This window comes from Haladaptatus sp. AB643 (genome assembly GCF_024136975.1).
In the GTDB taxonomy this organism is placed as follows: Archaea; Halobacteriota; Halobacteria; order Halobacteriales; family Haladaptataceae; genus Haladaptatus.
On the sequence record NZ_JAMYJW010000001.1, the window covers coordinates 840,397 to 894,676 of the forward strand.

A 54,280-nucleotide genomic window follows, 5' to 3' on the forward strand; every position below is an offset into this window, starting at 1 on the left:
GGTGCCGTCGTCACTCCGGGAACGTTCACCGAGGACGCGGAGAAAATCGGCTCGCAGGCGGGCATCCAGTTGGTCGATGGCGAGAAACTACGGACCATCGTCGAAGCGCGCGAACTCCACGACCTCGTCGAGCAGTTCGCCGACGGCGACGCGACTGGGGCGGACGAATCGGGTGACACGGATGGAATCGGCCCACTCCCGATTTCGCTTCCCGACTCCCTCCCGATTCCGGACGCGTTTTCTCGAAAGATGGTCGCTGGCGTCGTCGTCGCGGTCCTCGCTATCGCGCTCGCCGCCGTCGTCGCCCCGACGATTCTCGGTACTGGCGGTCACGTCGCGACCGACGACGGGTGGAACGTCTCCGCGGACTCGACGGCGACCCCGAACGCGGCGAACCCGCTCGAAGTCCGCTGGAACGCGAAACGCGTCCCGAAGGTGAACCCGAAGACAGGGGACGACGGCGTGTACAAAGCGAGGGACGGGAAACGGTTCCTTCTCGTTTCGATGAACGTCACGAACGACGGCGACGATACCGTCGGCCTGCAATCGCAGAATTTCGCCGTTCGCTCGAACGGGTCGCTGCTGGGCGCACAGACGCTCACGAACACGACCGGCCACTCCGGCGTACTCGAATCGGGTGACTCCACGACCGTGTGGTACGTCTTTTCCATCGACGAGGACGTGCCAAGCGCGACGATCGTCACGAGCGGTCGGATGCGTCGCAGTAACGTCCCCGTCCGGTTCGTGCGCGACAAATCCGTCGAAGCGAACGTCTAAATACAACTCCCGAGCCGTCCGTACCGATTCGGTGTAAACCGACCCCTAACGCGGGCAACCCTTTTGACCTATCATCCCTAATTCGCCTCCATGAGCGCCGACCGCGCCGCCTTACAGCGCGCTCTCGACCGGGGAGAGCAGGAAGGTGGCAGCGTGGAGTTCAAGGAACGACTCACGAGGGAGATCCACCTCGCCCACGGGCGAATGGAAAGTCTCGCTGCACAACTACGCCACCGTGTCCTCTCCGGGGACGGCGAAGCGACGTACGTCGTCGGCGTCACCGACGACGGCGGGCTAGCGGGCATCAAACCGGACGTGTTCTCCGAAACGATGGACGTGCTCTCCTTGCTCGCCGAGGAAGCGGGGGCACACATCGAGGACGTCCAGACGTGGGGTATCGACGCCGACGAGACCAGCATCCGCGCTTCGACGCGAAACGGGAGCGGCGGACTGGTCGGCGTCGCCACCATCCGCGAAGGTGCCGTCCTCGACATCGACAGCGAACACATCGTCGTTGGCACGGCGGGCCACGTGGACCACGGGAAGAGCACGCTCGTCGGGAGTCTCGTCACCGGTCAAGCCGACGACGGCGAGGGCGAGACGCGCGGTTACCTCGACGTCCAACCGCACGAGGTACAGCGCGGCCTCAGTGCGGACCTCTCCTATGCAGTGTACGGCTTCGACGATGACGACGGGCCGGTTCGCATGGACAATCCGCATCGGAAAACCGACCGCGCTCGCGTGGTCGAGGAGAGCGACCGTCTCGTCTCCTTCGTGGACACCGTCGGCCACGAACCGTGGCTTCGGACCACGATTCGCGGCCTCGTCGGCCAGAAACTCGACTACGGCCTGTTGACCGTCGCGGCCGACGACGGCCCGACGAAGACGACACGCGAGCACCTCGGTATCCTGCTGGCGACCGAACTTCCGACCATCGTCGCCATCACGAAGATCGACGCCGTGAGCGAGGAGCGAGCGACGGAGGTCGAGGCCGAAGTCGAACAACTCCTCCGCGAAGTGGGGAAGGTACCGCTCCGCGTCGAACGCCACGGCATCGACGTCGCCATCGAGGAGGTAAACGAGAACGTCGTCCCGATCCTGATGACCAGCGCGGTCACGATGGAAGGACTCGACGCGCTCGATACGATGTTCGAGCGACTGCCGAAGACGACGGCCGACAGCGGCGAGTTCAAGATGTACATCGACCGCAGTTACAGCGTGACCGGCGTCGGTGCGGTCGCCAGCGGTACCATCAACTCCGGATCGGTCGAGGCGGGTGACGAACTCCTCCTCGGTCCCATGGCCGACGGGAACTTCCGAACCGTCGAAGTCCGCTCCATCGAGATGCACTATCACCGCGTGGACGAGGCCAAGGCGGGCCGGATCGTCGGTATCGCACTGAAAGGGGTCAGAGAGCCCGAAATCGAACGCGGAATGGTGTTGCTCCCGGCGAACGCCGACCTGAAACCCGTCCGGGAGTTCGAGGCCGAGGTGATGGTGCTCAACCACCCCACCCGCATCGGCACCGGATACGAACCCGTCGTCCATCTCGAAACCATCAGCGAAACCGCCGTCTTCGAACCTGAGGGTGGCCATCTCCTCCCGGGCGATAAAGGGATAACGACGGTTCGATTCAAGTTCCGTCCGTACCTCGTGGAGGAAGGCCAGCGCTTCGTCTTCCGCGAGGGGCAGAGCAAGGGCGTCGGGACCGTGACCGACGTGCATCCGGTCGAATAGCGGTACTTCGTTTTGCTACGGTTCCAGCCACGGTCGTTCTTTGAGCGGATGCAGCGTCTCGAACGCGAAGTCCGGGGTCGGGTCGGGCGTCTCGTCCGGGTCGGCCGGAACCCACACCGCGCCGAGTCCCGCGGCTTTCGCGCCGGGAACGTCGGTGTCGAGCGAGTTACCGACGTGCAGGGCGCGTTCGGGCGTGGCATCGAGTTCGGAGAGCGCACGTTCGAACGGTTCGGGGTTCGGTTTCGCCGGTGCGTCGTGGCCCGCGAACACGACGGTGTCCACGTACCGTTCGACGCCGAGCGCGGCCATCTTCGCCCGTTGCATCTCCGGCGCGCCGTTCGTGACGATTCCCAGCGCGTGCTCTCCTGAAAGCGCTTCGAGCGTTTCGGACGCGCCGGGGAGAAATCGGACTCGGGAGTGGTCTCGAATCTCGGCGAACGCGGCCGCAACCGCACGTCCGGTATCCTCGTCGTAGCCGTTCTCCCGTGCAATCGCCGCGAAGCAGTTCTCTCGTTGGTCGTCCACGCTTACCCCCGATTCGAGGAACTCGTCGTAACGGGCGTGATACGCCGGAATGTCGAAAAACGAATCGACACCGACGCGGTCGAACGACGCCGCGAGGACGTCCCACGAGCGCTGTTCGTACTCCAGCAGGGTGTCGTCCAAGTCGAAGAGGAGGGTATCGATCGTCATTCCCGATACGTACGCGACGAGTGAATAAAAGCGACCATGTCGGGCCGCTCGTGAATCCGCGTGAACGGGGCTACGAAACCCGTCTTTCCGCTCGTTGTGGGTGTGAGAGGGCCATCGACACCTGCTCGCCGCTCACCACTTCGGGGATGATGACCTCGTCCGCTCCGGCCTGCCGGGCGAGCGATTCGTACGTCGCATCACCCGCGCGGACGATGAGTTTCGCTCCCGGTGCGAGTTGGGTGGTGGCGATGATGATCTGGATGTTGACGTTCGAGTCGTCTATCGCGCCGATGACCGTCTCCGCCCGCGACACACCGGCGTCGGCCAGAACCTGCTCGTGCCGTGCATCGCCTTCGACGGCGAGAAAGCCGTCGTCTATCGCTTTCCGATGCCCCGTCTCCTTCGTCTCGATGACGACCACATCGCGTCCCGACTCGTCGAGTTGGGCCGCGATGGTCTTTCCGAACGTTCCGTAGCCACAGATGACGACGTGGTTTTCGAGGTTTTCGATTTCGTGCTGAATTTGCATGTGTCGTAGTTCTTCGTGTATTTGTCCGCCGAACGCCGCCGAAACGAACGTTTCACCGATCCAGAGTCCGACGACGACCAGACCGGTGAATATCACGATGGCGTACGCCTTGACCAGCGTCGCGGGGCCCTCGTGCGTTTGGAAGTGGAGTTCGATGCTCGTCGGGTCGATGAGCCAGAACAACGCGTCCACGACCCCGACGCCGTGAACCGTGCTGAACCCGACGACCCCCGCCACGACGAGGAACACGAACGCCGCGACCGGCCGTAACAGTCGGCGGACGAGGGTCCTCCGAATGAACGCACCGAGGGGGAGGGGGACTGAAGTCATCGGACTCGTCGGTTGTGAATTTCCTCATGGTCGAGTTCTCCTCGCAATTTGTGCTTGATTGATTCATTAGTCACAGATTGTTTGGCCACTTGGAAACCTATAACGCTGTTTATACCCGGAATTGTATTTTATAACGGCAATTAAACTGTATAATGACGCGACTACGCTCGAACGTAGCCGCCGTTCGTTCGCTCCGCGAGTCCCAACAGCACCGCCCAATCGAGCACGTTGCCGACGCGCTCTCGCGCCACCGCTTCGACTCTCGAATCCCCATCCCGTCCCCGCGATGGAACCGTCTCGCTGAACGCCTCGAAAACGGCGTCCGCTTCGAGCGGATCTTCGTCGAACAGGATACCCAGCACGGTCGAAGCGCCGTAGACGCGGGCTTGGAACGATTCGGCCAGTTCGTTCCGTTCCGGTTCGCGGCGACGACGAACGAACGTCCCATCTTCGGTCTCCTCGGCCAGTTCCAGCGCCCGCAGGAACGTGAGCCACGTTCCTGCGGCGTCCCGGTTTTCGACCCCTACCCGTCGCATCACTCGCGCACAGCAGTCGTCCGTCACGTCGGGCACCAGCGGGAGGGCACGCTGGACGTCCCGAACGAAGTCGAGGTTCTCGGGCGCTTCGGGGACGGGCTTGAACTTCACAGGTCGAAGCTACGTTTCAGGAGGTCCTCGTTCGTCTCCCCGAGGACGTGCGTCGGCCCGTCCACGACGTTCACCGTCACCTGCGACGGGGCGAAGACGCTCTCCGGAATCTCCTCGAAGTCCCAGTCGGCGTCATCGAAGAACGTCTCGAACGGCGTGCCGTACTCGTCGCTCGCGGTCGACGGCAGTTCGTCGAACCGGTCGAACTCCTCCTCCACGGTGAGGTGGACTTTCCCGCCGTAGGCCAGCGCGTCGTTCGTGCGCCCGATGGCCGTCGCCTCGTCGTGGCTGATCGGCGCAACCGGGGCGGAGCCCATCGCGGAGCGAATCGCAAGCGGATCGTAGCCGAGTTCCGTCAGGCGGAAGACGGCGAGTTCGGCGGCCCGCGACGCCACCGAGACGCTTCCAACCATGCTCCCGGTTGCGAACGTCGGGAGGTAGACGGAGTTGGCGTCCACCTCGGCGAGGTCGGCGACGTGTTCCGCGACTTCCTCGGTCGGCGGCGTGTCGGATTCGACGGCGAGGACGGCGAAGTCGAACGCGTCCGTGTAGCCGACGCGGCGGTACTCGTCCTCCTCCGCGACCAGCGCGCGTGCGGGGCCGCTCCCGAGTCCTTCGAACCCGTCCACGGCGAGTTCCCACCCGGCCTTCTGCGAGCAGAGTAGGGCGATTGCGGGATGGTCCGTCGAGAGTTCGACGGTTGGTATCGGCACGCCCGCCACGTCGCCCATCCGGCTCTGTATCGTCGCCAATCCGGCCGTCTGGAGTTCGGCGAGCAGAAGCCCGGCCTCCATTCCACCGGCGGTTTCGACCCCGAAATCGAGCACGGTGGCCTCGTTGTCCAGTTCGTACGCGGCGACGTTCAACTCGTCCGCGAAGTCGATGGCCTCGTCCACGAGTTCGAGCGCCATCCGATTGAGACTCTCCATACCTCCGGGTTGGTGGTCATCCGGTAAACAATTCCGGATTCGGACGTTGCGGAGACGTGTTGGCATGATGAGTTCGACCGTTCGACCATTCCAACGACTCATGCGTGTCGCTAGCGTACATCACTCACATGTCCGAAACAGGCATCGACGAGACGTTCGCGGAGGAGATCGCAGTGACCTGTCGGACGGGGATCGGGGACACGCTGCGGAGCGTGATCCACTTCACGCCGAGCTCGTCCGAACTGCTGTATCTTCGGAGCGACCTGTACGGCGGGGACCGTGAGATGGCCATGGAACGTACATCCGTTTTGGTGGCGAACGAACGGCTTGGATTCAGCACACACGAGACGTACCAGCGGCTCGAAGAGGAGGGATCCGCACCGGATATCGGCGAGTACGAGCTAACGATCCGCGCGTTCTCGGACGGATTCGTCAGTCGCGTCATCGTGGGCGACCACGGCATCCTGCTGACGAGCGACAACCTCCCAATTGCGGATTTCGAGGACGTGGCGGTGTCGCTCCGCACGGAACTGACTGAGCGCGTCGAGGAGAGTGATTGAAACGGCTGAAATGACCACAAATTTGCATACTTCCGTGGTTGCCAACGGCAACCTTTACACCGCTGTGCCCACATCGTGGCGGTATGAGTGACACCGTACTGCTGGTGGGTGGTGGCGGCCGAGAACACGCGATCGCCCGATCGCTGGCCGAGAGCGACGCAAGCCTCTACGCCTGTGCAGGCAACCGGAATCCGGGAATCGCCCGGTTGGCCGACGGTTTCGAGACGCTGGACACGACGAACACGACGGCTGTCGTCTCCTACGCGGAGGAAGTCGACGCGACGCTCGCCGTGGTCGGACCCGAGGGACCGCTGGCCGCAGGGGTTTCGGACGCGCTGGACGACGCCGGAATCTACGCCTTCGGTCCGCACGCCGACGAGGCACGAATCGAGACGGACAAGGCGTTCCAGCGGCGGTTCATGGAGGAGCGCGATATTCCGGGCTGTCCGGACTTCGAGACCTTCGACGACATGGAGGCGGCCTGCGAGTTCATCGACGAGTACGACGGCGACCTCGCGGTGAAACCCGCCGGACTGACGGGCGGCAAGGGTGTGAAAGTCATCGGCGACCAAGTGACCGAGGAGGAAGCGAAGGAGTATCTGCGGGACAGCGACTACGAGCGCGTGGTGCTCGAAGAGCGACTCGTCGGCGAGGAGTTCACGGTGCAGGCGCTCGTGGCGAACGGCCAACTGCGCGTGACGCCCGCGATTCAGGACCACAAGCGCGCCTACGAGGGTGACGAAGGGCCGAACACGGGCGGCATGGGCAGTTACAGCGATGCCGGTCTCGAACTCCCGTTCATGTCCGAGGAGGACTACCACGAGGCCGTCGACGTGCTGAAGGAAACCGTCGCGGCCTTGGACGACTACCGCGGCGTGCTCTACGGTCAGTTCATGCTCACTGCCGACGGCGTGAAGGTCATCGAGTTCAACGCCCGGTTCGGCGACCCCGAGGCGATGAACACCCTGCCCGTCCTCGCGACGGACTTCCTCGACGTGCTCGTCGCCGCACGCGACGACGAGGATCTGCCCACACTCACCTTCGAGTCGAAGGCGACCGTCTGCAAGTATGCGGTTCCTGACGGCTATCCGACCGACCCTGAAGCCGGTGCGAAAGTCAAGATCAGCGAGGAGAACGCGGGCGACGCCATCCTCTTCTACGCCAGCGTGGACGAACGCGACGACGGGATTTACACCACGACGTCCCGCTCGTTCGCCGTCGTCGGTCTCGGAGAGTCCATCGAAGAAGCCGAGGAAATCGCCGAGGAGGCGCTTTCCGTCGCTGGCGAAGAGGGTCTCCACATGCGACACGACATCGGGACGGCCGACCTCGTCCAGCGCCGGATCGACCACGTACAGGAACTCCGTAACTGAACGGTACGCACCGGCTACCGGTTCGTCAGTCGGCCTATAATCAAGTCCGTTCATCCTGATGAAAACGGTATGGAACGGCAACTCACGTGTGACGAGATCTTTGATGTCCTCGGAAATAGCCAGCGCCGACACGTCCTCTCCGCGCTGTTGGAGTACGACGAGGCGACGACCGTCTCGGAACTCGCAGAGATGGCGGGGTCGGAAAACGGCGGCAATCCCGAACGGATCGAAATCGGCTTGGTCCACTCCCATCTCCCGCGTCTCGAAGGGATGGGTATCGTGGAGTACAACCCCGAAACCGGCATGGTCGAACCGACCACCGCCGTCACCGACCTCGAACCGTTTTTCGAACTGGTCGAGAGTTGGTAGCGCGCGAAACGAGAGACCAGCGGAGAGGTAGGTTCAAGCTATTTCGGACGAAAGCGGCGGGCGTGAGCGACGATACGACCCGGCGCCACGAGCGAATCACGCGCCACGAAACCCCCGGTGGCCTGAACTCCTTGCAGTACTGGGCGGACGCCCGGAGTCCACTTCGGGTTGCGATACAGTACATCGTCATCTGGCTCGTGCGTGTCAACCCGAGCCTACGACTGAAAAACTGGCTCCTACGCGGAATCGGCGTCACGATCGGCCGTGGCGTGTCGTGGGGGTTGGAATCGACGCCCGACGTGTTCTGGCCGGACCTCATCACCGTCGAGGACCACGCCATCATCGGCTACGACGCGACCATCCTCTGTCACGAGTTTTTGCAGGACGAGTATCGAACCGGCGAAGTCGTCATCGGCGAGCGCGCCATGATCGGCGCGAACGCGACCATCCTCCCCGGCGTCGAAATAGGCGACAACGCACGGGTCGCCGCCAACTCGCTCGTGACGCGGGACGTCCCCCCGGGAGCCACCGTCGCTGGCGTCCCCGCGACCGAGATGTCGAGCGACGACTCCGACTGACGCGGTACTTACAACTCGACGATTTCGACGTTCTCCGCCGCTTCCTTCGCCAGTTCGTACAACCCGTCAGGCTCCGCGTTGTCCACGATTTCGTGGGTCGCGTTGGTCTCGGGGTAATCGGGCGCGAGACGGTTACAGCCCGCCGGAATCGTGGATTCGGTGAAGGTGTCGATGCGGCGGGCGCGGGCGACGATGTCGCTCTTGTCCATCGTCAGGAGCGGACGGTGGACGGGCATGCTGGTCGAGGTGCTCACGACGCCCAGGTTTCGGGCCGTCTGGCTGGACTTCTGCCCGATGGCTTCGCCGGTGACGATGCCGTGGGCGGACTCCTCGTTGGCGATGTGCTCGGCCACGCGGTACATGAACCGCCGGAAGACGAGCATGCGGGCGGGACCGACCTCCTCGCCGAGGAGGTTCATGGCTTCGCCTGCGGGAACCTTCCGGACGCGCATGTCCTGGTTGGGGGCGTATCTGGCGAGCTTTCGGACGGTTTCGATGGCCCGGGCTTGGTGGTCGATGCCGCCGTAGTCCCCCAAATCGAGGTAGATGGGGACGATGGGACTGCCGCGCTTCATCACTTCCCACGTCGCCACGGGGGAATCGATGCCGCCGCTGACGAGCGAGACGAGTTTCGTCTGGGTGCCGAGCGGGAGGCCGCCGGGGCCGTCGCGCTTTTCCAGGAAGACGAAGGCGTCCGAGTCGCGCACTTCGACGAAGAACGTGATGTCGGGATCATCCAGATCGACTTCCGGGTCCTCCACGGCGTTCCAGACCGCCGTACCGCCCTCTCGTTCGAGTTCCGTGCTGGTGAACGGGTGGTCCTTGGTGGCCCGTCGGGCGCGGACAGCGAAGGTGCCGCCGTCGTACTGCTCGCGTGCCGCGTTGGCCAGCGTCTCCTCGATGACCTCCTGTTCCGGCGAGACGACCACGGCGGGGCTGGCGGACTGTACACCAAAGGTGTCCGCTGCGGCGGTCGTCGCCTCCTCGACGTTAGCTTCGGTCGTGTGGACCAGTAGGCGCGACCAGCGTCGCTCGACTTCGGCGTCGATATCCCTCGTTTCGAGTATCGCGGCGATGTTGTCCCGAAGCCGCTTTTCCATCTCGGTCTGCACTTTCCCACTCTTCACGCCCACGTCACCGTGCCGGACGAGGACGGTGTCGGCTCCCGACGGATGCATAGCCGGGCATAACAGTGGGCCGGATAAACGACTGTCGAAGGCGTATGGGGCGTCGATGTCGCCGGACACGGCCGCTGTTCCCCTTTTCACACACGTTCGCTGGCGTCGAGATACGAATCGAGTAACGCTGGGAAGTCCCTGCCACGAAGGTATCGCAGGCCGAAATCCTCGGCCCAATTGACGATGCCCGTGTCCTCGGTGACGACGCCCGCATCGAGTTCTCGGGCGAGGATGAGCAGGTCGAAATCCTCGCGGGAGTCCAGGACGCCACGACGGAGGGTCGAGCGGTACTGGCTACGCAGGTCGGAGATGACGGACCCGACGTTGGTGTGACCGTCCTCGGACGCCTCGCGGACGGCGTTTTCGGAGACGCGTAGCCCTTTGTCCACGCGCCCGCTCATCTCGTCGATGAACCGGTAGACGAGTTCGGCGGGGATCATCACCTCGAAGCGGGCGGGATTCTTCTTGATGACCCACGTTTCGAGCTTCGAGACGGTCGTTTCGGACACGTCGCGCTCTTCGAGGATGCTGGTGAGTTCGTCGTGGACGGACGGCGGCATGTAACAGGAGATGTTGAGCACGAGTTTCGCGGTGGCGATGGAGTCGAGGAGACGGTCGAGTCCGTCTTCCAACCCCTCGTCTTCGTCGCGGATTTCCTCCGAGAGGAAGAGTGACGTATCGAGGACGAACCGCTGTTTCAGCGGATGTTCCGGCATGAATGGCGATACGCGTGAGAGGGCAAAAACACTTCCATGTTATTTGTTCACGTATATCATGGCAGAACTTCTGAACAAGGTTCATAACGATAGATGACCAAGGTACAAATGTCGCTGGGACCACGGGAACACACCGGATGGCCCACGTCGATAAGACGTAGACGCGGAGCAAACACCAAGTCGTCGGTCAAACGACAACGAGGTCAACGCTCCGACGGAAAACCGAAGCGATGCAAAAATCGTCCGGAAGGACGGTCGTGAAGACCAAGTAACGGACGGCGTGAAAACGGCGTTCGTGAAACTGACGAGAGTCAGCCACGGTCGTATGCGTCGTGGAAAACGTTTCCCATCCGGGTTCTAATCGTGGTTCCTGCGCGTTTCTCGTACTTATAACCTCCCGAGCCAGCGCGCCATTTCCAAACGGTTTATACCGGAGGGAGCGCAATTCCGCGATATGGCGAAAGAGCAAAAGGAAGTCCGCGAACTCAAGGAAGGCAACTACCTGATGATGGACGATGCGGCGTGTGTTATCAAGTCCTACAGCACCGCAAAACCCGGTAAACACGGAAGCGCGAAGGCCCGTATCGAGGGCAAAGGCGTCTTCGACGACAAGAAACGAAGCATGAGCCAGCCAGTCGACGCGAAGATCTGGGTCCCGATCATCAACCGCAAACAGGGACAGGTCGTCAACGTCGAGAGCGAAACCGTCGCACAGGTCATGGACCTCGACACCTACGAGACCATCACCATCAAGACGCCCGAGGGAATGGGACTGTCGCCCGACGACACCATCGAATACCTCGAGATGGACGAACAACGCAAGATCGAACGCTAAATGTTTCCCGGCGCGTCTACTGACCGCGGACGAGCGGACTTCGTGGTGGTGGGTGCGCCGCTCGACGTATCCACCTCATTTCAGCCCGGTACACGGTTCGGTCCCGACGAAATCCGAAAGTACGCCCGAACCTTCGACGATTACGACCATCGAACCGGGCAGTTCTTTTCCGAACTCAACGTTCACGACCACGGCGACGTGTACGCGTGGGACGATGCAGAGGAGTATCTGGAGTACCTCGAAGGCGTCGTCACCGACGTCGTCTGGGACGACGCGTGCCCGTTGCTTCTCGGTGGCGAACACACCATCACGGGGGCGGGTGTCAGCGCCACCGAGCCAAACGTGTTCGTCTGCCTCGACGCCCACCTCGACTTGCGTGAGGAGTACGACGGCAATCCCCTCAGTCACGCGACCGTCACTCGCCGCGTCCTCGACACCGTCGACGAGGCCGTGATCATCGGCGCTCGAACCGGTAGCGAGGACGAATGGGAGCGCGCTACGAAATCGGACGTGACCGTCGTCCCGCCCGAGGAGGCGGCCGACTGGAAACCGGATTTCGACGAGGACGATAGCACGTACCTCAGCGTGGACATCGACGGTGCCGACCCCGCGTTCGCACCCGGCACCGGTACGATGGAACCGTTCGGTCTGTCCTCACGGGAGATGCGCGACGTCGTCCGCGCCGTCGCGGAAACGACGGACGTCGTCGGTTTCGACGTCGTCGAGGTCAACGACCGGGACGACGGCCAGGCCGCGACGCTCGGCGGAAAATTATTGCGGGAGTTCGTGTTTTCGGCGGCGAAGTGCGGCAACTAACGGACCTTTCTTTTCCCAAAAAGCGAGACTGAGGCGCAGTTAGAGCGCTCGCCGTACTTTGCGCATGATACGTCGTCGGAATCGTCGTGGGATTCGTCGCCACGTAGCCATGACCTTCCGGAACTTGCTCATATTCGTTCACCTCGGTATCGCTTCCCCCGATATAGGGGAAATGAACATCGCTCCCCCGCTGGCTTAACCGTGATGGCAGGTGAAACGGAAGGTCCGGACGACGAAACGAAACTGGAATCGGGACGTGCAAGCCGGGGCTTACAAACCGACGCCGACACGATACCCGTGCATGAACCTCGCCGAACTCACCGAACGGTACGACGACCGACTCCGAACCGATGACTTCGCCGACATCGACGCCAGCGCGAACGGGTTGCAAGTCGGGCCGAACGACCCCGAAGAAGTAGACGTCGAACGCGTCGCGTTCGCCGTCGATGCCGCCGAGCAGACCATCGAGGAAGCGGTGGAGCGGGACGCCGACGCGCTGGTCGTCCACCACGGACTCTCGTGGGGCGGCATCGAGCGCGTGACCGACCGCGACTACCGACGAATCGCGCCGCTCATCGAGAACGACGTGGCGCTGTACGTCTCCCATCTGCCGCTCGATTCGCATCCCGAACTCGGCAACGCGGCAGGGGTTGCGGATCTGTTGGGACTCGAATCGCGCGAACCCTTCGGACGAACGGGACCGGAGCACATCGGCCAGCAGGGACACGGCGACCTCACGCGGGCGGAAATCGGCGACGTCCTCTCGTCCGAACTCGACACGGGCGGGCGGGACGTCCAGCAGTTCGACTTCGGCCCCGAGGAGATCGACCACGTCGCCATCGTCACCGGAAGCGGCGTGGACTGGTTGGACGAGGCCGTCGAGGTCGGCGCGGACGCGCTCATTACCGGGGAGGGGAAGCAAAAGGTCTACCACGAAGCGCGTGAAGCGGGGCTGAACGTCTTCCTCGCGGGACACTACGCGACGGAAACGTTCGGCGTGAAGTCGCTCGAATCGCTCGCCGAGGAATGGGGGCTGACGACGACCTTCATCGATGCGCCGACCGGTCTGTGAGGACTATCCTTCGACTCGGTACTCGTCGACCGCCGCTCTGATTTCCTCCGCCTTCACTCGACCGTGGGCGAGGAACGGGGCGATCACCGAAATTTGGTATCGTAGCTTCGTGTTCGCCCCCGTCACTTCGTCCGTCTCCGACAGGATGGCGAGGAGCATCCCGCTCGCGTTTCGGTACTCTATCGAGTCGTCGACCGTCTTCGAGCGAAGACCCTCTACGGACTTCATGATGTGCTCGTGTGCGTCCTCCTTCTCTATTTCGAGGTAGGCCGTCGCGAAGGTCATCTCCGAGCTAGTGGGTTAGGTACCGATGGATATAGTTCGGCCGGGCGACGCGGCAACCTCGTCTCCAATGGTCGTCCGGTGTCGTTCGACGGCACTTCGAGGTAAAACCGAGGTTTATCTGCCTTCGCGGGATACCCACATCGTATGACGGTCTACGAAACCGACGTTCCCGGCGTCGGGAAGAAGTACGAGGTGGACACCGCCGATGGAACTCGGCTGGTAATCCTCCTGCACCACGACGGGAGACGTGAGATATATCTTCGCCCCGACGACGACGCGGACAGCGAACGGCTGTTTTCGCTCACCGGGAAACAGGCCCGTCAGGTCGGATCGATCCTCGAAGGGGCCTACTTCCAACCCGTCGAATTGGAGGACGTAACCGTACCGCTCGGTGACGCAATCATCGAATGGGTCGACGTGCCAGCGGATTCCGACGTGGTCGGGAAAACGCTTCAGTCGCTGGGATTGCGTAATCGAACCGGCGTCTCCATTATCGCGATTCAACGGGGGAAAGAGACGGTCCCGAACCCCGGTCCGGAGGAGACGATTCGATCGGACGACATCCTGGTTACGATCGGAACGCGGGAGGAACAGGCCTCCCTCGCTGGCCTCGTCGCTGCCGATCAGCCGATGGAACCCGACGACAACACGGGGTACTGATGGCCGATGTACTGCTCGTCGAAGTGGGTATCGCGCTGACGGCGATTGCCGTCGCGGGCGCAGTAGCCAATCGGATCAGTCTCTCCGTGATTCCGGCGTACATCGTCGTCGGCATCCTCATCGGACCACACGAACCGACCTCTATCGGGGGAATCTCCCTCCAACTCGTCCAGAATCGGGAAGTCATCGACCTGCTCTCGGAACTCGGTATCGTCTTCCTCCTGTTTTTCCTGGGATTGGAGTTCAGCATCGACCAGTTGCTCGGTGCACGAACTGAAATCGGGAAGATCGGTCTCGTGGATTTCGCCGTCAACTTCGGTCTCGGACTGGCGCTCGGCGTCCTGTTCGGTTGGTCGCCCCTCGAAACGCTGTTCCTCGCGGGTATCATCTACATCTCGTCGAGCGCCGTCATCACGAAATCGTTGCTCGAAAACGGCTGGATCGCGAACCCGGAAAGCGGTCCAATTTTGGGGACTCTCGTCTTCGAGGACATCCTGATCGCGATCTATCTCGCGGTTCTGTCCGCAGTCGCCTTCGGCGGCGGGAGTATCACGAGCGCCATCGTTTCCATCGGAACTGCGTTCGGTTTTCTCGCCGTACTGACGGCCGTCGCGTGGTATGGGACGGGGGTCGTCGAACGACTATTCTCGACCGAGTCGGACGAACAGTTCCTCTTGCGGATACTCGGGGTGACGGTGCTCATCGCGGGCTTCGCCCTCGTGAGCGGCGTCAGCGAAGCCGTCGCCGCGTTCTTCGTCGGAACGGCGTTCAGCCAGACGGGACACGTGGAACGAATCGAGCGAGTCGTCTCTCCCGCACGCGACCTCTTCGCCGCGGTGTTCTTCCTGTCCATCGGGTTGACGACGGACGTCACGCTCCTCCGGGATGTCCTCGGACTGTTGCTGGCCGCCATCGCACTTTCAGTCCTCGGCAAGATTCTCAGCGGTGTGGTTTCGGGGCGAACCTACGGACTCTCGCCGACGCGTTCGCTTCGAGTTGGCTTGGGGATGGTTCCGAGAGGGGAGTTTTCTCTGATTATCGCAACGCTCGCGGGCGGTGTCGGCGGTGTCGCGTTCCAGTCCGTGCTTCCCGCGTTCACCGTCGGCTACGTGCTGTTCATGAGCATCATCGGAACCGTGCTGATTCAGCATGCGGACCGGGTCACCGGGGCACTGGTTCCGCTCGTCGCCCGTCTCTCGAAAGGTGCCGATACGTGAGACGGCCGTTCGCTGCTTGCGGTCAGGCGGCCCGTTTTGCCGTGAGCGCCGCGAGCACGCTACCCCCGATGAGGGTCGGAACCCAGTAGATCAGTCCGCGGAAGATGACGACCGCCGCGACGACGATCGCCGACTCGACGCTCGTCGCCGAGGCGAGGAGCGCGACGAGAACCGTTTCGATTCCCCCTGCACCACCGGGGAGCGGAGTCACGCCAGCGATGGCGCTAATGGGAATCGCGAACAGCACGACGGAGAAGGAGATGCTGGTACCGATCGCGTAAAACGCCAGCCACAACGCACCCGCCTGAAACAGCCACCCGGCACCGGAAAACCCGAGCGCGATGGCGAGTCGTGTCGGACTCGCGGCGACCTGTTCGATAGTGCCGACGAAGTGTGCGATTCGGCTCCGAATCGACTCCTGACTGGGTGCCGAAAAGCGGGGGATGTAACCCGCGACGCGGTCGAGGAGGCCAGCAGTCCAGGCCGACACGCGTCGTTCAGCGGTTGCCCGGGAAGTCCACAGATAGTACCCCCCGCCGACGAGAACGACTCCGATCCCGCCGAGGAGGACGGCCGCGAACTTCAGACGCGACGAGAGCGTCAGTACGATGGCGTAGTAGCTGATCCCGACCGTTGCGAACACGAACGAGGGGACGAAGTTGAGGGTATCGACGCTGGCGATCGCCGCCAACCCGGTTTCGTATCTGGTCCCGGACGTCCGTGAGATGAGGTAGGCCGTGATCGGCTCACCGCCCGCTTGGCCGAACGGCGTCACGTTGTTCGAGAACGTCGCGCCCGAGAACAGGAAGAACGACCACGGGACGGACACCGAAACGTCCAACGTTCGGAGCACGGTTCGGAGCGATTGACTCCACGCGAACAACCAGCCAATCGTCGTCAACAACACCAGTCCGAGAACCGTTCGCCGTGCCTGTTCGAGCGCCGCGAGAACGGGGTCGATGTCGACGAACCAGAACAAGAGCGCGAAGACAGGAACGGTCAGAAGAAATCCGAAGAGGATTCTCCGCACGAGTGAACGATCCATACCTGCTGGGATGCAGGGGTCCAATATGACCCTTGTGGCATCCGATTGTCGATGACGGCGACGACCCCGAGGCGGGGTGCCCGAATCACTCGCCGGACATTGGTGGTTGGTAACACCCTTCATTGACGCGGCGACTTATCTGTAACTACACATTCGGTCACCTACAACTACGTCCCGTGTCGTCTGCAACTACTGTCTCATTCGCCTACAACTACCTCGGTGATGCTACTGATTTTTCGAGATGTATCGTACGATTTCGTCCAAAGAGGAGGTATTAAAAGGGGGGAGTGCGAGGAAACGGACGTGTCCTGCGGGTTTCAACGGCCCATGAGGACCGCCGGAACTATCGAGGTCACGTTCCGGTCTCGCCGGACACGGGCCGTCGCCGACCGGCCCCGATAGCCGAACTTCGGTTACGGCTAATCGAAGCGCCGCTGGTGCCCGACCTCGCACCACGCGCGCCCTCGTGGCAGTCGGCAACACCGTTTCTAACCGGCAAATCGAATCGCCTGTAGCCGCCAGAGCGGCGTATGAGCGACGACCACGACAGCGACGACCACGACAGCGACGACGGAGAGGGTGAAACCTCCGGAGCGATGGTCGCCGCCGCACGGAAACGGATCGAGTAGTGCAATCGAAAATCAGTAGCGGGTGAACGTCCCGGACCCGACTTCGATCCTCACGAGCGTGTTCTCCGGGTAAGCGTCCGTATCGGCACCGTACCGCGGGTTGATCCGTTCGGCGGCTTTCATCACTTCCTCCTCGTCCTCGACAACGGTGGCCGTCCCCTGCATCGTGACCTTCCACTCGGCATCCCCGGCGGTGTCCTTCTGAATCGAGAGTGCGACGCGCGGGTTTCTTCGGATGTTCGCTAGCTTGCGCCCGCTCGTGAGGATCGAAACGATCCCGTCCTCGTAGTGGTACCAGACGGGTGCGACGTGCGGTCGGTCGTCCGAACACGTCGCGAGGTGGGCCATCACGGACACCTCCGAGAGGAGCGTCTCGGCTTCGTCGGGGAGTACGTCTGCCATGGTTGAAAGGGAGGACGGGAGAAGAAAATAACTTCCTGCCGAACTGCTCCGGACGATTTCGCACCGCAATCCCCGATCACAGTGGCTCATCGGCTCAGTAGCTCATCGGCTACACGATGTCGTCCTACACGGGGTCGTCCGGGTCGTGGCGCGCTCGCATGCGCTCCGCCTCGTTCGCGTACCGATCACGTGTTTCAGCGTCGGTGACGGGCGTCAGCCGCTCCGATTCGACCGTGATGGCAGCCGTCACCTCCGGCCCCGGTCCTGACCTGAAGCGGTTGAACGCCCACTCCTTCTGCAGGTATCGAGACTCGTCCGGCGTCGCGTAGACGGTCACCAAGATGTGCGGCGAGTCCGCCGAGAACGTCCGTTCGACCATCCAGACCTGCTCGGCCCGCTGTTCCGACTCGGCGTGTTCCGATCCGGATTCGTCTGCGTGCATGGTCGAAGGTTCGTCTCCCGCGGTCTTGTACACCGATCGTAGTTCCCGTCGCCTGAGAACAGATCGTTCGACGGAAACGCTCTTTTCCCCGGTGTCCCTATCGGCGGATGGCCGATGACGAGAACGGCGTTCCGAACCGGCGTGGCGGCCGGTGATGACGAACCCTATGAGTGCCGAGGCCGAACGAGTATCGACCGTTCATTTCTCTCGTTCCTCACGCGTTTTACCCTCTGGTGATTCGGGATGGTCCGCTCCATTTTCGTCCCCCGGTATCTGCCGTGGCAGGAACGTCGATGCGACGAGTAGGAGTAACACGAACAGGACGAGGAGGAGCAGCGCCGCCCGTTGAGCGTCGAACATCGCGGCCTCGAAAATGCCGCGGAGTAATCGTCGTTGCGGAGGGGTGAGTTGACTCAGGACGTGTTGCTGTGTGGCTTTGGTCGCCGTCTCCGCCGCATCTTCGAGCGCGATCACCAATTCGTACCGCTGCTTCATCGAGAGCGTCACGTCGCGTGCTCGCAGGACGCCGTCGACGACGCTGCCGTAGAACCGTCCGAGAAGAAACGAGCCGACAACTGCCGTCCCCAGCGAAAATCCTATCGAACTGCTCACGTTCAGGACTCCGGACGCCTCGGCGGAGTCCGCGTCGGGGACGGCCGACATCGTCATGTTGGTGATCTGTGCCAGTATGAGTCCGACTCCCGCTCCATACAGCGCCACCGGAATAACCATCCTGCCGATCGTCTGACCGGGACCCGTCTGCTCGTACAACAGCACCAGTCCGAGGCCCATGGACACGATGCCGACCTGGATGAGCGTCTTCGGCGAGACGAACTTACGCCACCCGGGCGTAACCGTCGCGAAGAGGATCGACGCGAGGGAATACGGTAGCAATGCTATCCCGGTCTCGAAGGCGGTGTATCCGAGTACTGCCTGGAGATAGACCGGGAAGATGAACATGAAGCCAGCCGAGATTATCGACCGGATATTGTACGTGACGACTCCGGACAAAAAGGAACGGTTCGTCAGCACGTGCAGCGGAACGAGCGGGGATTTCCCGGCACGTTCCATTCGGCGTTCGTACTGAACGAACGCGGCGAACGAGAGAAATCCGACCCCGAGAAACCAAATCGTCGGTGACGTGCCGAACGGGTTGAATTGCACGTCGCCGACGAAAAACGGTCGCCTCACGAGTAACCACCCGTACTTCCCGCTGAGGAGGAATCCGGTGACGAGCGTCGTCGCACCGACGATGGACAGCGCTGTCCCGCCTTTATCGAGCGAACTGGGCGTTTCCGACAGTGGATTCGAACTCACGTACCGGACGAAGAAGAGAATAACCCCCATTCCGATGAGTTGGAGGGTAAACCCCCACCGCCAACTCGCGTACGTAGTCAGGGCACCACCGATGATCGGTCCAAGGGTCGATGCAACGCCGTTCACGCCAGCCAACAACCCGAACGCCTTCGCCCGGTCATCGTCTTCGTAACTAACGGTCAAGACGGTGAACGTCAGTGGAAGTAACACCGCGGCCGCGGCCCCCTCGATGAGCGACCAACCGATATAGAGGACCGTAGTATTCCAGCTAATCGCCGCCACCAGCGTCCCACCGGTATAGACGATCAGTGCGACTGCCATTACACGCCTGCTACTGTGCCGAGACGGCAGCGTTCCGGCCGGGAGAATCAGCGCAGCGATCACCAGCGAATAGAGTGAAACCGCCCCTTGAATCGCGGTGACCGAGGTATCGAACTCGTTCACCATCGTCGGAATCGCCACGTTCATCAGGGATGCATTGATGACCACGATGAACGTCGTCAGACTCACGGCGATCGCTGGCCCCCAGTATCGTACGACCGTTTTTACCTTCGTAGAGCGATGAGAACTCCCGCTGGAAGTGGACTCATCCGCGACCATACAACGGCCTACCACTTTGAGCTTGAAATAGCATGGACCCGGTGAGTCGTCGAGAGTCAAAGAGTGCCGAGGCCGCCGCTCCACTTCGAGAGCTGTGTGTGGTACCGTTTAACACTCTGGGGGCTGTACGGTGAGCGATGCGAACCATCGCGGTCGAAGAGCACTTCGTCGCAAGCGGTTTCGCCGAGAAGGGGGCGGGCAGCGACCCCGGAGAGGGGGACACATCGGAGACGTCGCTGACGAGCCGACTCGGGAATCTCGGCGAGGAGCGCTTGACGGCGATGGACGACGGGGGTATCGACGTGCAAGTCATCTCGGAAACGCAGTTGCACGGCGTGGAGTTGACGACCGAGGAGTGGACCACGCTCGCCGAGGCGGCCAACGACGAACTCGCCGACGCGGTTGCCGCCCATCCCGACCGATTCGCCGGGTTCGCCACGTTGCCGATGGCAACTCCCGAGAAAGCGGCCGACGAACTCGAACGGACCGTCGCGGAGCACGGGTTCGTCGGCGCGATGATCAACGGGACGACCGATGGCCAGTTCCTCGACCATTCGAGGTACATGCCGGTGCTCGAACGGGCCGCGGAACTCGACGTGCCGCTCTACATCCATCCCGGATTTCCTCCGGATGCGGTCGAAGAGGCGTACTACGAGGGGTTCGGATCGGAAATCGACTTCTCACTCGCCACCACGAGTTGGGGGTGGCACGCCGAGGCGGGACTCCACGCGTTGCGGTTGATCGCGTCGGGCGTGTTCGACCGCCTGCCCGACTTGAAAATCGTCCTCGGCCACATGGGCGAGATGATTCCGTTCATGCTCGACCGCATCGACGAGTGGCTCAGCCCGCTGACCACCGAACTGGAACACGACGTCCCGCACTACTTCCGCGAACACTTCTGGCTCACCACGAGCGGGATGTTCAGCCGAATACCGTTCAGGGCGGCGCTTGCGGCCGTCGGTGCCGACAACGTCATGTTCGCCGTGGACTACCCGTACAGCTCCAACGAGCAGGGTTGCCGGTTCATCGAGAACGTGGACGTTCCACGCTCGGACCTCGAAAAGATCACACACCGCAACGCGGAACGGCTTTTCGGGCTGTCAGAGGACTGAGACGCGACCGATTTTCGTGGTCATCCGACCGCAAACCCGTATTCGTCCGTCAGTAGACCGGGCCGACTATCCGTTCGTGGTCGTCTCGTTCGCCACCGTCCCGTTCGGGGCCGCAGAGCCGTTGGGTGGAGTCGACCCGTTGGGCGGGGCCGACCCGTTCGGTGGAGCGGAACCGTTGGGTGCAGTGCGCCCTCCCTGCGAACCGGACGCCGAGTCGTCCTCGTTCACTTCCTCGTCCTTGTACAGCGCGACGTTGAGCGTTCCGGAGTATCCCGAATCGGTCTTTGTGACGTCGAGCAGGAGTTGTGAAGCGCTTCCCTGCTGGAAGATGTTGTCGTCGGCGTTGCGCGTGTCGCGCTCGTCGCGTTCCGAGTACGGCTCTTTCGTGTACACCGTGTCGGTGAGGTCGTCGTCGAAGAACAACTGCGACGTGAACTCGTAGGCGTCGGTCGCGTCCTCCGACGAACGAATCTTGAAGTGGATGTGAACCGCCCGACCCGGATACCAACCGGGGTAGATGGTCGTGAACGATGCTCCGCCGTTCTCGTCCGTGCTCTGAATCCCGCGAAGGAAGTCCTTGCCCACGGTTCCCTGCGCTTGGACGTCGGAGTACACTCCGTCGACGTTTGCGTGCCAGACGTCGACGATGGCGTTCTCGAGCGGTTCACAGGTGTCGTCCGACAGGTCGTGCACCGTGAAGTCGAGGTCGAGGCGGATTCCCTCCTGCTGGTTGCCAGTCCCGGTGTCCGACCGGATGTCGGAGCGACGGAGGTTCTCGTCGACGTAGTACGGTCCCTCGGTGAGTTCCGTCATGGCGACGCACGCTGTCGTTCCGTCGCCCGTCGTGACGGTGGTGCTCGTCATGGTACCCGTCGCCGGGTAGTCCGAATCCGTCGTCGACATCGGGGTAGCGGTCACCGTCCCGGACGAACTGTTCGTTTCTGTACTCCCACTCGAATCGCTCGACGTCGAACAGCCAGCGAGAAACGCCAGCGCGGGGGCACCGCCGAGTGCGATGGCCTGTCTACGAGTGAGTAACCGACCGACCGGTTCATCGTCGTTGTCCATATTTCGACGTTGTCGGATTCGTATAAGGGAATTTGCCGAAATCACGCGAAAACGACCCGGAAGTCAGGCACAAATTCGTCCCATAACGGGGACGCCATGGGATGGAACGGCGTCCGCGACCTGCTAGTCGATTCGTCCTGTCAATCCGCAACGAATCATCCCTCCCTGCTACGAGACATCACAACCGGTACACACGACGTACTCCACTTGCCTCCAGAAACCGAGATAGCCGGTGCTATTCTTTTACCATCGGGTCTTTATTGCATCGTATGGGCAGTCGCGAATCGCCACGAGCACCATCCGATTTTCGTGATCGGGTGCAGTTTTATCTCGTCGATCACCGAACGCCGCTCGGGAAGGCGATCGACGTCTGGTTACTGGTATTGAACCTGCTGTTCGTCGGCGTCTTCGTCGCACAAACCTACTCCCTTTCGGCGATGGCGGAGGCGTGGCTGTGGCGACTGGAGGTCGGCATCGCGTTCGTGTTCGTGGTCGAATACGTGCTCAGGCTGTACGGCGCTCGGAACCGCCTCGCGGAGTTCACGAACCCGTACACGATGGTCGATCTGCTGTCGGTGCTCCCGACGCTGGCAGTGTTGTTCCTGCCCGCCTCGGTCGTCATCGTCAACATCGGGTTCCTCCGGGCCATTCGCGTCGTCCGGGTGCTTCGGTTCTACCGATTTACGGAGGACGACGAGTTCTTCTTCGGCACCGTGTCGGTCGGCACCCTTCGAACCATGAAACTCCTGTTGACGGTGCTGGTCATCTTCTTCGTCTCCGCGGGCCTGTTCTTCAGCGTCGAGTACCGGACGAACCCCGCCGTGAACAACTTCGGTGACGCGTTCTACTATACGGTCGTAACCCTCACAACCGTCGGGTTCGGCGACATCATTCCGACCACCTGGATGGGCCGATGGGTGACGGTAGCCGGGGTGCTCACTGCTATCATCCTCGTCCCGTGGCAGGCGGGAAAGATCGTTCGGGAATGGACACACAGGGGAAAAGTCAACGTCACGTGCCCCCAGTGCGGTCTCTCCTACCACGACCGGGACGCGTCTCACTGTAAAGCGTGCGGTCACGTCATCTATCAGAAGTACGATTCGCGGCAGTAGTGGGACCGAGAAACCGCATCCGGTACCGATCATCCGACCACCGCTCTCCGCCGACCCTTCCCCCTCGACCCATTCCGACGATTCACCAACCAATCCGACCAATCCAACCAACTCAATCAATCCGACCAACCCTTAACCTCCCACCACGAGACGGGGTACCCAATGCCCAACGCAACCGTCTGTTTGTGCTTCGACTTCGACGCAGTTTCGGGATGGATTCACGGCCATGGTGCGACCAATAGCCCGGTGAAACTCTCGCGTGGGCGCTACGGCGCTGCGGTCGCCGCGCCGCGTATCCTCGACCTGCTGGACCGACTGGACGTGCCCGCGACGTGGTTCACGCCGGGGCACACCATCGAGAGCTTTCCCGAAATCTGCGGCGAGGTACACGACCGCGGCCACGACATCCAGCATCACGGCTGGCATCACACGCCGCCCGCGAAGTTCGCGGACAGGGAGGGCGAGCGCGCCGACTTCGAGCGCAGCATCGAAACGATTCGGGACCTGACGGGCGAGAAACCGACCGGATATCGATCACCGTCGTGGGACTTCTCGGCGCACACGCTCGATATCCTGCAGGAGTTGGATTTCGAGTGGGACTCCAGCCTGATGGGTCACGACTTCGAACCGTATCGGGTGCGCGAACTGCCGATTGCCGACCCCGAAGAACCGTATGTGGCGGGTGAGGAGACGGACTTGCTGGAGTTCCCGGTGTCGTGGCACCGGGACGACTGGCCCTCGTTGCAGTTCACGCCCGGACGAAGCGGCAGGCCGCGGGCCGACGAGGAAGCCGTTTTCGACGGCTGGTACGAGCAGTTCGATTGGATGTACGAGAACGTCGAGGACGGCGTGTTCACGCTGACGATGCATCCGCAGGTGACGGGTCAACCACCCCGACTCCGCTATCTGGAGGCGTTCGTGGAGTCCGTGCGCGCGAAGCAGGACGTGGAGTTTGCGCTGCTGAACGATGTGGCTCGTAGAATCTTATAAGGAGAATGACTATTCTATGTTAATATCTTATTTTCTATATCTACTTCGGATATTCGGATGAGAAAGCATCCAAAGAGATTTGTATCGGTACTGACTCTAGCGCACGAATGAATCGATAATATCGATTTTAATAACTGTAGACAACCGTCTCCCCATCCAATAACTATGTCACGAAATCACGGCCGTATTCGTGCGGCCCTTCTGGTAGTAATCGCGCTGATGGTCGTCGTCAGAATCACGCCACCATCGGTGAGCGGTGCAAACAATATCGGCATCGGCATCAATGGGGAGGACGAGACGATGATTGCGCCGGGGGATTCGTACGTCCTGCGAGCCGACTCCCCGGGTTTGTCCACGTACGCCGTCGGTCTTCGAAACGAGGACCTCCTCTCCGTCTCGGGCGCGAGTCTGTCGGGTCCGTCCGGAACCGTCGGGGATTCCGTCACGGTCTCCGCAACCATCACGAACCGAGGTAACTGGATGGCGGACGAGACTGTCGCGGTGACGGCCAACGGGACGAACGTCGCGACTCGAACGATCACCGTCCCCGTCGGGGAAACGAAGACGATATCGTTCGGTATCACGCTCGATCACCCCGGGACCTACGACGTCGCGGTCGATGGAACGTCGGCCGGAACCCTCGTCCTCTCGGGCGCTACCGAAACGACGGAAACGAGTGGGGACGTCACCACGACCGAGTCATCGACCGCTTCGACTTCGTCTCGGACGACGGAGACGGTCGGGACGACCCACACGACGACGCTCCGCGACTCGTCGAAAACGAACCGGGACCGTCGTCCCAAAAGCTGGTCGTTCGTCGCTGTTGGTGCTCTCGTCCTCGCCGCACTCCTCGTGATCCGCCGACGGTGATCACGGGGCGGCGATTTCGTGAAACGACTGAATATGGTAACTGAGGATATTACGGAAGTCCCCGCTCATTGTGTTGAATCGGAATCAATGGCCTGAATAATCTCCTGCCTGTGGCCAGATGGCCACAATAGAGTTCCTAAAACGAATATGTATCTAAAAAACACTCGTTTTAGAGAACGAATGCAGAACCCTTAACCGTGTACCCCAATTGTGTATAGTTGTAATGGCAAACGGTAAAGTTGATTTCTTCAACGACACAGGCGGCTACGGTTTCATAGAGACGGACGACGCGGACGAGGACGTTTTCTTCCACATGGAAGACGTTGGCGGCGAGGACCTTACGGAAGGTACCGAGATCGAGTTCGACATCGAACAGGCCCCCAAGGGCCCGCGAGCGAAGAACGTCGTTCGCCAGTAAATAACGATTTTACACTGTCGCCACGTGGCGACAAGGTATACATCGATTTTTTTAGCGCAGTAGTATCCGAGAGCGACAGTTAGAACAGTCGCCAAAGTACCGACCGAAGCCGGTAGCCGAGCGACCCAGCTTGATAGCCGCGCCAACCGCTCATTCCCCCTGCGAGCGTACTGACTTCGTATCCCTCCTCGTCGAGAATACCGGTTGCCCGTTTTGCGACTACGCCCATCTTGCAGACCGTGACGATGGGGCTGTCTTGTGGAATCTTATCAAGACGGCTGCGGAGTGCGTCCTCGTCTCCCCCGCGTAAATCGTCGTACACTGGGATGTTACGACTTCCGTCGATATGATCCGACTGAAACGCTTTTCTCGGTCGAATATCGAGAACGTACGGCGCGTCATCGGCGTCGAGTCTGTCGTCCAGTTCGTCGGGTCTAATCTTGCTCATTATCCCCACAAATGTACCGAAGCGTTAAAGCCGTGACGTCATCGGGCGACGGTAGCGACTGTCGAACGTGTCGGTCGGTCACGTTTCAAATCGCACCGCTCGGTGCGAGCGGAGACCGCTGGAAAAATCTACACGTACTCGGAATCGGCGATTAGAAGTCCGTTTCAGTTCACCGAAGGGATCACTGGATGTGGCCTTCGCGGCGGAGTTGGTCCGCGTCCTGGCTGGTGTATCGCCATTCGATGTTGGCCTTCTCGTCCTGCCAGTCCCACGGTTCGATGAGGACGACGTCGCCCTCTTCGATCCAGGTTCGGTATTTCATTCGACCGGGAATCCGGCCCATTCGCTCTTTTCCGTCGTTACATCGGAGCTGTACGTGGTTGCCACCGTTGTGTTGGGTGACGACCGCGAACATCTCGTCCTCGTTTGGCATTCGGAGGTTCCGACGCCCACTTTCTTCACTCACAGGTGGAATAAGTAGCGGACACGGTTAAGTGGTAGGTGTCTTTCGATACCGTTTGACATGCAAACTGGATACTGAATCGGGGTGACCCCTCACCAAAAAGAGGATTATTTACTCGCATCCGAAAACACAATTCCGCCGAAATCGGCGTTATGAGGCCACTAAGGCGGCCGTACACCATACATAATTATACGTTCGTAGGTGGGCCGTACAACCACGATGTCAGACACTGGGCAGTCAGTCCAATCCCTGAAGTCGAAACTCCCGAATCCAATAACGGCGGACAACGTTCGCTACAACCCGTCGTTTTCGGAACTTCGTGAGTTTTCGCGGGAGTTGGAGACGACGGCCGAATTCGGTTCCGCGTCGTACGTCAGCCGCGAGCGATCGCGCAACTCGGACAAGACGAGAAATGCCGTTGACGAAGGATTCGACGCGGACGACTACGCACACATCGAGGACGCGGTCGAGTTCGCCAGAGAACACGAGATGCTCTGCGTGGACCGCTTGATGGGCCGCCACACTGACCACACCTACCGGTGCAGACTCTACGTTCCGAAGAAGTACGGCCGTATCGCCCTCGCGTGGGCGAACCTCTTCGAACCGGTCGAGGGGGAGGGTGAACCGGATTTCGTCACGATACAGGTTCCCGACTGGGACGAAATCGCCATTCGAGTCCTTCCCGAGGAGGGAATGACCGTCGCTCTCGGAAGTGACTACACCGGCGAGGCGAAGAAGTCCTTCCTCCGATTGTTCATGTTCCACGCAAAACGGAAGGGTGGCCTCGGACTGCACGCCGGAAGCAAGCGAGTGACGCTTCGAGACGAAACCGGCGACCTGCGCGATGTGGGGCAGGTGTTTCTCGGTCTCTCCGCGACCGGCAAGTCCACGCTGACCGCCCACGGTCTCTGGCTCGACGACCCCGAATCGGCGACGATGCTCCAGGACGACGTCTGTGCGTTGCTTCCCGACGGAAGCGTCGCGGGCAGCGAAGGTAACGGTCTGTACGTCAAGACCATCGGCTTGGACGCCGACGAACAACCCGCGATGTACGACGCCGTCACGCACGAATCCGCGGTCCTCGAAAACGTGGACGTGGACGACGACGGAACCGTCGATTTCGACAGCGACTACCACACCTCGAACGGTCGAGCCATCATCCGCCGCGACCAACTCTCGTCGTCGAGCGAGGACATCGACCTGGAGCGGGTCGACCAACTGTTCTTCATCACCCGCAACCCGACGATGCCGCCGGTCGCGAAACTGTCGCCGGAGGAGGCGGCGGTGGCGTTCATGCTCGGCGAGTCCATCGAGACCAGCGCGGGCGACCCATCGAAAGCCGGTGAGTCCATCCGCGTCGTGGGCACCAACCCGTTCATCATCGGATCGAGGGGCGAGGAGGGCAACCGGTTCCGCTCGCTCATCGATGACCTCGGCGTCGAAACCTACATCCTCAACACCGGACACCTCGGCGGCAAGGACATCGGCGTCACGGAGTCTGTGACGTTGCTCCGCGAGATTGCACGTGGGACGGTCGAGTGGACGGACGACGACGCGAGCGGACTCACCGTGCCGAGTTCGGTCCCCGGTATCGACATCGACGAGTTTTCGGTCGCCGACAACGTCGACGACCACGATTCGGAGTTGTCACGGCTCCGTACCGAGCGACAGGTCCACCTCGACACGTTCGAGGATCTGGATGAGGACATCAGGGACGCGGTTTACTGAGCCGAAAGCGACTGGAACCGATCCCGGTCGGTCGTCGCTTCGTGCGTGATTTCAGTTCAGCGTCTCGACTTCCTTCGTCAGGTCAGTCGGTTCGTCCACCGGTCCGTTGACGAACAGACCGTGACCGATGATGGCGACCGCGACGAGCGCCGCACCGATGACCGCCGCCGTCAACGAAACCGAAGTGAGGTAGCCGACACCCACACCGAGGAACATGCTGACGGCTATTCCGCCCAGTACGAGGTCGTAGTACTGCCACGTGTAGGCCATACGACGGATTTCTATCCGTAGACCCGAATAGCTAGGGGCCGAAATTCGTCGGTCGGGGACGAGCCGTCATCGTCCGCATCGTCCGATTATCTCGAAAACAGAAGGAAAGAATGGCTTCGAATCGACCGTTGCCACCGTTCGCCGCGTCGATCACGCGCTGCTGTTCGGTTTGCCGTCGTCCGGAGTTCCACCCAAAACCACGTCCTGCTCGGCGAGCGTCGGGAACGCACCCGATGCGTACTCGTCCGCCCACGGGTTCTCCGGATACTTGTCGTCGGGAGTGTCGTTGGGGTCGCGGAAGCGTTCTTCGGGGTTGTGCCGGGACTGTTCGGCGTAGAAATCGAAGTTGACCCGGATGCTGTCGCCCTGTATCTCGTTGCCGACGTCCTCGGGGAGCTCCCACCGAACCGTGACGTACTGGCACGTGCCGTTCTGGAACGGATCGATCGGCTCGCCGTCGGGATACGCACCGCCGACCACGTCGGGGGAGTCGCCGTCACGGACGCCGTCGAGCAGCACGGGGACGGACCCGTACTGCGGCGTCGTCGTTTGTGTCCCCTTGAGGTCGAGTGGCTTCTGGATATATCGGTCGTTCCAGAGGTTGCCCGACTCCGGACCGTCGCCTACCGTCGCGTTCTTGTTCTGGTCGTAGAACGTACGGAACTCCAGGTTTTCGTCCATCTCGCCGTAGCCGTTGGTATCCGCCCCTTCGGCTTCTTTTTCGGGGTCGTTTTGTCCGTTTTCTTGGGAGTGGCTGAGCCGACCGCGGAACCACACCCACGCCGGGTTGTCCACGTTCTCGATCGTGAACCGAATCCATCCCTGATCGCCGGGCTTGATGTCCTTGAACTCGATGCCGAGCTCCGTGTTGTCGGTATCCTGTGCCGGAACGACTTTGGGATCGACGTCGTTCCCGTAGTGATCGACTTCCCAGCCAATCTTCAAGTCGAGGTCGCCAGCAGTGAACGTCGCGTTGGTTCCTTCCTTGTCGTTCAGGAACGCCATCGTGCCTGCGCCGCCGAGCGCTGCCGCGACACCCATGCCGCCGATACCGAGAAGTACGTTACGCCGATTGAGGGAGAGTTTTTTATCTGACATTAGTTGTCTCCGTTCTTCGACACCCATCGTCGGTAGCTTCCGACGGTTTCGAGTCGAAGACGCAACCGACCCGATGACCTATCACCGTGTATATATATACTCGATAGTGGATTCATAGAGAACGTATATCCATCCCATAAACGGTCTCTAGCGGGTTTGCAAGCTATTCGAGGCGGTTGGAGTGGCACCCATAGAGACCGTATAGTGGGTCACAAGGGTCTGTTGACGCTCATATTCGTTCGCGGTAACGTCGGAAGACAGCGTCTCGGAGCCATTGGTTATGACAAATAAACAACTAATTTATTATGGAAATATATCTATCAAGTTCATAAATATAACACTACAGTTCCAGCTATCTACCCGGACAAAACGATGATAACGACGAGGCGGGGGGCAGTGATGAAAGATAACGGCAGGGTCGACGTATGAGCACGACGACCCCCGTCCCGACTCAACCCGAACAGGCAACACAACAAAATCGAGAACCCAAGACACTCACACAGGAGACCGCGTTCAAGATTCTCAGCTGTCAGCGGCGACGGAACGTGGTCCACTATCTCCTCCAGCAGGGCGAATCCGTCTCGCTCCACGAACTCTCGAAGCAACTCGCGGCGTGGGAAAACGAGATCGTGCCCGAGGAGGTCACGTACGAACAGCGAATGCGCGTCTACACGGCGCTTCGACAGGCACATTTGCCGAAAATGGACGACGCCCACGTCGTCCATTTCGACGCGAACGGTGGGACGATACGGCTCACCGACGATGCGACGAAATTGGAGGTCTATTTGGACATCGTCCCCCACGACGGAATCCCGTGGAGCGGTTACTATCTCGGACTCGGCGGCGTCTCGGTAGGACTGATCACGCTCGCGTGGATCGGATTCTTCCCGTTCGACCGACTACCGGGCCTCGCGTGGGGATTCGTGATTTCGCTCCTGTTCCTCGCGTCCGCCGTGGCGCACAAGCGACACGACGAACGGCACCGCCTCGGTAAGGAGGGCCGCCCACCGCTATGATGGCCGTCGCCGCCGCTCGAAAGCCACGGCGAATCGCACGCCTCGGCGGGGTGGTGCTCCTCGTCGCTGGCATCCTTCTGCTGGCGGTCGTCGTGTTTCCGCAACTCGTCGGCGCGAGCGGGAGCTACGTCGTGCTCTCGGGAAGCATGCACCCGACGATACACGCCGGGGACGTCGTCGTCTCGAAGCACGTCGAACCGAGTGCGATCGAGGAAGGCGACATCCTCGTCTTCCATCGCGAGTCGGCTTCGAATTCCGACCGCACGACACACCGCGTCGTCGACGTCGTCCACCGCGACGACGGACTGTACTTTAGAACGAAGGGAGACGCGAACGAGAATCCGGACGTCGGACTCGTCTCGGCCGACGACGTGATCGGCCGCGTCTGGTTCCACATCCCGTACATCGGGCATCTCCTGCTGTTCGCACGGACGCGCGCAGGGTTGCTCTCGTTGGTCGTCCTCCCCTGTCTGCTGATCGTGATCTCGGAAGCGTACTCGCTCGTCGGTGCGACGCGGGCCAAAAGCGAAGACGAGGATGAAACGGACGGTGACAAGGATGAAACGGACGGTGACGATGCAAGATGATACACGGACCCAATCCCAAAGCGACCGTGCTCGTAATCGCGGCGCTCTGCCTGCTAAGCACGACCAATACCCAAGTCACACACAGCCTGTACGCTGATTCCGAGGTGATGAGTTCGAACTTCGTCGGCGGAAACGTCACGACTACCGCCGTCGAGAACGCGACGAATCACACCACGACGAACGCGAACGGAACGGCCGTCGAACCGACGACCGTTTCCCCCACTACCACCGGGACGACAGGGACGACGCCACCACCGAGTACCGCGACGACAACCTCGTCGGCGGGGACAACGACCTCCTCGTTGGCAGGGACGACGACGAACGAAACGACGGAGACCGATCCGATCACGACACGAAAAGCGGGGACCGAAAACGGTGGCTAACCGGGATAGCGTCACCGTGATCGGCGGCAGGCCGAGCTAGTATCGTTTTAGGGTTCGGCGGTACGTATCCGAACCGATGGACGACCTCGTTGCTCGGATCACCGCCGTTACCGACGAACCGCCGACGGAGCTTCGCGAACTCGACGGGGGCGAAATCGGCGCGGTATACCGCGCCGATTTCGCTTCCGGTGCGCCGCTCGTCGCCAAGACGAGCGACGCGTCGCTGACGGTCGAAGCGACCATGCTTCATCACCTCGCTGACCACGGCCTCCCCGTCCCCGACGTGTATCACGTCGAGGACGACCTGCTGTTGCTCGAATTCATCGACGGCGACTCGACCATCATGCCCGACGTGGAGCGGGAGATGGCCGACCACCTCGCCGCCCTGCACGACACCGCCGCGCCCGTCTACGGGTTCGACTGCGACACGCTCACGGGGTCGCTCTCACAGCCGAATCCGTGGACGGAATCGTGGGTCGAATTCTACGGCGAACACCGTCTCAGGCACGCGGCGGAAGTCGCGCGGGAAACCGGTGAACTGCCGGAGTCGATGGTCGAACGGGTCGATGAACTGATCGCTGACCTCGATTCGCTCATCGTCGAACCCGATGCGCCGTCGCTGATCCACGGCGACGTGTGGACGACGAACGTGCTCGAATCGGACGGCGAGTTGCGTGCGTTCCTCGATCCGGCGGCCTACTACGCCCACTCGGAGATCGAACTCGCGTACATGGACTGGACGAACTCCGTCGGACCTGCATTCTTCGAGCGCTACGACGAACGTCGCGGAATCGACGCGGGATTCGAGTCGCGCCGGGACGTGTACGTCGTCTATCCACTCCTCTCGCACGTCTTTCACTTCGGGGAGCGGTATCTGTCGAAACTCGACCGGACGCTGTCGCGGGTGGGCTACTGAAGCTAGTCCAAAATCTCGAAAATCTCGGGCAAGCCCTCGATTTCGTACGTCGGTTCGACGGAGAGTTCGTACTCCGTCCTGTGCGGGCGGCGGATGAACGCCGAATCCAGTCCGGCGTTGTCGGCGGCGACGACATCGCTCTCGCTGTCGCCGACGAAGAGGGCGGTTTCGGCTCCGATGTCGGCCAGCGCGCGGTCGAGGAAGTGCGGGTTCGGCTTCTTCCGGCGGATTCCCTCGACAGTCGGCGGCCTGCCGTAGTAGGTCTCGAAGTGGCGTTCGAGTTCGAAGTAATCGAGCATGAACTCGACGGTAGCCTGCTGGTTCGAACTGACGAGGCCGAGCGGTCGCTCGAACGAGGAGAGGGCGTCGATGTCGTTGTAGGTCGTCGTCCGTCCGGCCTCGATTTCGCGCAGTTGAATCTCCGAGGCGGCGCTGTCGCGCGTCTCCCAGAACGAATTCGGATCGAAACCGTACGCCTCACACACCTCCCGAAAGCCGTCGGGGGTGGCGCTGTGCGTTACAGCGGCAAGGTGGTCCTCCGCCGGGTCTACGTCGAACTCCTCGAAGGCCGAGCGCGCCGCTTCCTGGAGCAACTCGCGTTTCGGCGGTTTCACGAGGACGCCGTCGTTGTCGAACAACACCGCATCGTACATGATTCGGTCTCGTGAGCGGAGGGGGGTAGGCGTTCCCATTTCCGACGGCCAAAGCCGGTTTGCACGTCGATACCGAAGTAGGTTCGATGGACCCGAATTCGGACTTTTCGGACGAACAGGCGGGAAAACGCGTCGTCGCGGACGACGGCACCGAAGTCGGCGTCGTGAAGGAGGTTCGTGACGGGACGCTGTACGTCGAAGTCGGGGGCAACCCGAACCCGGACACGATCGACGAACTCGGCTGGGGCGGGGTCGTCAACCAGTCGGTGCACGAACTCAAGCGGCAGTTCATCGGGACGATCACCGACGAGACGGTTCGCCTGTCCGTGTGAATACGCGGCCGCGATGGCAAAGGTCGCCGCTTTCTGCGACGGTCGTTCGAGCTCCATTTCGACCAGTTCGGCGCTTTCGGCGCTCATACGGCGTGATTCACCGAAACACCACGTCATCGCTCTCGGTGACCGTTTCCCGATTTCTCCCACCTAACTACGTGGAGTGACAAAGGGGGGTAATGAATACGGATTCGAGACCCTCGGAGGCTACTCGCTGATGTCCGGGGAATCGACGGTTCACCCCGGAGAGTTCGTTCGAAACCTGCGTCAGTTCCGTTATCGGGAACTGATGATGGCGGTCGCAACCGTCGCCGTCATCGTCGGCGCAATCGGTCTCTTTCCCGGGACGGCGAACGTCACGCAAGGGTTGAAGACGAACGCGACGACGACTGACCTCGTCCTGTTCGTCGCGCTCATCATACTGGCGGCGATGCTGAAGGGTATGGTCGGGTTCGGCTTCGCGCTCATCGCCACGCCGCTCGCGGCGTCGGTCATGAACGTCGATATCGCCGTCATTGTCCTCGCCGTCCCGCCGTGGATGATCAACGTCTTTCAGGTGGGCGAGACGAACACCGGCCTCGGCTACGTCCGCCGTGAGTGGTCGCTCATCGCCCTCGCGTTGGTCGGTACCGTGGCTGGCGTGTTCTTCTTCTCGGCGTTCAAGACCAGCGCGGTGGTGGTGTTCCTCATCGGCCTCGTCCTGTTCGGGTACGTCCTCTTCCAACTCGGGAAGGGGTTCGTCTCCATCGAAGGGACGCACAATCCCGTCGCACTCGGCGTCGTCGGCCTGCTGGAGGGCTTTCTCCTCGGCGCGGCCAACCTCGGTCCGCTGCTCCCGACGTACCTCCACACGTTCGAGCGGGACAAGGAGCGGTACGTCGGCGGCCTCTCGATGGTGCTCGGTCTGGTGTTCACGGTGAAAATCCTCCAGATGCTGGTGACGGGCGTGATGACGACGTACTACCTCTGGTTGGGTTCGACCTTCGCAGTCGTCACCCTCGTCGGCCTGTTCGCCGGGACATATCTCCGACGCGTCGAAATCGACGAGCGGAAGTTCAACTGGTTGGTCGTCGCCATCCTGCTGGTCATCTCGTTGAAAATCTTCTCGAAGACGGTTCCGGCGCTGTTCTTCTGAGAATTACTGTACCGTGGCGACGTTCCATCCGTCGTCCGTTATTCGCTCTTCGGCGACCGTTTCGCCGTCGCCCAGGACGCGGAACAGGAATCCTTCGCCGTTCCGCTCCGTCGCGAGTCGAATCGTCGCCACGTCGGCGTCGAATTCAGTTTGCCGCTCGTCTGGGACCCAATCGTCACGGATGGCTGTCACGCCGAAATCGCCGTACGAAACCGTGGTCGATTCCTCGATGATTCCGTCGGCGCGGACCTCTGCGACGATTCCTTCGTTGCTCTCGTTCTCCCGAATCACGAGCGTGTACGTCGTGAGTGACATGGGGGAGCGTTTGCCACCGCCGACCATTCGCGGCGTGGTTGCAAATGCTGGCCTTTTTACTCGACCCGTTCGAGAACGACTCCATCCGTGAACCCGCCCCGGTCGTCGGCTTTTTCGGCTCGAATCCGTTCCAACTCGTCACGCGTGAGTCCGTCGGAGTCCGCCAGCGCATAGACGACTTCGAGCACGTCGGCCAGTTCCGCCGGTTCGCCGGATTCCTGGAACTCCGTTACCTCCTCGTCCAACTTCTCCGCGAGTCGTCGCTCATACTCGCCTTCATCCGCAATGTGTGTTACCGGGCGTTCGTCGTTTTCCTCGATGATCTCGGGGATCCGGTCGCGTACCAGTTTGTCGTACGTTTGGGTCATGGGAATGAAAGGGAAACTGATGGTAAAAGAACACCGGCGGGACTGCCCCTGTCGTGTGATGGATCGTGAGACATGCTGGTAACTGCTCCGAGTTTCGACCTCACCGGACCTTATTATCGGGTGACAAAATCGCTCATTCGAGCGTTAAGCGTCCTCGTCCGTCGGCGAAACGATGCGAAACTGAAGCGAGAAGGTCGCGCCGTCGTCGTTTTCGGCCCAGACATCCCCTCCGTACTTCTCCATCAGACGGTCCACGAAAAAGAGGTCCAACCCCTGTCCGTGGTGGAGCGGGCTGACCTCCTCTCGCCCGAAGATGAGGTCGTGTTCGTCGTCGGCGATTCCGGGCCCGTTGTCCTCGACCTCCACCGTGAGCGTCGATTCGCCGCGGTGAAACCGAACGAAGACTCGCGGAACACGGGAGTCGTTGTGTTCGACCGCGTTCGAGAGGATGGCCTCAAGCGCGATTCCGATGGCATCGTCGGCCGCGACGAAGGTCGGTTCGTCTCCGAGGTCGCTCGTGAACTCCGCACCGGGATAGGCATTCCGAGCGGCCCTGAGTTCGTTACGAATCACCTCGTCGATGCGGATGGGAGAAAGTGTCGGGTCGGTCCGCTCCGAGAGCAGTTCGTCCAGATCGCGAGCGGTCTCGGCGTATTTGATGATGGAGTGCATCCGGCGGTGTGCGGTCGAAAGTGACTGCTGTAACTCCTCGTCGTCCACGATTTCCGCGACGATTTCGATGTGACCGAGGACGACGTTCGCGTCGTTTCGAAGGTTGTGACGGAGGACGCGGTTCAGGATTCGAAGGCTCCGTTCGTACTGCCGCCGTTCGGTCAGGTCGGAGAAGAACCCGGCATACCCGTGTAGCTCGCCATCGACGTGGATGGGGGTACACGACCCTTGTCCGTAAATCAGCCGACCGTCCTTCGTCGTGGTTTCGAATCCACCTACCCACGAATCGTCGTTCGAAAGCGACGCCGTCATCTCCTCGTACACGGATCGTTGGCCGAACAGAATCTCCGGTTTTTCACCGACGAGTTCGACCCTGTCGTAGCCGGTAAAATCGACACACGCTTCGTTCACGTCCCGGATGACGAAACTCGAATCGGTAATGATGGCGGGGTTTTTCGTCTCCCGAAACGCCTTTTTGTAAATACTCGGGTCGGTGCCGTTCATGTCTCCATCCACAATCCTTATCCAGAGAATATATCGTTATCGAGACCAAAAGATCGTTCCTCACAATCGATAGAAAATGTGGCAAAAGGGTTTTTATTATCGATCAGTGATGATATAGTACTAGATGCCCCGTCAACGGCTCGTAGATAAACTGTCAAATCCTCCAGATCACGTGACACAGATAGTGGAAGCGACGCTTCCCGATTCGGTCGCCGAACTGGCGAATTCGTACGACGTGACGGTCGGTAACCGTGACAGATTTCTGTGGCAATGGATCTATACTCTTTTTCCTTCGTTTACGCTCTCCTGTGTTCCAGACGAGCATGCGGAAACGGCTCGGACACAGAAGACGATTCTGACGATGTTCGTCACCCTGTTGGACGACCTCGCCGAAATGGGTCACGACCGGGAAACGTTCGAAGAGGCGTGTCAAATCCCGTATCGCCGTGAATCCGTGAACCCCGACCGAGACGGGGTAGATTCGGAGCAACTTCGGTTCATCCAACAGGTGTGGGACGCTTTCGAGGACGGTATCACGGCGGCCCCCATGCACGACGAGCACCGGGACATATTCGACTGTGACCTTCGGCAGACGCTCACCGCCATCGACTACTCGCGCGTCCTCAACGACAACGTCGAACTCGCCAACATGGAGGGAATCGAGCATTATGACCCACACAACATGCTCATGTTTCCGTACGCGAACGTGGACCTGATGTACTCGCCGTCGTTCGATACAGCCGACCTCGGGTCGCTCAGGTCGGTCATCTGGAACCTCCAACGGATGGCACGAATCGGCAACTGGACAACGACGTGGGAGCGGGAACTCCGCGAAGGGGACTACACGGCAGGGCCGATCGTGTACGCCCTGCAAGAGAAAATCATCTCGCCGTCGGACTTGGACCCGGCCGACGAGGACGCCATCGAATGGGTGACGAAACGGATCGAGGAAAACGACGTCGAGGACCGGTTTCTCACCGATTGGGACGAACGATACGCGGAAGTCACGGAACGAGACGAACAGGCCGATAGCGTCGATTTGGGGTCGTTCGCGGAGGGGATGAAGACGGTGCTGAGCTATCAAATCGCCGCACGCGGTCGGAAGTGAGCTACGTTTTGCGCCCCGTCACCGATTCGATTCGCAGTTCGTACAGTTCGGGTTCCACGTCACTGAGCGATTCGTCGAACACCCGGAGAGGGACGAATCGCTCGTTTATCTCGGCCTCGCTGAGCGTGTCGGACGCGGGAGCGAGACTGCCTTGCACGAGGATGCTCCACGACTCCTCACCCGTCTTTTCGTACACGACGAAACTGGCAGTATCGGTGGATTCCACGAACGACACCTTCTCGCTCCCCTCCTCGACGCCGAAGCGAAGCAGGATTTTCTCACCATCGTAGTGGAACGAGACCGGGAGCGAGTAGGCATCACCATCGCGAGCGAGCGACAGGACGCCGGTGTCCGTCGATTTCAATTTCCGTTCGAGTTCCGTTTCGTCCATGCCGAACGTGTAGACGTACTCCAAATGTTCCATACCGGCACTACGGAGGCCATCGGCATAACTCGGCCGACTGAACCGTGTGGATTCGAGTGGCTTTTCCCGCATCGCACCGGAGTCGAAAGCATGGAGGAAGACCGGTCCTTTCGCGTGCTCGCCACCCGCTCGGACGGAAGCCTGCGGTTGCTCGACCGGGAGACGTACGAACCGGTCGTCACCGCCCCCGACGGCCACGGAGGGACCGTAGACGGCGTTCACCCCGGCTACCGTATCGAAGCCGACCTCGACTGGTCGAGCGCCGAACCGACGGTTCGGTCGCTCTCGGTACGCCGGAAGACGCTGTACTCCTTCGCCGACGGTATCGACCCCGTTTTCGAGGTCGCACAGCAAGCGTGGACGGAGGCCCGGATGGGGGGCGAGTCGATGAACAGCACCGTGACGCGAAACACCGACAACGAGGTCAACGGCGTGCTCTACGTGTTCGCCGAGGACGACGGGGGACGCGTCTTCGAGTCGTTCCGCGACGGCACCCGCCCGCTGGAACCGTTGATAGACCGGGTGAACGAGGGGGAGGGCGACGACCCGCGGGACGTGTTCGTGCTCCGTCCCGCCGAGGGAGCCTACGTCATCGTCACCATCGCGCTCCGGAAGGGCGGTCAGTTCGCGGAAACGCTTCGGGAGACGTACGACTGTCCGGCACCGTCCGGAGAGTAGGTTTCGAACTCACTGGACCGTCGCTCCTCTTTACACCCCCTATAGCGTTCTATCGAGATAGTCGACGACGATACTGTAGGCGTGAATTTTCTGGTCAGTGTCCGTCGAACCGTGCCCTTGTTCGCCCAGTTCCTCGTACTCGAACTCCTCGCCGTCCGCCCACCCACGCGCTACGAGAGCATCACGATACAGTCGCGCCTGCGAGACGGGACACCGCGGGTCGTTGACGCCGTGAATCATGAGAATGGGGGATTCCGCCGATTCGACGTGGGTCAGCGGCGAGCGCTCGCGGTACAGTTCCTCGTTCTCGTCCGGTGTCCCGAGTTGCTGTTCCAGGATGTGCTGGTAGTGCGGCATGGAGTCCTCGTACAACCTTCGAAGGTCGGTCATGCCGACGTTCGCCATCGCAGCGGCCCAGAGGTCGGGGTACCCTACGTGCTGGCTGTAGGCGCTGTAGCCACCGTAGGAGCCGCCGAACACCGCGACGCGGTCCTCGTCTATCCAGTCCCGTTCCATCAGCCAGCGGCCGCCGTTGGCGATGTCCTCCTGTTCGCCGCCGCCCCAATCGCCGCGGATGGCGTACTTGAACGCCCGACCTCTCCCCGTCGAACCGCGATAGTTCGGCTGGAAGACGGAGTACCCCCGCGCGACCAGAAACTGGGTGAGTTCGTTGAACGACCGAGTGTACTGTGCGTGCGGCCCGCCGTGTACCAACACGACCGCCGGTTGCCCGGTCGCCCCGGGATCAGCGCCGGGCCGTTGTCGGGCGTCGTACAGCAGTCCGCCGATGGTCCAGCCACCGGACTCGTAGGTGACGTACTCCGCATCGACGAACGCCGACGGGTCGATGTCCCCGTATTCGGCGTCGAGGACGACCTCGTGCTCGTCGGTTCCGAGGTCGTAGGCGAGGAGTCGCTGTCGTTCGTTCGGTGTCATTTGTGTGAGGACGACGCGGCCGTCCCCGAGGAACGGCCGGTCGGCTCCTTGGACGACGGTCGTGTTGCCTTCGGGGAGATTCAGCTCCCGCCCGGTTCCGGTTTCCAGGTCGTAGACGACCGGAACCGTTGCCGCCCTGCGAGTTCGAAGGACGAGCGCTCGGCGACCGTCCGGAGTGAACGTTGCGGGGTATTCGACGTGTTCGCCGTATCCGAGCCACTCGACGGAATTCCGTTCGAGGTCGTAGATTCCGGCGCGAGGTTTGTCCTCCGCGTTGTCCTCGATCAGCAAGCGCGTGCCGTCCGGTCCCCAGTCGGAAACTGACGTTTCCGACCCGGTTTCGCCGACGTCGAGGCGTCGCGGGTCGCTCCCGTTCGAGGCGGCGACGTACACGTCCATATTGTCGAGGTCGTCGGTTTCGTTGGTCACGTAGGCGATTCGGTCCCCCTCGGGAGCGTACATCGCGTTCCACGTCGGTTGGTCGTAGTCCGTGAGCTGGTCGGCTTCTCCGGTTTCGATGTCGGCGCGGTACAGGTTCATCTGCTCGCCCTCGTCGCTCGCGTACAGGAGGTATCGACCGTCCGGGGAAACGTCGCAAATCACGGCCTGGCCGTCGGTTTCCACGATCGTTTCGCGGTCGCCGTCCGTCGTCAACGCGTGGATATCGTTCTGTTCGTCGCCGCCGTCGTCACGGTGGAAGAATATCCGTTCACCGTCAGCGTCCCAGCAAACGTGCCAGCGGGCGCTCTTCGGGACGTTTCCGTCGCTTACCTGTTCGAGTTCGCCGGATTCGACGTCGAGGATACACAGTTCGTTTCGGCCGCTTCCGTCGTAGTAACACGCGACGCGTTCGCCGTCGCGTGACACCATCGGATGGTAGAACTCCGGGAGGGACGCGAGCGCTTCGAGCGGGACCGCCGAGTCGGAGGAATCGTGCGTCGGATCGGACATACCTGTCTTCGATGCGTATCCGACGGTAATAATGTTGTTCGTCTATCAACTACTCAGTCGAGTGGTTGGGCGTCCTCGGTAACCCCTTCGACCGCTTCGTCGTCCTGTTGGAGTCCCTTGTGGAGATAGTAGAACGCGCCGAGCGTCCCGATGATGCCGACGATACCGCCGATGTAGAAGGCGTCCTGAATCCGAAACGCGTCCGTGATGGCTCCGAACCCGACCGGGCCGAACACCTGTCCGGCCGAGAGGGAGGCGGTGAACGCGCCCGTCACGAGACCCATCCCGTGGACGCGGCCGCGTTCGGTGCGGATGGCGACGGCGGAGGTTCGGGAGACGGCGCTGAACGCGCCCATGCAGATCATGAGGCCGATTAACAGGGGAAGCGTGGTGGCGAACGGTACGGCGAGCATGGTGAACGCACTCAACAAACCGCCGGTGACGATGAAGTGAACGCGATACTCCGCGTAATCGTCGGATAGCCGACCGAGCGGAATTTGGAGAACACCACCGACCGCCATATACACCGAGAGGACGACGCCGACCATCGTCGATGACAGCCCGAAGGCCGCCGAGGTTGCGAGGACGGGGAAAAAGGAGTTGAAGCCCCAGCGGTAGAATCCTCGAGCGACGATATACGTCATGATACCGCGGAGTTCGAAGTCGGCCCAGACGGCACGGGCGGCCTCCCACGGGTTCGGAGCCCCCGCGGTATCGCGCACGTCGTCGGGGAGTTCGGGAACGAGAACGACGACGAGGAAGAACGAGACGACGGTCAGCGCCGCCATCACGTAAAACGGCGTCGTGATTCCGGTGAGGGTGAACCACGGCGTGTGAATCGCGTGGTCGGCGAAATAGCCGCCGACGGTCGGCCCGATGGCGATACCGCCGAACAGCGAGACGTAGAACAGGTTCGTGATGGAGCCTTCGCTTCCTTCCGGCGTGATGTCGCCGACGTACGACTGTGCGATTGGCGTCACGAGGACCGACGAGAACCCTTGACAGAACCGCACGACCCCGAGCATGAGCGGCGACGAAACCATCGAGTACGCGATGGAGAGGACGGCGAACAGACCGAGACCCGTGAGAAGCAGGTTCTTCCGTCCGTAGGAGTCGGAAACCCGACCGGTAAACGGCGCGAGAACGCCCCGAGAGATGGCGAATCCGGAAAAGATGAGTCCGACGATGACGCCGGACGCGCCGAGGTCCTGTGCGTACGTCGGGAGAATCGGTTCGAGGATGCTGAAGCCGAGCATCGAGACGCCGGTTGCGATGAATAGGCCGACGAACGCACCCTTGTGCTCGCCGAGTTCGTCAAGCATGTCTCTCACGCCCCGTGGCGTGGCTACTCGTGTTCGAGAGACGGTTCATACACGACTTACTGATCAGTTAGTAAAAACGGTTACGAACGAGGTAGTCCGTGATGTTATTGTCCGAAAAAAGAACCGTAGCGCGCGAAAAAAGCGGTCAAATCGACTATATGGATGGTCAGTCGTCGCTCGAAGCCGTCGAGTCGTCCGAGGACATCGCGCCGTCCATCGGCTCCGCGCCGCCCTCGCCCATCGAGACGTGGGCCTCTTCGCTGAGTTCCGCGTTGGGGAGCGTGAGCGAGACGATGAACGCGAGGATGAGTACACCCATTCCGGCGAGGAACACGGTGTCGATGCTGTTCGCCATCGCCGTCACCACCACGTGCTGAATCTGGTCCGGGAGCTTTTCGATGGCCTCCGGGCCGATGCTCGCGGCGTCGGACGTGAGTTGACCGGAACCGGCCTGTCCGGCGAAGGCGTCGGAGAGGCGGTTGGTGAGTTGGTTGTTCAACAGCGCACCGAGGACGGCGACGCCGATACCGCTCCCGAGGCTCCGACTGAACGTGACGGAGGTGGTCGCGACACCGAGGTCCTCTCGGTCGACGGCGTTCTGAACCGCCACGGTGAGGACGGGCATGACGAATCCGAGTCCCATCCCGGTGATGATCATGAAGATGGTCGATTCCGTCGAGGTGGTCGATGGTCCCATCGTGTGGAGGAACCAGTAGCCGACCGACCCGACGAGGGTTCCGACGACGGCGAAGACCTTGTAGCGGCCGAACCGGGTCATCAACTGTCCCGTCGCACCGCTCGTGACGAGCATCCCGCCGACGAGGGGGAACAGGAGCAGGCCGGAGTTGGTCGCGCTCGCGCCGAGGACGTCCTGCAGGAAGACGGGGAGGTAGATGGTCGCCCCGAACATCCCGATACCGAGACAGAAGCTCAGCGTCATGACGCCCACGACGGTGTGCCTGTCGAGCAGGTGAACCGGGAAGACCGGTTCGTCGACCCGCAGTTCCTGCAGGACGAACAGGACGCCGAAGACGATGGTCGAAGCGATCAGCCCGAGGATTTGGACGGAATCCCAGGCGTACTCGCTACCGCCCCACGTCGTGGCGAGCATGAGCGAACCGACCGCGACGACGAGGAGCGCCGCCCCGAGGTAGTCGATATCGTGGTCGGCGTCCGGCGTCGGGAGGTCGAGTTTGAAGTGCGTGATGAGGATCGCCGCGAGTCCGATGGGGACGTTGATGTAGAAGATCCAACGCCAACTGTAGTGGTCGGTGAGGTACCCGCCGAGGAGCGGTCCGCCGACGGTCGCGCCACCGAAGATGAGCATCATGTAGCTCATGTACTTCCCACGTTCGCGGGGCGAGAAGATGTCGCCGAGGATGGTCGTCGCCATGGCGATGAGACCACCCGCGCCGATACCTTGCAGCGCGCGGAAGGCCGCGAGTTGCGTCATCGGGCCGACGACGTCGTTGACGGCGGCGAACTCCCCGGCGAGTCCGGAGAGGATCGAGCCGATCAGGAAGATGGAGATGGACGTCTCGAAGATGAGCGAGCGTCCATAAATGTCGCTCAGCTTCCCGTACAGCGGCGTCGTCACCGTGACCGTCACGAGGTAGGCAGTGACGATCCACGACATCTTGCTCGCGTCGCCGAGGTCGCCGACGATGCGCGGGAGCGCGGTCGAAACGATGGACTGGTCGATGGAGCCCAGCAACATCCCCAGCATGAGTCCACCCAGGATGATGGCCCGTTCACGACCGAGTCCGTTACTCGATTCTGTACTCATACGTTGATCCTCCGTTCGAGCGGTGGATCACTGCGTAAATATTGAATGAACATTCAGTCACCTATGGCTTACTGAACAGTTAGTCAGTGATAAATGTTTCGAGAGAAGAATTGCCACTCAGGACTCCATTTCGGGTGCGAGAACGCTTCCCTCCCCCAATTTCTCACGATTAGTGATTTTGTTTTGGCGGTCTCCATCCGCTTTCAGCACGGTAGCGAGTCGTCGCGAGGAGACGACACGACTACACTGATTGCACGGTGCACACCGCTTGCATAGTACTCACAGGTTCCTCTATCTCCGTTCATCCCTACTTCGGTTCGATGACAGTCCAAACGCGGTCGTCAACTACGCCAGCAGCGAGGGTGCCGCGAACGATGTGGTTCGTCGTTATTTCGTGGGCCGAGGGAAAGTTCGAGTCGTATCGGGAGGATTCGGTATCGCTCTCGGCGGCGGATTTTCCGGCCGATGGCTCCGATTAACCCGCCATCCTGGAGCATGGAGGGGGGAGAGATGACTGAACGTTCATTCAATTTTTATACCCGGAGTCCGTAGCTAGCGTATGCACCGATTCGATGCGAAAGCCATCGCGTTCGGTGGTCGGTCCCCGGAACGCGAAACGTTCGACCCGCCTCGGCCAACGCGGAAAACGATAGACGAGGGTTTCAGCCGGTAATGACGGCGAAACCATCTTTTCTTGAGGATCCGACCGACACTCGTGGTGCCATCATGCGGGCGACGTATTTGGCCCTCTGCAAGCACGGTTACGCCGACCTCACGATTCAGCGCATCGCCGACGAGTTTCCGAAGAGCAAGTCCCTCCTCTATCATCACTACGACGGAAAGGACGACCTCCTGCTGGATTTCCTAGGATTCATGCTCGAACAGCAAAAGGAGCGAATTCCGGCGAAGCAGTCCTCGGGCAGTCCGCGGGACCATCTGAACGCCATCTTCGACCGCATTTTCGTCACACCGATTCCCGACGACTACCGGGATTTCTCGCGCGCGATGGTCGAACTCCGCGCGCAGGCCGCCCACGACGAGAAGTATCGGAACCACTTCACGCGCAGCGACGAGTTCTTCCGCGGACTCCTCACGCGCGTCATCCAGTCAGGTATCGACGAGGGAACCTTCCACGACGTGGATGCCGAGGAAGTCGCGGAGTTTCTCCTTCTGATCGTCACGGGGGCGATGACCAAACGCGTCACGACGAACAACGATGCCATCGAAACGGCTCGTAACGAACTCGACGCTTACGTCCGCCTTCGCCTCCTCGTTGACGAGAACTGAACCGACACCGGACTCAGTGAACGATGGTGACGGGAACCGGTGACCGCCGCGTCACGGACTCCGCGACGCTGCCGAGGAAAATCCTGTCGAGACCGGTTCGTCCGTGGCTCCCCATGACGATACCGTCGATATCGTTCTCGCTGTCTCCCGCGTATTCCACGATGGTGTGTGCCGGTCGCCCCATCAGTTTGACCGTCTCCGTCGTGACATCCAGTTCGTCCGCCAGTTCGGTCATCTTTTCGAGGAGTTCCTCCGTGGCTTCCTGTTCGGCCTTCTCCACGTCGTCCGCGTAGAGCATGTCCCCGAACTCGTCCGAGGAGATCCACGATCGAGGATCGAGAACGTGCAGGAGGACGATGGTCGCCTCCGGATACACGTCGGCGGCGTGTTCGAGAGCAGTTTCTGACTGTGGTGCAGCGTCTATGGGGACCAGAATTCGCCGAGACATAGGTCGTCTATCGACAGCGACCAGTACAGTTGTTTCGGTGGAAACGACGAACGCGAGGAAAAGTATCCCGTTCAGTCGGCCGGTGACGGGGTGTTGGCTCCCTCGACCTCGCTCGTCTTCCACGTCCCACGGCGGAACCAGAGGAACGCGAGGATGGCCGCAGCGACGTTCGAGAACGCTATCGCGTACCAGACACCCGTGGGACCCATCCCCCGTATCTCCAGTAGATAGTACGCCACAGGGAGACGGAACACCCACAGCGAGAGGATGGTGAACACCATCGCGGTGGTCGTATCCCCGGCCCCACGGAACGCCGAGGTGACGACCCGGAAGACGCCGAGGAACAGGAACGTCGGACCGATGATGCGGAGATACTGTGCGCCGATGTGGATGACGGTTTGACGGCTGAAGTTCTCGCTGCTGCCGACGAAGATACCGATGAGGGGTTCCGCGAAGTGCCACGCGACGACGCTCACGACGACGAGGACGACCGCCAGCGTGGCGGACGCGTAGTACACCGCCCGCTCCGAACGCTCCGGTTTGTCCGCACCGAGGTTCTGGCCCACCATCGTCGTCGTCCCCTGTGCGAGCCCGATGCTGGGGAGGAAGACGAGCGAGTTCAGCCGATTACCGATACCGTAGGCCGCGACCGCCGGGTCCCCGGCCATGGCGACGATGGCGGTCAGGAACGTGATACCGAGCGCCCGCATCGACATATCGACGCTCGCCGGGACGCCGATGCGAACGATCTTCTTCACCGTCTCCGGTTCCGGAACGATATCGTCGAACGAGAGGTGAATCCCGACGCGGCCGCTGAACAGGATGGTGAGGCCGACGACGGCGGCGATTCCGCGCGACAGGACGGTCGCTATCGCCGCCCCTTGAACGCCGAACCCGGCGAAGCCCGTGGCGTCGAACAGCGTCGTCTGGAGGCCACCGAGTCCGAGCGCCTGCAACAGCAGGTTGTCGGTGAACCCGTAGACGAAGAACGGGTCGAGGACGATGTTGAGCGTGACGCCGAACGCCATGAGATACATCGGCGTCCGCGTGTCGCCCCAGCCACGCAGGAGCGCCTGAAACATGAAGAAACCGAACATGAAGAACACGCCGAGGAAAGTCGTCCGCGTGAACTCCACGGTCCACCGATATATCTGCGTTCCCGGCGTCGTCCCGATGAGCGAGACGAGGGTCGGTGCGGCGAGATACCCGATGACCGCGAACACCAACGACGCGAGCAACGTGAACGAGATGGTCTGTCCCGCGACGTGGTCCACGCGCTCGTGGTTGCCCGCCCCCTTGTTCTGTGAGACTAACGCGGTTCCGGCGATGGAAAAGCCGGTTCCGAGGCTGATGAGCAGGAAGATTATCGGGAACGCGTAGGAAACCGCGCTCACCGCGCCGGGACCGATCTGGCCGACCCAGAACGTGTCCGCGAGGTTGTACACGACCTGCATCAACTGGCTGGCGACGATGGGTGCCGACAGGATGAGGAGCGGTTTGTACAAGTCGCCGTCGGTCAGGTCCAGATCCCTATTTCCGGCGCTCATTCGTCGCCTCCGGCGCAAATATCGTCGACGAACTCGTCGATGACTTCACGCCCCACTTCGTTCGGGTCGTTGGATCCGAGGACGACTCCTCGGCCCCGGACCCCGTCGAGAAATATCAGGAGTCGTTCGGCCGCCCGTTCCGGATCGATGTCCTCCTCGAACTCGCCGCGCTCGATACCCTGAGCGATGATATCGGCGAACAGTTCCCGCAGTCGGTCGTTGTTCTCCTGGAACTGGTCGCGGAACGCGTCGTTGTAGGGCGCTTGCATCCCCATCTCCAGCATGGCGATGTCGAAGTCGCTCTCCGAGTCGGGGTCGGGAAACAGCGCATCGATGCTGAAAAGCAGCGCGTCCGTCGCGGTGTCGTAGTCGTCCGTCGAAATTTTCGCGTCGAACTTCTCGTGGAGGTGGTCCAGAAACGAGAGGAGCAACTCCTCCTTACAGTTATAGTGGTAGTGGAGAAGCGACTTGCTCTTGCCGAACTCGTCGCTGATACGCTTCATCGTGAGGTTCGCATAGCCGTGTTTGCAGAGCGCCCGATGTGTGGCGGCCATGATGGCCTCGTGTGTTTCGGGCGGCGGCCCGTTCGACTGCTGTGTTCCCATCTCTAACTGAATAGTTAGTCAGGAGAGTTAATAGTTGTGTTGTTTATCAGGAGAAAAACAGGGACGAAACGGAGGGATGCCAATTCACGTGTCATACTGGTCAATACACGCTGTTCGCATCGAGACCACAAGCGTTTTGCCGCGATAACTAGTTGTTTAGTTAATGGCAGCGCCTTCCGACGGTGACGAGCGTTCCGACGCCGAACAGGCGATAATGCAGGCGACCTATCGGGCACTCTGTGAACACGGCTATGCGAACCTCACGATACACTCCATCGCGGAGGAGTATGGCAAATCGACGGCCGCGATTCACTATCACTACGACACGAAAGACGACCTCCTCGCGGCGTTTTTGAGCTATCTGTTGGACAAGTTCATCGACCGGGTTCACGAGGTGGAGACGACCGCCCCGCGGGAACGACTCGACTCCCTTCTGGATCGACTGCTGACCGACCGCGAAGGCTACCCCGAATTCCTGACCGCGATGCTGGAGATGCGTGCGCAGGCGCCGTACAACGACGCCGTGCGCGAACAGTTCCAGCGCAACGACGAGTACACACGATATCTGCTCAAGACCGTCATCGCCGACGGGACGGACGCGGGCGTGTTCGCCGCCGAGGACCCGGCACACGCGGCGGAGGCGCTGATGCTCATCGTGGACGGCGCGCGAAACCGGTACGTCTCTCTGGACGAGAAGAACGCGCTCGAAGAAGCGCGTGAGACGGCCAGGGAGTACGTCGAACACGTTTTGATGGACGAGTAGGAACCCGCCGCTGCCGCTCGATTCCCGGAACTATCGCGGCTCGTTTCTCTCCATCGCATCCCGGAGCGCATTCGCGAGGCTCGCCTCTTCGAGCGGCCCGTCGTACCGCGCGCCGTCGATGAAGAACGTCGGCGTACCGTTGACGCCGCCGTGGATTCCGCCCTTGAAATCGTGCAGAATCCGCTGTTCGAACCGATCCTCGTCGAACACGTCGCGTTCGAACTGTGTCGTATCCAGTTCCAACTCCTCGGCATACCGCCGAAGGTCGTCGTCTTCGAGCGCGTCCTGATGCTCGTAGAGGTGGTCGTGCATCTCCCAGAACTTTCCCTGCACACCGGCCGCCTCGGCCGCCTCTGCGGCGTGGAGGGCGTGTGGATGGGCCTGTTTCAACGGGAAGTTTCGAAAGACGAACCGGAGGTCGTCGCCCATCTCCTCCCGGATCGACTTGACGATCGGATACGCCCGGCCACAGTGGGGGCACTCGTAATCCCCGTATTCGACCAACGTGACGGGTGCATCCGGGTTCCCTCGTAAATGATCGGTTTCATCGATCGGACCGGCGAGCGTGTTGTCCGGGGAAATCGGCGTCCGATCGCTCATCTCGCGTCCCCGTTTTCGAACGCATTGAGCGCCTGTAGTATCCCGCTCGCGCCGGGGTTCACACCGACGGGGGAGACGAACGTCCATTGGATCACCCCCTCGTCGTCGATGACGAAGAGCGCCCGCTCGCTCGTTCCGTCTTCCGGTCGATACACGCCGTACGTTTTCGCCACCTTTCCCTTCGGCTCGAAGTCGGCGAGCAACGGGAAGTGGAGATTGTGGTCGTCGGAGAACGAATCGTGGCTCCAGACGCCATCGACCGAGATTCCCAGTAGCTGTGCATCGTATCGTCCGAACTCGTCGAGTATCTCGTTGTAGAGCGACATCTGGTCGCCACAGACTGGACTCCAATCCGCGGGATAAAACGCGAGAATGACGGGTTTTCCTCGAAATTCGCGCAACGAAAGCGTTTGGTCCGGCGTCGAATAGAGCGTGAAGTCGGGTGCATCCGTGCCGCATTCGAGCGCGTCCGCCGGGTAGCTCGTTTCCCCCGAGTCGTTCGCCCCACAGACGGAGAACTTCTGATCGTATGGTGATTGTTTCATGTCCCGTTCCCCCCTCTCTGGAGAGTCAAGGCTTTACGTAGTATATCTGTTGCGGGTGGTACGAGCATCGAGAAGTGGAACTCTGTCAGCCATAGAACGGGGAGCCGACTCGGCTCACTCCTCACTCGTGGCGGAGCGCGTCGATGGGGTCGATTCTGGCGGCGTTCCACGCAGGGTACAGACCGGAGACCAGTCCGACGCCGATACCGACGCCGATGGCGACGACGAACCACTTCGGCGCGAACGCGAGGTCGAAGCCGATGGCCTGTGCGGCGGCGTATCCGCCCGCGATGCCGACGACGGTGCCGACGAGCGAACCGATGACGCCGAGGATGACCGCCTCGACGAGGAACAGTTGGATGATGTCGCGTTTCTGCCCGCCGATGGCCTTCATGATGCCGATTTCTCGGGTGCGTTCGGTCACGCTCACCAGCATGATGTTGGCGATTCCGATGGCCCCGACGATGAGCGAGATGACGGCGATGCCGGTGATGAAACTCGTGAACGTTCCGATGACCTCCTGGATCTGATCGACGAGTTGTTGGTTCGTCTGGAGGGACACCTCGTAGGACGCGGGTTTGAGTTCGCTGGCGTCGGAGTCGTTCGCCAGATACGACTTGACCGCCGGTTGGACGCTATCGACGTGGTCGTAATCGACCGCCCGTACCGTCACCTGCGGGTAGGCGCGTTGCTGCTCGCCGGTCGCCGGACTCTTCACCGTGGTTCCGTAGAACGGGTCCGTGGGGACGTAGACCTGTGGCTGTGACGTGCCGAACACGCTCGCACTGGACGAGGCGTTCAGGATGCCGACGACGGTGACGTTTTGCGGGCCGTCGCCGAACTGGAGCGTGAGGGTGTCACCGGTCGAGACGTTCGTCGAGAACAGGCTCGCCGCCGGTTTGTTCAGCACGACTTGTTCCTTCCCGGCGGTAAACGCGTGTCCCGACTCGAACGAGTCCGCGGCGAACGAATCCGCCGTCGTCGCCGTCACGCTCTCCCACCCGATCGTTTGGCCGTCGTAGCCGAGCGAGGACACCTGCACGTTCCCCTGTGGGACCACGGAACCGACGTTATCGAGCCCTCGTAACTGCTCGATGTCGTGTTCGGTGAACACGGGTAGCGACGCACTCTGACTTTGCGGGCCGCCGGGGCCGTCGTTCGTACTCGCTGGGCCGACGCTCGCGACGATGGACGGGTTCGAACCGGCCGAAACTTGGCCGACGACGGCGGCTTGGAGGCTCGCCCCGAGGGTGACGAACGTGATGACCGACCCGACGCCGATGATGATGCCGAGCGTCGTCAACACCGACCGGAGTTTGTGGTCGCGGATGGACCGCCAACTCATCGCGAAACTCTGGCCGATGTTCATGGACCCACCTCCATTCGGCGTGGGGAGTCCACCGTCTCGATACGTTCGATTTCGCCGTCCAGCAGGTGGACGATGCGTTGGGCGTGCTCGGCGACGGTGCGCTCGTGGGTGACCAGGAAGATGGTGTTCCCCTCGTCGTGCAACTCCTCGAACAGGGCGAGAATCCGGCCTTCCGTCTCACTATCGAGGTTACCGGTCGGCTCGTCGGCGAGGATGATGGCCGGGTCGTTCGCCAGCGCGCGGGCGATGGCCACGCGCTGGCGTTGGCCGCCCGACAGCTCGTTGGGTCGATGGTCGAGTCGTTCCCCCAATCCGACGCGTTCCAGCAGTTCGCTGGCTCGTTCGTTTCGTTTTTTCTTTCGCTCCCCTTGGAAGACCATCGGAAGCGCGACGTTCTCCTTCGCGGTGAGTTTCGGCATGAGGTTGAACGTCTGGAAGACGAAACCGATCTCGTCGCCCCGAAGCGTCGTTCGCTTCGTATCCGAAAGCGTCGTGATTTCGGTTCCGTTCACCGTGATCGATCCCTCCGTCGGCATGTCGAGACAACCGACGGCGTTCATCAGTGTACTCTTCCCCGACCCGCTCGGCCCCATGACGGCGATGTACGACCCCCGTTCGATGGTGAGGTCGATACCGTCGAGCGCGTGGACGGGTTCGCCGCGATGGTAGGTCTTGCGCACGTCCGTCAGCGTTACTGCCGAGGTGGACGTCGTTCGTTCGGTTGCGTTTGGCATATGGTTGGTAGCGTGTTCGGTGTTCGACGTTCGAACGGTTCGTTTTGTGGGTGTGAACGACCGGCGAGTCCCCCACACCGTACTGACCGAACATTCATTCAGCAAGGGATAAACCTTCCCCGAGACGTGATACCAAACGGACGGCATCCCCCCTACACCAACCGGTGATGGGCGCGGGATTGACATTCACGGGGGTTGACGAATGACCATGGGGGTTTGTGATATTTGCGAACAGCGCAAGTCGAACGGGACGCATCTCGTCGGGCGAACCGGCGAGTTGTGGGTGTGTCGTGGGTGTATGATGCGGGCCGTGACCGGGAAGAAGGAGGAACTGTCGTTCGTGAACCCGTGAGACGAGTTTTATGTTCCTCGTCGTCCTCGTAACGAACAATGACGAAGACACGGGCACGTGAGCTGTCGCGGCTTCGATACGCGAAGAACGATGTCGATTTCGAAAGCGAGGGGACGCGGTGTGCCGGATGGCTCTACACGCCGGAAGGCGTCTCGAACCCGCCCGTCGTCGTGATGGCGGGTGGCTTCGGCGCGGAACGGATCTTCGGTCTCCCGGAGATCGCAAAGGAGTTCGTCGCCCGCGAGTACGCCGTGTTCCTCTTCGACTACCGGAACTTCGGCGACAGCGACGGCGAACCGCGTAATCTCGTAAACGCCAGCCGTCACGTCGAGGACTGGAAAGCGGCGATCGACCACGTTCGCGGACTGAACGCCATCGACCGTCGAAAGATCGCGCTCTGGGGAACGTCCTACAGCGGCGGACACGTCATCGAGGCGGCGGCCGACGACCACCGAATCGCCGCCGTCGTCGCACAGGTACCGTTCGTCGACGGACGGGCCGTCGCCCGCGCGTCCGGTATCAAAAAATCGCTGAGAGGGACCGTCGCAGGGGTGCGTGACCTCGTCAGAAAGTACACCTTCAGGAGTCCGCACACGGTTCCGATCGCCGGGTACCCTGACGAGTTCGCCGTCCTGAACACGCCGGGTGCGATGGAAGGGATGGAAACCATCGTTCCCGACCCGCCGGTGTGGGAGAACGAGGTACCGGCGCGTGCCTTCCTCGAAATCCCGTTCTACCGCCCGATTTCGGTCGTGGAGGACGTCCCGTGTCCGATGCTCCTGATCGCCGGACGCGACGACGACATCGTCCCAGTGTCGTCGGTACAGTCGGCCGCAGAAGCGGCCGACGCGACGTACCTCGAACTGCCGATCGGACACTTCGACGTGTACGACGACGCGCTCGATACGGTCGTCGGCTACGAGGCGGCGTTCCTCGACCGGAACGTACGCGTGTAATCTGCTCTGAATTTACTCCTTCTACGATATTATAGTTACATTTATTGCCGTGTAATTTAATACCTGAACTGATGTCGGTGAAAATAAACGGCAACGAGACAGCAGCCGCCCTTGCGCTCGATGAGGTCTTCGACGTACTGGTCTCGCCTCGTCGAAGAGCGGTGCTGTACGAACTGTACGGTCGGTCGGACCCGATCGCGCTCTCCGACCTCGCTATCGCGGTCACCAGGAGTGAGCTAAACGGAATCGACACCGAAGGGATCACAGCGGACGAGACGGTAACAACGGATCGCCAAGTAGTTCTCGCCTTGGATCACGTCCACCTTCCGAAGTTACAGCAGGCGGGACTCGTCGAGTACGACCGGACGGAGCGAACCGTTCAGTTGAACCGGATTCCGGGGCAGTTCGAGCGCTATCTTCTGTTCGCGGCCGAGGACGAACAGCGAACGAGTACCATCGACGCGACCGTTCAGCCGAACTGATTGCCGAGAAACCACGACCCCCCGGTGAAGACGACGCCGAACACGAACAGCAGTGCGTTCGCTCGCGTATTGCTTGCGAGTACGATATCGAAGGTGAACTTCCTGTCCGAGACCGGCCAGAACGGACGGATTCCCATCGGTGTGATGACGTCCGCGAGGAGATGGGCGACGATTGCGAGCGCCCCGACCAAACCGCCGAATTCCGCACCGCTCGTTCCCGCGAGTAAACCGCCGACGAATCCGGTGAGCAGTCCGACGAACGCCGCGAAGACGATGGAGTGGGTCGGACCGCGGTGCCGAACCCGGTCCGTCCGCGTGTCGAGGTCGGGGAGCATCGTCAACGCGAGGACGACGCCAGCGCCGAGAAACGCCGTCGAGGTGAACCCCGACGCAACGAGCGCACCGCCGACTGGAGCGTAGAGGGCGAGTGCCACGCCACAGTGGCCCGGCTGATACATGCTTCTCAGTTACACTGCACGCGGATAACTGCAACGCGACCGCTGGGAGGTGACGACTCGCGGGTACGGGGGGACGACGGAAACCGATTTCACACAGCCATCCGTCCGCTTCCGCATGGACGAATCGACGGCGGTCGTCACCGGCGGGACACGAGGAATCGGCCGACAGGTCGCGGGCGCGTTGGCGAACGATGGTGCGACCGTCGCCCTCTGCGGACGCGACGCGGAGGAAGTCGAGGCGAGCGTCGCAGCCATCGAGGACGAGGGTGGGGAGGCGGTGGGTCTCCGCGCCGACGTACGTGACGAGTTCGACGTGGAGCGGCTGATGGAAACCGCCGCGAGAAACGGCACCGACGGTATCGACGTGGTCGTCGCCAACGCCGGAGTGTATCACGGGACGCCCGGAGAAACGCCGCTGACGATGGAATCCTACGCCGCCTTCGACGACACCCTCCGGACGAACTGCCGTGGGGTGTACGCGGCGATTCGGGAATCGCTCCCCCACCTGAACGACGATGCTCGGATACTCGTCCCGACCGGCAGTATCGGGCACGAAACGCACGCGGGCTACGGTTCCTACGCCGTGTCGAAGGCCGCCGTCGAGGGGTTGGTTCGCGGGTTCTCCGCGGAACTCGACGTTCCCGTCGTCGGCATCGACCCCGGCGTCGTCGGAACCGAGATGATGGGCGGGAAGGGACGTGACCCGGAGGACGTGGCCGAGTTGTTCGTCTGGGC

At 61.4% G+C, this 54,280-nt stretch carries 64 protein-coding genes (2 of these 64 running past the window's edge); 32 read left to right on the plus strand and 32 right to left on the minus strand.

Features of this window, described 5'->3' with window-relative positions; all coding sequences use genetic code 11:
• Nucleotides 1–777: the 3' portion of a restriction endonuclease gene (locus tag NKF25_RS04305; RefSeq protein ID WP_253225468.1), read on the plus strand. It extends 228 nt beyond the left edge of the window; the window shows 777 of its 1,005 coding nt (coding positions 229–1,005); its start codon lies beyond the left edge, outside the window; its stop codon occupies nt 775–777.
• 90 nt (nt 778–867) lie between these two features.
• Nucleotides 868–2,514, plus strand: a complete 1,647-nt coding sequence (locus NKF25_RS04310; RefSeq protein ID WP_253225469.1) for a GTP-binding protein — start codon at nt 868–870, stop codon at nt 2,512–2,514.
• 15 nt (nt 2,515–2,529) lie between these two features.
• Here the strand turns inward: NKF25_RS04310 and NKF25_RS04315 are convergent, their stop codons facing one another.
• From NKF25_RS04315 to mch, 4 genes are all read right to left on the minus strand, one after another.
• Complete coding sequence (locus NKF25_RS04315) at nt 2,530–3,207, minus strand: HAD-IA family hydrolase (protein ID WP_253225470.1); 678 nt, start codon at nt 3,205–3,207, stop codon at nt 2,530–2,532.
• Between the two features lie 70 nt (nt 3,208–3,277).
• Nucleotides 3,278–4,066: an NAD(P)-binding protein gene (locus NKF25_RS04320; protein ID WP_253225471.1), complete on the minus strand. Its 789-nt coding sequence runs from the start codon at nt 4,064–4,066 to the stop codon at nt 3,278–3,280.
• A gap of 161 nt (nt 4,067–4,227) precedes the next feature.
• Complete coding sequence (locus NKF25_RS04325; protein ID WP_253225472.1) at nt 4,228–4,713, minus strand: hypothetical protein; 486 nt, start codon at nt 4,711–4,713, stop codon at nt 4,228–4,230.
• Nucleotides 4,710–5,642 (minus strand): methenyltetrahydromethanopterin cyclohydrolase, encoded by a 933-nt coding sequence (gene mch, locus NKF25_RS04330; RefSeq protein ID WP_253225473.1) that lies wholly within the window; start codon nt 5,640–5,642, stop codon nt 4,710–4,712. The genes NKF25_RS04325 and mch overlap by 4 nt, the downstream gene beginning before the upstream one ends.
• 128 nt (nt 5,643–5,770) lie before the next feature.
• Here mch and NKF25_RS04335 point away from each other — a divergent pair, with 128 nt between their 5' ends.
• The 4 genes from NKF25_RS04335 to NKF25_RS04350 all read left to right on the plus strand — a co-directional run bounded on the left by NKF25_RS04335 (nt 5,771) and on the right by NKF25_RS04350 (nt 8,522).
• Nucleotides 5,771–6,202, plus strand: coding sequence for a hypothetical protein (locus NKF25_RS04335; RefSeq protein WP_253225474.1), 432 nt, complete (start codon nt 5,771–5,773; stop codon nt 6,200–6,202).
• An 83-nt stretch (nt 6,203–6,285) separates the two neighbouring features.
• Nucleotides 6,286–7,575 carry a phosphoribosylamine--glycine ligase gene (purD, locus tag NKF25_RS04340; RefSeq protein ID WP_253225475.1) on the plus strand — a complete coding sequence of 430 codons (1,290 nt, stop codon included), beginning with the start codon at nt 6,286–6,288 and terminating at the stop codon, nt 7,573–7,575.
• A gap of 69 nt (nt 7,576–7,644) precedes the next feature.
• On the plus strand, nt 7,645–7,944 hold the full coding sequence (locus NKF25_RS04345) for an ArsR family transcriptional regulator (RefSeq protein ID WP_253225476.1): 300 nt from the start codon (nt 7,645–7,647) through the stop codon (nt 7,942–7,944).
• Between the two features lie 62 nt (nt 7,945–8,006).
• On the plus strand, nt 8,007–8,522 hold the full coding sequence (locus NKF25_RS04350; RefSeq protein ID WP_253225477.1) for an acyltransferase: 516 nt from the start codon (nt 8,007–8,009) through the stop codon (nt 8,520–8,522).
• 8 nt (nt 8,523–8,530) lie between these two features.
• Here NKF25_RS04350 and thiI read toward each other — a convergent pair whose 3' ends face one another.
• Together thiI and NKF25_RS04360 are read right to left on the minus strand one after the other, a co-directional pair.
• Nucleotides 8,531–9,700, minus strand: a complete 1,170-nt coding sequence (thiI, locus tag NKF25_RS04355; protein WP_253225478.1) for a tRNA uracil 4-sulfurtransferase ThiI — start codon at nt 9,698–9,700, stop codon at nt 8,531–8,533.
• 86 nt (nt 9,701–9,786) lie between these two features.
• Nucleotides 9,787–10,416 (minus strand): RNA ligase partner protein, encoded by a 630-nt coding sequence (locus NKF25_RS04360; RefSeq protein WP_253225479.1) that lies wholly within the window; start codon nt 10,414–10,416, stop codon nt 9,787–9,789.
• Nucleotides 10,417–10,870: 454 nt separating this feature from the next.
• Here NKF25_RS04360 and NKF25_RS04365 point away from each other — a divergent pair, with 454 nt between their 5' ends.
• From NKF25_RS04365 to NKF25_RS04375, 3 genes are all read left to right on the plus strand, one after another.
• Nucleotides 10,871–11,251, plus strand: coding sequence for a translation initiation factor IF-5A (locus tag NKF25_RS04365; protein WP_066141637.1), 381 nt, complete (start codon nt 10,871–10,873; stop codon nt 11,249–11,251).
• Nucleotides 11,252–12,067 (plus strand): agmatinase, encoded by an 816-nt coding sequence (gene speB / locus NKF25_RS04370; protein ID WP_253225480.1) that lies wholly within the window; start codon nt 11,252–11,254, stop codon nt 12,065–12,067. It abuts the gene before it with no gap.
• Between the two features lie 301 nt (nt 12,068–12,368).
• Nucleotides 12,369–13,139 (plus strand): Nif3-like dinuclear metal center hexameric protein, encoded by a 771-nt coding sequence (locus NKF25_RS04375; RefSeq protein ID WP_253225588.1) that lies wholly within the window; start codon nt 12,369–12,371, stop codon nt 13,137–13,139.
• A gap of 3 nt (nt 13,140–13,142) precedes the next feature.
• Here the strand turns inward: NKF25_RS04375 and NKF25_RS04380 are convergent, their stop codons facing one another.
• Nucleotides 13,143–13,424 carry a hypothetical protein gene (locus NKF25_RS04380; protein WP_253225481.1) on the minus strand — a complete coding sequence of 94 codons (282 nt, stop codon included), beginning with the start codon at nt 13,422–13,424 and terminating at the stop codon, nt 13,143–13,145.
• A 144-nt stretch (nt 13,425–13,568) separates the two neighbouring features.
• Here NKF25_RS04380 and NKF25_RS04385 point away from each other — a divergent pair, with 144 nt between their 5' ends.
• Together NKF25_RS04385 and NKF25_RS04390 are read left to right on the plus strand one after the other, a co-directional pair.
• Nucleotides 13,569–14,084, plus strand: coding sequence for a cation:proton antiporter regulatory subunit (locus tag NKF25_RS04385; RefSeq protein WP_253225482.1), 516 nt, complete (start codon nt 13,569–13,571; stop codon nt 14,082–14,084).
• Entirely contained in the window at nt 14,084–15,301 is a 1,218-nt protein-coding gene (locus NKF25_RS04390) for a cation:proton antiporter (RefSeq protein WP_253225483.1), read from the plus strand. Before NKF25_RS04385 ends, NKF25_RS04390 begins: the two co-directional genes overlap by 1 nt.
• A 22-nt stretch (nt 15,302–15,323) precedes the next feature.
• Here NKF25_RS04390 and NKF25_RS04395 read toward each other — a convergent pair whose 3' ends face one another.
• From NKF25_RS04395 to NKF25_RS04410, 4 genes are all read right to left on the minus strand, one after another.
• On the minus strand, nt 15,324–16,346 hold the full coding sequence (locus tag NKF25_RS04395; RefSeq protein WP_253225484.1) for a lysylphosphatidylglycerol synthase transmembrane domain-containing protein: 1,023 nt from the start codon (nt 16,344–16,346) through the stop codon (nt 15,324–15,326).
• A gap of 641 nt (nt 16,347–16,987) precedes the next feature.
• Nucleotides 16,988–17,377, minus strand: a complete 390-nt coding sequence (locus NKF25_RS04400; protein WP_253225485.1) for a pyridoxamine 5'-phosphate oxidase family protein — start codon at nt 17,375–17,377, stop codon at nt 16,988–16,990.
• Nucleotides 17,378–17,501: 124 nt separating this feature from the next.
• Nucleotides 17,502–17,819: a hypothetical protein gene (locus tag NKF25_RS04405; protein WP_253225486.1), complete on the minus strand. Its 318-nt coding sequence runs from the start codon at nt 17,817–17,819 to the stop codon at nt 17,502–17,504.
• Nucleotides 17,820–18,017: 198 nt separating this feature from the next.
• Nucleotides 18,018–19,646, minus strand: coding sequence for an MFS transporter (locus tag NKF25_RS04410; protein WP_253225487.1), 1,629 nt, complete (start codon nt 19,644–19,646; stop codon nt 18,018–18,020).
• A gap of 227 nt (nt 19,647–19,873) precedes the next feature.
• On the opposite strand from NKF25_RS04410, the gene NKF25_RS04415 reads away from it, so the two are divergent.
• On the plus strand, nt 19,874–20,848 hold the full coding sequence (locus NKF25_RS04415; protein WP_253225488.1) for an amidohydrolase family protein: 975 nt from the start codon (nt 19,874–19,876) through the stop codon (nt 20,846–20,848).
• A gap of 66 nt (nt 20,849–20,914) precedes the next feature.
• Here the strand turns inward: NKF25_RS04415 and NKF25_RS04420 are convergent, their stop codons facing one another.
• On the minus strand, nt 20,915–21,916 hold the full coding sequence (locus NKF25_RS04420; RefSeq protein WP_253225489.1) for an intradiol ring-cleavage dioxygenase: 1,002 nt from the start codon (nt 21,914–21,916) through the stop codon (nt 20,915–20,917).
• A 269-nt stretch (nt 21,917–22,185) separates the two neighbouring features.
• Here NKF25_RS04420 and NKF25_RS04425 point away from each other — a divergent pair, with 269 nt between their 5' ends.
• From NKF25_RS04425 to NKF25_RS04440, 4 genes are all read left to right on the plus strand, one after another.
• A complete protein-coding gene (locus tag NKF25_RS04425) occupies nt 22,186–23,028 on the plus strand; it encodes an ion transporter (protein ID WP_253225490.1) in 843 nt (280 codons plus the stop codon).
• A gap of 162 nt (nt 23,029–23,190) precedes the next feature.
• Nucleotides 23,191–24,018, plus strand: a complete 828-nt coding sequence (locus NKF25_RS04430) for a polysaccharide deacetylase (RefSeq protein ID WP_253225491.1) — start codon at nt 23,191–23,193, stop codon at nt 24,016–24,018.
• A 165-nt stretch (nt 24,019–24,183) separates the two neighbouring features.
• Complete coding sequence (locus NKF25_RS04435) at nt 24,184–24,888, plus strand: CARDB domain-containing protein (RefSeq protein WP_253225492.1); 705 nt, start codon at nt 24,184–24,186, stop codon at nt 24,886–24,888.
• A gap of 223 nt (nt 24,889–25,111) precedes the next feature.
• A complete protein-coding gene (locus tag NKF25_RS04440; protein ID WP_007977946.1) occupies nt 25,112–25,306 on the plus strand; it encodes a cold shock domain-containing protein in 195 nt (64 codons plus the stop codon).
• Nucleotides 25,307–25,385: 79 nt separating this feature from the next.
• Here the strand turns inward: NKF25_RS04440 and NKF25_RS04445 are convergent, their stop codons facing one another.
• Both NKF25_RS04445 and eif1A read right to left on the minus strand, forming a co-directional pair.
• Complete coding sequence (locus tag NKF25_RS04445; RefSeq protein ID WP_253225493.1) at nt 25,386–25,754, minus strand: rhodanese-like domain-containing protein; 369 nt, start codon at nt 25,752–25,754, stop codon at nt 25,386–25,388.
• A 181-nt stretch (nt 25,755–25,935) separates the two neighbouring features.
• Nucleotides 25,936–26,220 carry a translation initiation factor eIF-1A gene (gene eif1A / locus NKF25_RS04450; protein ID WP_082837733.1) on the minus strand — a complete coding sequence of 95 codons (285 nt, stop codon included), beginning with the start codon at nt 26,218–26,220 and terminating at the stop codon, nt 25,936–25,938.
• 216 nt (nt 26,221–26,436) lie between these two features.
• On the opposite strand from eif1A, the gene NKF25_RS04455 reads away from it, so the two are divergent.
• Nucleotides 26,437–27,945 (plus strand): phosphoenolpyruvate carboxykinase (ATP), encoded by a 1,509-nt coding sequence (locus tag NKF25_RS04455; protein ID WP_253225494.1) that lies wholly within the window; start codon nt 26,437–26,439, stop codon nt 27,943–27,945.
• A gap of 51 nt (nt 27,946–27,996) precedes the next feature.
• Here NKF25_RS04455 and NKF25_RS04460 read toward each other — a convergent pair whose 3' ends face one another.
• Nucleotides 27,997–28,215, minus strand: coding sequence for a hypothetical protein (locus tag NKF25_RS04460; protein WP_253225495.1), 219 nt, complete (start codon nt 28,213–28,215; stop codon nt 27,997–27,999).
• 150 nt (nt 28,216–28,365) lie between these two features.
• Nucleotides 28,366–29,313: a TasA family protein gene (locus tag NKF25_RS04465; RefSeq protein WP_253225496.1), complete on the minus strand. Its 948-nt coding sequence runs from the start codon at nt 29,311–29,313 to the stop codon at nt 28,366–28,368.
• A 425-nt stretch (nt 29,314–29,738) separates the two neighbouring features.
• Here NKF25_RS04465 and NKF25_RS04470 point away from each other — a divergent pair, with 425 nt between their 5' ends.
• The 4 genes from NKF25_RS04470 to NKF25_RS04485 all read left to right on the plus strand — a co-directional run bounded on the left by NKF25_RS04470 (nt 29,739) and on the right by NKF25_RS04485 (nt 32,215).
• Nucleotides 29,739–30,329, plus strand: a complete 591-nt coding sequence (locus NKF25_RS04470; protein ID WP_253225497.1) for a hypothetical protein — start codon at nt 29,739–29,741, stop codon at nt 30,327–30,329.
• On the plus strand, nt 30,326–30,916 hold the full coding sequence (locus NKF25_RS04475; RefSeq protein WP_253225498.1) for a signal peptidase I: 591 nt from the start codon (nt 30,326–30,328) through the stop codon (nt 30,914–30,916). Before NKF25_RS04470 ends, NKF25_RS04475 begins: the two co-directional genes overlap by 4 nt.
• On the plus strand, nt 30,913–31,299 hold the full coding sequence (locus NKF25_RS04480; protein WP_253225499.1) for a hypothetical protein: 387 nt from the start codon (nt 30,913–30,915) through the stop codon (nt 31,297–31,299). The genes NKF25_RS04475 and NKF25_RS04480 overlap by 4 nt, the downstream gene beginning before the upstream one ends.
• A 76-nt stretch (nt 31,300–31,375) precedes the next feature.
• The gene (locus NKF25_RS04485; RefSeq protein WP_253225500.1) at nt 31,376–32,215 is read left to right on the plus strand and encodes a fructosamine kinase family protein; all 840 of its coding nucleotides are present in this window, start codon (nt 31,376–31,378) and stop codon (nt 32,213–32,215) included.
• A 2-nt stretch (nt 32,216–32,217) separates the two neighbouring features.
• Here NKF25_RS04485 and NKF25_RS04490 read toward each other — a convergent pair whose 3' ends face one another.
• Nucleotides 32,218–32,868: an HAD-IA family hydrolase gene (locus tag NKF25_RS04490; RefSeq protein ID WP_253225501.1), complete on the minus strand. Its 651-nt coding sequence runs from the start codon at nt 32,866–32,868 to the stop codon at nt 32,218–32,220.
• A gap of 86 nt (nt 32,869–32,954) precedes the next feature.
• Here NKF25_RS04490 and NKF25_RS04495 point away from each other — a divergent pair, with 86 nt between their 5' ends.
• Both NKF25_RS04495 and NKF25_RS04500 read left to right on the plus strand, forming a co-directional pair.
• Nucleotides 32,955–33,200, plus strand: a complete 246-nt coding sequence (locus NKF25_RS04495) for a hypothetical protein (protein WP_253225502.1) — start codon at nt 32,955–32,957, stop codon at nt 33,198–33,200.
• A gap of 217 nt (nt 33,201–33,417) precedes the next feature.
• Nucleotides 33,418–34,335: a sulfite exporter TauE/SafE family protein gene (locus NKF25_RS04500; protein WP_253225503.1), complete on the plus strand. Its 918-nt coding sequence runs from the start codon at nt 33,418–33,420 to the stop codon at nt 34,333–34,335.
• Nucleotides 34,336–34,338: 3 nt separating this feature from the next.
• Here NKF25_RS04500 and NKF25_RS04505 read toward each other — a convergent pair whose 3' ends face one another.
• The 3 genes from NKF25_RS04505 to NKF25_RS04515 all read right to left on the minus strand — a co-directional run bounded on the left by NKF25_RS04505 (nt 34,339) and on the right by NKF25_RS04515 (nt 36,194).
• Nucleotides 34,339–34,650, minus strand: coding sequence for a hypothetical protein (locus NKF25_RS04505; RefSeq protein ID WP_253225504.1), 312 nt, complete (start codon nt 34,648–34,650; stop codon nt 34,339–34,341).
• Between the two features lie 56 nt (nt 34,651–34,706).
• Nucleotides 34,707–35,018 carry a nucleoside triphosphate pyrophosphohydrolase gene (locus NKF25_RS04510; protein ID WP_253225505.1) on the minus strand — a complete coding sequence of 104 codons (312 nt, stop codon included), beginning with the start codon at nt 35,016–35,018 and terminating at the stop codon, nt 34,707–34,709.
• 144 nt (nt 35,019–35,162) lie between these two features.
• Nucleotides 35,163–36,194 (minus strand): PAS domain-containing sensor histidine kinase, encoded by a 1,032-nt coding sequence (locus NKF25_RS04515; RefSeq protein WP_253225506.1) that lies wholly within the window; start codon nt 36,192–36,194, stop codon nt 35,163–35,165.
• A gap of 172 nt (nt 36,195–36,366) precedes the next feature.
• Here NKF25_RS04515 and NKF25_RS04520 point away from each other — a divergent pair, with 172 nt between their 5' ends.
• On the plus strand, nt 36,367–37,302 hold the full coding sequence (locus NKF25_RS04520; protein ID WP_253225507.1) for a hypothetical protein: 936 nt from the start codon (nt 36,367–36,369) through the stop codon (nt 37,300–37,302).
• A gap of 1 nt (nt 37,303) precedes the next feature.
• Here NKF25_RS04520 and NKF25_RS04525 read toward each other — a convergent pair whose 3' ends face one another.
• Nucleotides 37,304–37,726: a pyridoxamine 5'-phosphate oxidase family protein gene (locus NKF25_RS04525; protein ID WP_253225508.1), complete on the minus strand. Its 423-nt coding sequence runs from the start codon at nt 37,724–37,726 to the stop codon at nt 37,304–37,306.
• A 90-nt stretch (nt 37,727–37,816) separates the two neighbouring features.
• Between NKF25_RS04525 and NKF25_RS04530 the strand changes: the two genes are divergently transcribed.
• Nucleotides 37,817–38,404, plus strand: coding sequence for a DUF6663 family protein (locus tag NKF25_RS04530; protein WP_253225509.1), 588 nt, complete (start codon nt 37,817–37,819; stop codon nt 38,402–38,404).
• 39 nt (nt 38,405–38,443) lie between these two features.
• On the opposite strand, the gene NKF25_RS04535 is transcribed toward NKF25_RS04530, so the two are convergent.
• From NKF25_RS04535 to NKF25_RS04545, 3 genes are all read right to left on the minus strand, one after another.
• Nucleotides 38,444–40,291, minus strand: coding sequence for a prolyl oligopeptidase family serine peptidase (locus NKF25_RS04535; RefSeq protein WP_253225510.1), 1,848 nt, complete (start codon nt 40,289–40,291; stop codon nt 38,444–38,446).
• Between the two features lie 53 nt (nt 40,292–40,344).
• Complete coding sequence (locus NKF25_RS04540; protein ID WP_253225511.1) at nt 40,345–41,613, minus strand: MFS transporter; 1,269 nt, start codon at nt 41,611–41,613, stop codon at nt 40,345–40,347.
• A gap of 166 nt (nt 41,614–41,779) precedes the next feature.
• Entirely contained in the window at nt 41,780–43,399 is a 1,620-nt protein-coding gene (locus NKF25_RS04545) for an MDR family MFS transporter (RefSeq protein WP_253225512.1), read from the minus strand.
• A gap of 320 nt (nt 43,400–43,719) precedes the next feature.
• Between NKF25_RS04545 and NKF25_RS04550 the strand changes: the two genes are divergently transcribed.
• Nucleotides 43,720–43,878, plus strand: coding sequence for a hypothetical protein (locus NKF25_RS04550; protein WP_253225513.1), 159 nt, complete (start codon nt 43,720–43,722; stop codon nt 43,876–43,878).
• 193 nt (nt 43,879–44,071) lie between these two features.
• Nucleotides 44,072–44,686, plus strand: a complete 615-nt coding sequence (locus tag NKF25_RS04555; protein ID WP_253225514.1) for a TetR/AcrR family transcriptional regulator — start codon at nt 44,072–44,074, stop codon at nt 44,684–44,686.
• Between the two features lie 13 nt (nt 44,687–44,699).
• Here NKF25_RS04555 and NKF25_RS04560 read toward each other — a convergent pair whose 3' ends face one another.
• The 3 genes from NKF25_RS04560 to NKF25_RS04570 all read right to left on the minus strand — a co-directional run bounded on the left by NKF25_RS04560 (nt 44,700) and on the right by NKF25_RS04570 (nt 47,286).
• Complete coding sequence (locus NKF25_RS04560) at nt 44,700–45,134, minus strand: universal stress protein (protein ID WP_253225515.1); 435 nt, start codon at nt 45,132–45,134, stop codon at nt 44,700–44,702.
• Nucleotides 45,135–45,205: 71 nt separating this feature from the next.
• Nucleotides 45,206–46,681 (minus strand): MATE family efflux transporter, encoded by a 1,476-nt coding sequence (locus NKF25_RS04565; RefSeq protein ID WP_253225516.1) that lies wholly within the window; start codon nt 46,679–46,681, stop codon nt 45,206–45,208.
• Complete coding sequence (locus tag NKF25_RS04570) at nt 46,678–47,286, minus strand: TetR/AcrR family transcriptional regulator (protein ID WP_066141740.1); 609 nt, start codon at nt 47,284–47,286, stop codon at nt 46,678–46,680. Before NKF25_RS04570 ends, NKF25_RS04565 begins: the two co-directional genes overlap by 4 nt.
• A gap of 163 nt (nt 47,287–47,449) precedes the next feature.
• On the opposite strand from NKF25_RS04570, the gene NKF25_RS04575 reads away from it, so the two are divergent.
• Entirely contained in the window at nt 47,450–48,049 is a 600-nt protein-coding gene (locus NKF25_RS04575; RefSeq protein WP_223301771.1) for a TetR family transcriptional regulator C-terminal domain-containing protein, read from the plus strand.
• Between the two features lie 30 nt (nt 48,050–48,079).
• Here NKF25_RS04575 and NKF25_RS04580 read toward each other — a convergent pair whose 3' ends face one another.
• The 4 genes from NKF25_RS04580 to NKF25_RS04595 all read right to left on the minus strand — a co-directional run bounded on the left by NKF25_RS04580 (nt 48,080) and on the right by NKF25_RS04595 (nt 51,297).
• A complete protein-coding gene (locus NKF25_RS04580; protein ID WP_253225517.1) occupies nt 48,080–48,649 on the minus strand; it encodes a thioredoxin domain-containing protein in 570 nt (189 codons plus the stop codon).
• The gene (locus NKF25_RS04585) at nt 48,646–49,194 is read right to left on the minus strand and encodes a redoxin domain-containing protein (RefSeq protein WP_253225518.1); all 549 of its coding nucleotides are present in this window, start codon (nt 49,192–49,194) and stop codon (nt 48,646–48,648) included. Before NKF25_RS04585 ends, NKF25_RS04580 begins: the two co-directional genes overlap by 4 nt.
• Nucleotides 49,195–49,315: 121 nt before the next feature.
• A complete protein-coding gene (locus NKF25_RS04590; protein WP_253225519.1) occupies nt 49,316–50,563 on the minus strand; it encodes an ABC transporter permease in 1,248 nt (415 codons plus the stop codon).
• Nucleotides 50,560–51,297, minus strand: a complete 738-nt coding sequence (locus NKF25_RS04595; RefSeq protein ID WP_253225520.1) for an ABC transporter ATP-binding protein — start codon at nt 51,295–51,297, stop codon at nt 50,560–50,562. Before NKF25_RS04595 ends, NKF25_RS04590 begins: the two co-directional genes overlap by 4 nt.
• 202 nt (nt 51,298–51,499) lie before the next feature.
• Between NKF25_RS04595 and NKF25_RS04600 the strand changes: the two genes are divergently transcribed.
• From NKF25_RS04600 to NKF25_RS04610, 3 genes are all read left to right on the plus strand, one after another.
• Nucleotides 51,500–51,649 (plus strand): hypothetical protein, encoded by a 150-nt coding sequence (locus tag NKF25_RS04600; protein WP_253225521.1) that lies wholly within the window; start codon nt 51,500–51,502, stop codon nt 51,647–51,649.
• Nucleotides 51,650–51,687: 38 nt separating this feature from the next.
• Nucleotides 51,688–52,605: an alpha/beta hydrolase gene (locus tag NKF25_RS04605; protein WP_253225522.1), complete on the plus strand. Its 918-nt coding sequence runs from the start codon at nt 51,688–51,690 to the stop codon at nt 52,603–52,605.
• A gap of 71 nt (nt 52,606–52,676) precedes the next feature.
• Nucleotides 52,677–53,087, plus strand: a complete 411-nt coding sequence (locus NKF25_RS04610) for a helix-turn-helix domain-containing protein (RefSeq protein ID WP_253225523.1) — start codon at nt 52,677–52,679, stop codon at nt 53,085–53,087.
• Here NKF25_RS04610 and NKF25_RS04615 read toward each other — a convergent pair.
• Nucleotides 53,075–53,545 carry a metal-dependent hydrolase gene (locus tag NKF25_RS04615; RefSeq protein ID WP_253225524.1) on the minus strand — a complete coding sequence of 157 codons (471 nt, stop codon included), beginning with the start codon at nt 53,543–53,545 and terminating at the stop codon, nt 53,075–53,077. The two genes, NKF25_RS04610 and NKF25_RS04615, sit on opposite strands and share 13 nt — an antisense overlap.
• A gap of 115 nt (nt 53,546–53,660) precedes the next feature.
• Between NKF25_RS04615 and NKF25_RS04620 the strand changes: the two genes are divergently transcribed.
• Nucleotides 53,661–54,280, plus strand: the 5' portion of a protein-coding gene (locus tag NKF25_RS04620; protein WP_253225525.1) for an SDR family oxidoreductase. Its footprint extends 79 nt past the window's final position; the window shows 620 of its 699 coding nt (coding positions 1–620); it begins with the start codon at nt 53,661–53,663; its stop codon lies beyond the right edge, outside the window.

Coding starts and splice junctions, on each gene's coding strand:
- NKF25_RS04565 (WP_253225516.1), bottom strand. CDS start 46,681: ATGAGCGCCGGAAATAGGGATCTGGACCTGACCGACGGCGACTTGTAC.
- NKF25_RS04540 (WP_253225511.1), bottom strand. CDS start 41,613: ATGCTTGACGAACTCGGCGAGCACAAGGGTGCGTTCGTCGGCCTATTC.
- NKF25_RS04420 (WP_253225489.1), bottom strand. CDS start 21,916: ATGGACAACGACGATGAACCGGTCGGTCGGTTACTCACTCGTAGACAG.
- NKF25_RS04445 (WP_253225493.1), bottom strand. CDS start 25,754: ATGAGCAAGATTAGACCCGACGAACTGGACGACAGACTCGACGCCGAT.
- NKF25_RS04525 (WP_253225508.1), bottom strand. CDS start 37,726: ATGGAACATTTGGAGTACGTCTACACGTTCGGCATGGACGAAACGGAA.
- NKF25_RS04615 (WP_253225524.1), bottom strand. CDS start 53,545: ATGTATCAGCCGGGCCACTGTGGCGTGGCACTCGCCCTCTACGCTCCA.
- NKF25_RS04595 (WP_253225520.1), bottom strand. CDS start 51,297: ATGCCAAACGCAACCGAACGAACGACGTCCACCTCGGCAGTAACGCTG.
- NKF25_RS04495 (WP_253225502.1), top strand. CDS start 32,955: ATGGACCCGAATTCGGACTTTTCGGACGAACAGGCGGGAAAACGCGTC.
- NKF25_RS04315 (WP_253225470.1), bottom strand. CDS start 3,207: ATGACGATCGATACCCTCCTCTTCGACTTGGACGACACCCTGCTGGAG.
- NKF25_RS04335 (WP_253225474.1), top strand. CDS start 5,771: ATGTCCGAAACAGGCATCGACGAGACGTTCGCGGAGGAGATCGCAGTG.
- NKF25_RS04485 (WP_253225500.1), top strand. CDS start 31,376: ATGGACGACCTCGTTGCTCGGATCACCGCCGTTACCGACGAACCGCCG.
- NKF25_RS04545 (WP_253225512.1), bottom strand. CDS start 43,399: ATGAGTACAGAATCGAGTAACGGACTCGGTCGTGAACGGGCCATCATC.
- NKF25_RS04515 (WP_253225506.1), bottom strand. CDS start 36,194: ATGAACGGCACCGACCCGAGTATTTACAAAAAGGCGTTTCGGGAGACG.
- NKF25_RS04505 (WP_253225504.1), bottom strand. CDS start 34,650: ATGTCACTCACGACGTACACGCTCGTGATTCGGGAGAACGAGAGCAAC.
- NKF25_RS04580 (WP_253225517.1), bottom strand. CDS start 48,649: ATGAGCGATCGGACGCCGATTTCCCCGGACAACACGCTCGCCGGTCCG.
- NKF25_RS04560 (WP_253225515.1), bottom strand. CDS start 45,134: ATGTCTCGGCGAATTCTGGTCCCCATAGACGCTGCACCACAGTCAGAA.
- purD (WP_253225475.1), top strand. CDS start 6,286: ATGAGTGACACCGTACTGCTGGTGGGTGGTGGCGGCCGAGAACACGCG.
- NKF25_RS04510 (WP_253225505.1), bottom strand. CDS start 35,018: ATGACCCAAACGTACGACAAACTGGTACGCGACCGGATCCCCGAGATC.
- NKF25_RS04435 (WP_253225492.1), top strand. CDS start 24,184: ATGTCACGAAATCACGGCCGTATTCGTGCGGCCCTTCTGGTAGTAATC.
- NKF25_RS04460 (WP_253225495.1), bottom strand. CDS start 28,215: ATGGCCTACACGTGGCAGTACTACGACCTCGTACTGGGCGGAATAGCC.
- NKF25_RS04375 (WP_253225588.1), top strand. CDS start 12,369: ATGAACCTCGCCGAACTCACCGAACGGTACGACGACCGACTCCGAACC.
- NKF25_RS04320 (WP_253225471.1), bottom strand. CDS start 4,066: ATGACTTCAGTCCCCCTCCCCCTCGGTGCGTTCATTCGGAGGACCCTC.
- NKF25_RS04610 (WP_253225523.1), top strand. CDS start 52,677: ATGTCGGTGAAAATAAACGGCAACGAGACAGCAGCCGCCCTTGCGCTC.
- NKF25_RS04475 (WP_253225498.1), top strand. CDS start 30,326: ATGATGGCCGTCGCCGCCGCTCGAAAGCCACGGCGAATCGCACGCCTC.
- NKF25_RS04490 (WP_253225501.1), bottom strand. CDS start 32,868: ATGTACGATGCGGTGTTGTTCGACAACGACGGCGTCCTCGTGAAACCG.
- NKF25_RS04555 (WP_253225514.1), top strand. CDS start 44,072: ATGACGGCGAAACCATCTTTTCTTGAGGATCCGACCGACACTCGTGGT.
- NKF25_RS04425 (WP_253225490.1), top strand. CDS start 22,186: ATGGGCAGTCGCGAATCGCCACGAGCACCATCCGATTTTCGTGATCGG.
- NKF25_RS04480 (WP_253225499.1), top strand. CDS start 30,913: ATGATACACGGACCCAATCCCAAAGCGACCGTGCTCGTAATCGCGGCG.
- NKF25_RS04390 (WP_253225483.1), top strand. CDS start 14,084: ATGGCCGATGTACTGCTCGTCGAAGTGGGTATCGCGCTGACGGCGATT.
- mch (WP_253225473.1), bottom strand. CDS start 5,642: ATGGAGAGTCTCAATCGGATGGCGCTCGAACTCGTGGACGAGGCCATC.
- NKF25_RS04585 (WP_253225518.1), bottom strand. CDS start 49,194: ATGAAACAATCACCATACGATCAGAAGTTCTCCGTCTGTGGGGCGAAC.
- NKF25_RS04575 (WP_223301771.1), top strand. CDS start 47,450: ATGGCAGCGCCTTCCGACGGTGACGAGCGTTCCGACGCCGAACAGGCG.
- NKF25_RS04605 (WP_253225522.1), top strand. CDS start 51,688: ATGACGAAGACACGGGCACGTGAGCTGTCGCGGCTTCGATACGCGAAG.
- NKF25_RS04430 (WP_253225491.1), top strand. CDS start 23,191: ATGCCCAACGCAACCGTCTGTTTGTGCTTCGACTTCGACGCAGTTTCG.
- NKF25_RS04360 (WP_253225479.1), bottom strand. CDS start 10,416: ATGCCGGAACATCCGCTGAAACAGCGGTTCGTCCTCGATACGTCACTC.
- NKF25_RS04380 (WP_253225481.1), bottom strand. CDS start 13,424: ATGACCTTCGCGACGGCCTACCTCGAAATAGAGAAGGAGGACGCACAC.
- NKF25_RS04550 (WP_253225513.1), top strand. CDS start 43,720: ATGACAGTCCAAACGCGGTCGTCAACTACGCCAGCAGCGAGGGTGCCG.
- NKF25_RS04400 (WP_253225485.1), bottom strand. CDS start 17,377: ATGGCAGACGTACTCCCCGACGAAGCCGAGACGCTCCTCTCGGAGGTG.
- NKF25_RS04535 (WP_253225510.1), bottom strand. CDS start 40,291: ATGTCCGATCCGACGCACGATTCCTCCGACTCGGCGGTCCCGCTCGAA.
- NKF25_RS04345 (WP_253225476.1), top strand. CDS start 7,645: ATGGAACGGCAACTCACGTGTGACGAGATCTTTGATGTCCTCGGAAAT.
- NKF25_RS04365 (WP_066141637.1), top strand. CDS start 10,871: ATGGCGAAAGAGCAAAAGGAAGTCCGCGAACTCAAGGAAGGCAACTAC.
- thiI (WP_253225478.1), bottom strand. CDS start 9,700: ATGCATCCGTCGGGAGCCGACACCGTCCTCGTCCGGCACGGTGACGTG.
- NKF25_RS04415 (WP_253225488.1), top strand. CDS start 19,874: ATGCGAACCATCGCGGTCGAAGAGCACTTCGTCGCAAGCGGTTTCGCC.
- NKF25_RS04465 (WP_253225496.1), bottom strand. CDS start 29,313: ATGTCAGATAAAAAACTCTCCCTCAATCGGCGTAACGTACTTCTCGGT.
- NKF25_RS04440 (WP_007977946.1), top strand. CDS start 25,112: ATGGCAAACGGTAAAGTTGATTTCTTCAACGACACAGGCGGCTACGGT.
- NKF25_RS04455 (WP_253225494.1), top strand. CDS start 26,437: ATGTCAGACACTGGGCAGTCAGTCCAATCCCTGAAGTCGAAACTCCCG.
- NKF25_RS04530 (WP_253225509.1), top strand. CDS start 37,817: ATGGAGGAAGACCGGTCCTTTCGCGTGCTCGCCACCCGCTCGGACGGA.
- NKF25_RS04590 (WP_253225519.1), bottom strand. CDS start 50,563: ATGAACATCGGCCAGAGTTTCGCGATGAGTTGGCGGTCCATCCGCGAC.
- NKF25_RS04395 (WP_253225484.1), bottom strand. CDS start 16,346: ATGGATCGTTCACTCGTGCGGAGAATCCTCTTCGGATTTCTTCTGACC.
- NKF25_RS04470 (WP_253225497.1), top strand. CDS start 29,739: ATGAGCACGACGACCCCCGTCCCGACTCAACCCGAACAGGCAACACAA.
- NKF25_RS04600 (WP_253225521.1), top strand. CDS start 51,500: ATGACCATGGGGGTTTGTGATATTTGCGAACAGCGCAAGTCGAACGGG.
- NKF25_RS04570 (WP_066141740.1), bottom strand. CDS start 47,286: ATGGGAACACAGCAGTCGAACGGGCCGCCGCCCGAAACACACGAGGCC.
- speB (WP_253225480.1), top strand. CDS start 11,252: ATGTTTCCCGGCGCGTCTACTGACCGCGGACGAGCGGACTTCGTGGTG.
- NKF25_RS04500 (WP_253225503.1), top strand. CDS start 33,418: ATGTCCGGGGAATCGACGGTTCACCCCGGAGAGTTCGTTCGAAACCTG.
- NKF25_RS04310 (WP_253225469.1), top strand. CDS start 868: ATGAGCGCCGACCGCGCCGCCTTACAGCGCGCTCTCGACCGGGGAGAG.
- NKF25_RS04385 (WP_253225482.1), top strand. CDS start 13,569: ATGACGGTCTACGAAACCGACGTTCCCGGCGTCGGGAAGAAGTACGAG.
- NKF25_RS04405 (WP_253225486.1), bottom strand. CDS start 17,819: ATGCACGCAGACGAATCCGGATCGGAACACGCCGAGTCGGAACAGCGG.